This is a genomic window from Streptomyces sp. PsTaAH-124, from assembly GCF_000373685.1.
Lineage (GTDB): Bacteria > Actinomycetota > Actinomycetes > Streptomycetales > Streptomycetaceae > Streptomyces > Streptomyces andamanensis.
This window is the reverse complement of the sequence record NZ_KB892163.1, coordinates 115,099-171,350: the sequence shown is the minus strand read 5'-3', so window position 1 is coordinate 171,350 and position 56,252 is coordinate 115,099. Positions and strand designations below refer to the sequence as shown.

Genomic DNA, 56,252 nt, shown 5'->3' with positions numbered 1-56,252 from the left:
CGTCACCGTGCGCAAGAGCGGTACAGGGAGGTGACAAGACCGGTACGGCGACGTGGCCCTCTTGAGAACCGGCCGGGTCCTTGTCCCACCTGTTCTGTCGGTACCCCTCGTTGTCCTGGTCTTTGTCCAGTGCGCCGACGGTCGCCACCGTTCACCGGCGTACGCGCACCTTGTCTGGCCTGCCCAGCGAACGCCTACGATCGCTCCCGGACGGCCGCGCGGACAGTTGGAAAGCGTGTTGGGGGCAACCCCTCACGAGTTCGAATCTCGTATCCTCCGCCAGTGCCTCACCGGGCACGTTGTCGAAGGGCCCCCTGGAAACAGGGGGCCCTTCGACGTTGGTGGTCTCGGTCGCGGCCATCCCTCCGCCGCTTTATCCGCTCTCCGCTCTCCGACGAGGATCACGAATGACGCAGAGCACACCCGGCCCGGTCGGTCGCTTTCACTCGGGGCGTGTGGCCGAGGGGCGGCCGCAGGCTCTGGACGCCTGGCGGGTCACGACCGACGACGCGGAGGCGGCCGCCCGCGTCGCCGGTCTGCTGGGCGGCCGGCCTCAGCCGAACGAAGGGGGAGAAGCACTCGCCCACGAAGTGCTGACGAAGGCGGAGACCGTGCGCGTACTCCTGGAGGGGCCCGACGCGGTGGCGTCCCACATGGTGCTCCGGGGCAGCAAGGGGATCGTCCACCGATGCGACGGCCTGGAGTTCCTGTCGCCGGAGGAGAAGAAGGGGCGGCCGTGCGGCTGCCCGCCGCTGCTCGCGGACAGGAAGCTGGCGGCCAGGGAAGGGCGCGGCCCGTCGCCGTCCATCAGCCTCACCTTCCGGATCGCCGCGGAACCCTCGCTCGGCGAGTTCCGCTTCATGAGCGGCTCGTGGCAGTTGGCCGTGCAGCTCGCCGACCTGACGGATGCGCTGGAGCGGGTCGACGGTCCGGCCGTCTGCGACCTCGCCCTGGAACTCGTCGTCCTTACGACCAAGGCGGGGAGAGGGGTCTGCTATCGAAAGCCGGTGGTCACCGTGCTGGGCAGCTCCGGCACGGTAGCGCCCCAGTCCCCGCCCCCGGCTCAGTCCGCGCCCGCTCCGGTGCCCCCTCCGCGCCGCCGCAGGACCAGGCCGACCCCGGAGCCCGCTGTCCTCGATCCCGCTGTCCCCGAACCCACCGCCCCTGAGTCCACCGTCCCGCCGTCGCCGGAGGCGAGCCACTCGGTCAGCGTGGACGCCGCTCTGCTCCGCCGGGCCGCCGAGGTGCTCGGCACCGACGGCCCTGAGGAGACCGTCGCCGCCGCCCTGTCCGAGATCGTGGCAGGACGGCAGCGGACCGCGGAGCTCGTCCGGCTGCGCGAGCAGGTCGGGCGGATCGCCGCCATCGCGGGGCAGGCACTCCAGGGCCGGGATTCATAGCCTGGTCACAGGCGGGGTCAGTTCGTGCCGATGTCGACCTGCGAGGTGGGGAAGCAGCTCGGAGCGGGCCTGGTCAGCATGTAGGCCATGCTGCCCACGGACTTGTGGAGGGCACTGCCCGGGGCTTCGTCGACGATCAGCAGGGTGTCGCCGTGCGGGATCGCGCCGGGGTCCAGGAGCGCGACACGGCCGTTCTCCGGGTCCAGGGACATCGCCGCGCCGAGGTGGCCGCTGTCGACCGGGGTGACCTTGGAGTCGCAGGTGGCCGAGGGGGTCAGGACGACGGCGGGCAGGCCCGCCCGCCGCAGCGCCGACTGGAGCCCGGAGAGCTTCGTACCGACGATCTTGAGCGCGACGACCTTGTCGGGGCGGACCGTCACCGAGTAGTCGACGTTGGCGAAGGCGGGCGCGGAACCGCCGTCCGCGGTCGGCGGAGCGACCGACGCCGCCTGCGGCGCGGCCGGACCGCTGCCCGCCTGGGTACCCAGGACGACGGCGGTGACGGCGGCGGCCAGCCCGACCGAGGTGACCGCGATACGGCGGGTGTGGCGCGGCCGGACGGGGACCGGGGAGAAGGCGGGCAGGGCCGCGGCGCGGGCCGCCAGTTCGTCGCCGAGCCGCTGCTGGAAGTTGACGGGGACGTTCACGAGGCGGCCTCCAGAAGGGCGTTCAGAGACGGGTTGGACGGCGGGGTCGCGTTGCGCAGGGCCTTGCGGGCCCGTGCAGGCGCATCCGGGCGGTGGCGGTGCCGATGCCCAGGGCCTGGGCGGCCTCCCGGGTGGTCAGGCCGTCGACGGCCACCAGGTCCAGCACGGCGCGCAGCGGCTCGGACAGCGCGGCGTGGTGCCCGGCCAGTTGCCGGGCGGCGCGGTCCGCGTCGATGCGCGACTCGATCGCAGCGGCGTCCTGCTCGTCCAGCAGCCGGTGGCCGGCGATCCTGGAGACGGCCTGTCGCTCCCGGGCGCTGCCGCGGAAGTGCGAGGCCAGGACGTTGCGGGCGATGCCGTACAGCCAGGCGAGGGGCGTGCCTCGCCTGGCGTCGTAGCCGTCCGCCCGTTCCAGCGCGGCCAGGAAGATGTCGGCGGTCAGGTCGGCGGCCAGATGCACGTTGTCGGTGCGCCGGGTGACGAAGCCGAGGACCGCGTCGAAGTTCTGCCGGTAGAACTCGGCGAACCCGGAGGTGTCTCGTACCGGCGGGGATACAGGTGGGGATACAGGTGGGGGTATCGGGTGCTCCGTGGGCACGGGCGCTCCTTGCGACGAGCGGGTCACTGCCTTACACCCCTACTTGGCTCCGGCGCCGCGAAGCGTCACATGCCCCCGCCGGTGTACGGTCGGCCCGCGCGTCCGCCGGGCTCAGTGGACGCGGTAGACGCGGCCCGTCTGGGCGCCCTCGACGGAGCGTACGTAGGCCGTGGCCACGCGGGAGACGGGGACGGCTTCCATGCCCCGGAAGAAGGGGCCGTAGGCGGGGAGGGACTCCTCGACGACGGTGGGGCTCACGGCGTTGACGCGCTGGGGGGCGATCTCGATGGCGGCGGCGCGCACGAAGGCGTCGACGGCGCCGTTCACCGCCGAGGCCGCCGCCCCGGAGGCGATCGGCTCCTCGGCGAGGATGCCGCTGACCAGGGTGAAGGAGCCGGTCGGCGCGATGTGGCGCGTGCCCTGGCGGACCAGTTCGATCTGGCTGAGCGCCTTGCCGCGGAACGTCGCCGCGAAGTCCTCGGCGGTCAGATCGGCCAGCGGTCCGAAGACCGCGTCACCCGCCGCGACCGCCACCGCGTCCAGGCGGCCGGTGCTCGCGTAGAGCCGGGCCACCGCCTCGGGGTCGGTGACGTCCGCCTTCACGTCGCCGCCCGAGCGGCCCACACCGATCACCTCGTGCCCGCGCTCCGCGAGTGCCCGGCGCACCGCGCCGCCCAGCGTGCCGCCCGCGCCGACCAGCAGAATCCTCACGACAAGCCACCGTCCTTCGTGTCAGAGAGATACGTGTCAGAGAGATGGAAGAGAAGAAGAGGGATGAGAAGAGGGACAGAGACAGGGGATACGGGGATGGGGGGATGGAGACAGGGAGAGTGAGCGAGGGGAGCAGGCCGTGACGTCCGGGCCTCTTCGACGCTAGCGGCCCGGGATCGGTCGCGGAAATGCCGTCTGGGCAGGGACTATGCTCCGCAGGCATGAACGATGACGTGGAGCTGCGCCATCTGCGGGCCCTGGACGCGGTGGCCGCGGCCGGCACCGTCACGGCCGCCGCCGCCCGGCTGCACATGACGCAGCCCGCCCTGTCCCGGACGATCGCCCAGCTGGAGGCGCGGGTCGGCGTCCGGCTGGTGGACCGTTCCGCCCGGCGTCTGGCGCTGACCTCGGCCGGGACGACGCTGCTCGGGCACGGGCGGGCGATCCTCGCACACCTGGACTCCGCCCTCGCCGACACCCGTGCCGTCTCCCGGCCGCTGCGCCTCGGGTACACCTGCGCGGTGCTCGGGCAGCAGACCGTTCCGCTGCTGCGCTCCTGGCGGCGGGCCCATCCGCACGTGCCGCTCGACGTGGTCCGGCAGGACAACAGCACCGCGGGTCTGGCCACCGGCGACACCGATGTGGCGGTGCTGCGCACCGTCCCCGCCGATCCGCGCATCCGCACCGAGGCCCTCTACCAGGAGGACCGGGTCGCCGCACTGCCCGACGACCATCCTCTCGCGGACCGGGAGCGGGTGCTGCTGGCCGAACTGACCGCGGACCCTGGCCTCCCGCTGGCCCTGTGGCCCGACACCGGCACCGCCTCGCCGGAACTGTGGCCGCCGGAGCGGCGTCCGGCGGCGACGGTCGAGGTGGGCAACGTGGACGAGTGGCTGAACCTGATCGCCACCGGCGCCGCGTTCGGGCTCGGCGCGGCGGGCACGGCCGAGAGCCACGGCCACCCGGGGGTGCGCTTCGTCCCGGTCTCCGACGCGCCCGCCGCCACGGTCTATCTGGCCCGCCCCGCCCATCCGACCCATCCGCGCACGGAGGAGTTCCTCGCGGCGGTCCGGGACGTGGTGAGCGCCTGAGCACGGCAGGCCCCGGGAAAGGGTGACTGCCGGGACGCCCGGGTGCTCAGGAGGGGGAAGCCGCCGCCGGTGTGGTGCGGGTGGCGGGTGCCGGCTCGGTCTCGGCGGTGTCCGGCCGGGGGACGCGGTGCACGCGGTGGCGCGGCGCCGTGCGGCGGGGCGGGCGGGTCAGCGTGATCTGGCGTACGAGCTGCTGGAAGCAGGCCAGGGAGGCCAGGCCCGGCAGGGCCGCCGCCGACATGTCGATGACCGTCCTGGGCGCCTGGATCACGCACAGGAGCATCGCGATGGACGAGAAGAGCAGCACCACGCACCACGAGTGCACGGCCCGGCGGCGGTGCAGCGCGGCGCGCAGGACGGACAGGGACGCCACGAACCAGGGCCCGTAGACCAGCAGCGGCCACCAGGAGGCGATGCCGCCGTGCATCCGGGTCACGGCCACGATGCGCAGCGGGTCGTAGGCGACCATGCCGCCGAAGAAGCTCACCGCCGAGGCGGTGACCGCCGCGAGGGCCGCGATGACATGGCTGGCGGCGCGGATGCCGCTCGGCCGCCTGCGCTGCCGCACCTTCCGGTGGCCGCGCGCGGCGTCCCGCAGGGGCGGCAGCTCCGCCGTGATCTCCTGGAGATTCTCCAACGGGGTGTTCCGGAGGGCCCCGGAGACCTGCTCCGTGCTTCCTGGGCTTCCCGCGCTTCCTGGGCTTTCCGCGCTTCCTGGGCTTTCCGTGCTTTCCGCCCCGACCGCACTCGTCGCGCCCGCCGCACCCGCCGTGCCCGCCGCGTTCTCCGCGTGGTCCGGGGTGCCCGTACGCGCCGGAATTCCGTTGCCCGCCGGGGTCCCCGCCGTTTCCGGCACTCCCGTGCTTTCCGGGGCTCCCGGGAAACCCGGGCTTTCCGTTCGTACGGCGTCTCCGGCGTCCTCCGTCGCCGCCGGAAATCCGTTCGACCGGGTGCCTCCCCGCATCCACTCGCCCCACTCGCCCTCCACGGGAGTGTGCGGCGGCGTCTGGTGCTCCATCGCGTCCTGGAGCATGAAAGCGAGTTCCTCGGCCGGGTCCCACGCCGAGTCCGGGGGCACCAGAGGTCCGAGGGGGCCGGAGAAGAACGCGGAGGGGGCCCGGTGGCGACCGGTGCCGCCACGAGGGCGGGGTTCCGCGAAACCGTCCGGCTCCGCGTAGGGATAATCAGCGGAATAGCCTGAGCGCCCGCCCATACGTTCGTCATACATGCGGCGGCCCGGCTATTCGGATCGCGAGAAGACGGTCCGGCTCTCCGAGCCGACCCAGCGGCGGGCGAGATCGGCTTCGAGCGCGCTCATCGCGTCCAGGAACTCCCTCAGCAGCGACTCGGTCGCCTTCGGCGCGACCGGTGCGACCGGCGGACCGGTCCTGTTCCTCCTGGCCAGAGAGGTGTGAGCGGTGGCCGTCAGCTGCATGGGAGGGGCGGCCAGACGGGGGTCGGGACCCGACGTCACCGCATGTGTGGCACTCGCGTCCTGACGCTCGCGGCCCACGAGCAGACCCAAGTACCCTTCCCTGGATGCCTTCGTCATATCCCACCTAACGCCACCCGACTTCCCCGGATGCGCGGCAAACGGGTGAAGGAATTCCCTGATTAGACCTATATGTGCGATCGGATGGTTCATCCGCTCACCCGACGAGATGGGCGTCGGGCGACGGCCCCTCGACGGCCGGGTCGCCCTCGGGCGTCCGGGTATTGTTTTTCAGTACGGCGACCATGAGCCTGCGGCGGCGCAATTCGTCGCTGTCGACCCGCCACATTCTGCACTGGTAGGGCGGTACGAGAATGGACCCGGCGGTGCAGAGGGAAGCACACGCGATCAGCGTCCAGAGAGTGGCGTTCCACATGATTTTTCTCCGTGGGCCAGGTGGCGCGACACCGGCATAACGCACCTGGAATATGCGAAGTTACGGAACACGAATAAAAAGGACCGGCCACTCGAATTGATCACCGCCGGTGCGGGCGGCCGCGCGGCGGGCGATCATCGGGACATGAACGTCACCCTGCACCTCGCCCAGGACCCCGAAGCCGACGCCCTCCTCGGCCGCAGTCCGCTCGCCGCGCTGATCGGGATGCTGCTGGACCAGCAGATCCCGATGGAGTGGGCGTTCAAGGGACCGGAGACCATCGCCCGGCGGATGGGCACCGACGATCTGGACGCGCACGAGATCGTGGCGTTCGACCCGGAGACCTTCGGCCGGCTGCTGTCGGACAAGCCGGCCGTGCACCGCTACCCGGGCTCGATGGCCAAGCGGATCCAGCAGCTCTGCCAGTACCTCGTCGAGCACTACGACGGTGACCCCGAGGCCCTCTGGCGGGACGTGGACAGCGGGCCCGAGCTGCTGCGCCGCCTGGAGGCGCTGCCCGGCTTCGGCAAGCAGAAGGCGCAGATCTTCCTGGCGCTGCTCGGCAAGCAGCTCGGCGTCCGCCCCGAGGGGTGGCGGGCGGCCGCGGGTCCGTACGGCGAGGCGGAGTCCTTCCGGTCCGTCGCCGACATCACCGGGCCCGAGTCGCTGGCCAAGGTGCGGGCGCACAAGCAGGAGATCAAGGCGGCCGCCAAGGCCGCGAAGAGCACCGCGGAGACCACCGGGAAGTGACCGGCACGGCGGACCGGCACGGCGGACCGGCGCGGGCCATGGGCGGCAGTGCGGGCCGCGGGGGTGCAGGCTGCGGCAATGCGGCCCGCTGTCACCCGAACGGCCCACAGCGGTGGCGGCCCGGCCGCGGCCGGTCCAAGCATGGACCATGACCGAGCCACCGAGCGTCGGCCCCGGCGGGCCGGGAGACGACGACCGCCGCGTCCACGCGATGCGCGACCCCCGGACGACCCCGGGGGCGCCCCCTGCGTCAGAGAGCCCGGAAGGGCCCTACGAGCCCCCGTTGGAAGGGCCGCTCCACTTCCTGTCCCGGGCCGCCTGGCAGGCGGTCCTGGTGACCGGCGTGGCCGCGCTCGTCCTGGGCATCCTCGTCCTGCTCTGGCCGGGCGCCTCGCTGCTGGTCGCCGGGGTCCTCTTCGGCGTCTACCTCGTGGTCAGCGGGGTGCTCCAGCTGGTATCCGCCTTCGGCACCCACAAGTCGACGGCCCTGCGCGTGCTGGCCTTCGCCAGCGGCGCGCTGTCGATCCTGCTGGGCCTGTTCTGCTTCCGCGGCGCCATGCAGTCGATCCTGCTGCTCGCCCTGTGGATCGGCATCGGCTGGCTGATCCGCGGGATCACGCAGACGATCGCCGCGATCCACGACCGCACGGCACCGGCCCGCGGCTGGCAGATCTTCCTCGGCGTCCTCACCTTCATCGCCGGGATCGTCCTGATCGACTCCCCGCTGGAGTCGGTCGCGGTGCTCACCCTGATCGGCGGCTGGTGGCTGATCGTGGTCGGCGTGATGGAGATCGTCACCGCCTTCCGCATCCGCGGGCACGCGCAGCAGGTGCCCCGCACCGTCTGACCACCCTCCGAGCGCTGTCCGGCGGACCGGGCGCCGAGGACATCGGCGCCCGGTCCGCCGTCGGCACCGGCACCGGCGTAGGCGTACGGCGGCGTAGGCGTACGGCTCCCGTTCAGCGCCTTCTGCGGGCCGTGCCGAAGAGGGAGCGGGTGATCTCCCGGCCGAGCTGGGTGCCCACCGACCGGGCCAGGGACCGGAAGACGCCGCTGCCCACGACCTGCTCGATGACCGAGGGCTCCGCCCCGGCGTCCCGGCCCCGGCCGCCGCCGCGCGGGCGCTCCGGTTCCCGCCCCGGGGACGGAGACGGCTGCGCGGCCCCGGTCTCCGCCGCCCGAGCGGCCTGAGCCGCCGTCAGCTTCTCGTACGCCGACTCCCGGTCCACAGCCTGTGCATAACGTGCGTGGAGCGGGGATTCCCGTACCGCGCGGTCCAGGTCCGGGCCGGTGACCGGGCCCATCAGCGACTCGGGCGCCCGCAGCCGGGTGGCCGCCACCGGGGTCGGCGCGCCGTTCTCGCTGAGCACCGTCACCACCGCCTCCCCGATGCCGAGCCCGGTCAGGACCTCCTCCAGGTCGTACGCCGAGTCCGGGAAGGTCCTCACCGTCGCCCGCAGGGCCTTCTGGTCGTCGGGGGTGAAGGCGCGCAGCGCGTGCTGGACGCGGTTGCCGAGCTGGCCGAGGACGTCGGCGGGCACGTCCTTGGGGGTCTGGGTCACGAAGAAGACGCCGACGCCCTTGGAGCGGATGAGCCGCACGGTCTGCGTGACCGACTCCAGGAACGCCTTGGAGGCGCCGTTGAACAGCAGATGCGCCTCGTCGAAGAAGAACACCAGCTCGGGCTTGTCCACGTCGCCGACCTCCGGCAGATCGTGGAAGAGGTCGGCGAGCAGCCACATCAGGAACGCCGAGAAGAGCCGCGGCCGGTCCTGTACGGCGGGGAGTTCGAGGACGGAGACGATGCCCCGCCCGTCGTCGGCCCTGCGCAGGAACTCGCTGGTGTCGAACTCCGGTTCGCCGAAGAAGTCCGCCATGCCCTGCGCCTCGAAGGCGGTGAGGGAGCGCAGGATCACTCCCGCCGTGGCGGTCGACAGGCCCCCGATGCCGCGCAGCTCCTGCTTGCCCTCCTCCGAGGTCAGGAAGGCGACGACCGCCCTGAGGTCCTTGAGGTCGATCAGCTCCAGGCCCTTGGTGTCGGCATAGTGGAAGATCAGGCCGAGCGACTGCTCCTGGGTCGGGTTGAGTTCGAGCACCTTGGACAGCAGGACCGGGCCGAAACTGGTGACGGTGGCGCGCACCGGTACGCCGTGGCCCATGCCGCCGAGCGCGTAGAACTCGGCGGGGAAACCGGCCGGTGCCCAGTCCTGGCCCACCTCGGCGGCGCGCGCGCCGATCCGGTCGCCGGGCGTGCCGGGCGCCGAGATGCCGGACAGGTCGCCCTTGACGTCGGCCAGGAAGACGGGCACGCCCTGTGCCGAGAGCTGTTCGGCGACGAGTTGGAGCGTCTTGGTCTTGCCGGTGCCGGTGGCGCCCGCGACCAGGCCGTGGCGGTTGAGCATCGGCAGCGGGACCCGGATCCGGGCGCCGGGCAGGCAGCGGCCGTCCCAGAGGAGGGCGCCCAGGTCGAGGGCGGGACCGGCGAAGGCGTATCCGGAGGCGATCCGCCCGGCCTCGGGCGGCATCCGGGTGTCGTCCCCCGGCGGCTTCGGCGCGCCGGGCGCCGTCTCGCTGTCGCTCATCTCAAGCCCCTGTTCAGCCCCGGTTACCGATTCGCCCGGGTTTGCCATGGCATTTCCAGCGTCGCACTGCGCTGCCGAGGCTGCGCCCGGAAGCTCCGGGCCGGTAGGCTTTCCGTGTGATCTTCAAGCGCATCGGAAACGGCCGGCCGTACCCCGACCACGGCCGGGAAAGCACCCGGCAGTGGGCGGACGTCGCGCCGCGCCCGGTCCGCCTCGATCAGCTCGTGACGACCAAGCAGCAGCTCGACCTGGAGACCCTCCTGGCGGAGGACTCGACCTTCTACGGCGACCTCTTCGCGCACGTCGTGAAGTGGCAGGGCGACCTGTATCTGGAGGACGGGCTGCACCGCGCGGTACGGGCGGCGCTCCAGCAGCGCCAGGTCCTGCACGCGCGCGTGCTCGAACTGGGCTGACCCCGGGTCGGCTCCGCACCGGCACCCGGGCCCGGACGGGCCTCCGGCATCGGTTTGGACCTTTCGGGTTCTCCTGGGCGATATCGAATGATCATCTGGTAGGAATCGTCGCCCCGGCGCACTACGCTGCGCCCATGAGCATGCTGACTCCCCCCGGCATGGGCGGGAAGTACCGGATCACCGGGAACAAGTACCCGCGGATGCGCCGGCCCCGGCGGCACGGCAAGCTCGTGTCCGCGGTCGCCGCCTCCGTCGTCGTGCTCGGAGTGGCCGGCTGGGGCACGTTGCAGCTCATCGACGTCTTCACGGGCGGCGGCGACAAGGCGGCCGCGGCCGGCGGCGGGACGCACTGCGCGACCGGCGCGGCGGCCCGGACGGGCCCCTCCCCGGCGGCCACGGCCCACGCGCTGCCCAAGCCGGGCGGGATCACCGTCAACGTCCTCAACGCCACCCCGCGCGGCGGACTGGCCAAGCAGACGGCGGACGAGCTGAAGAAGCGCGGCTTCCGCATCGGCAAGGTGGGCAACGCGCCCAAGGAGTACGACAAGAAGGTCAAGGGCGCCGGGATGCTGCTCGGCGCCGCACCGGCCCTCGACGGCTCGCTGCCGGTGCTCGGCACCCAGCTCCCGGGGGCCGAGAGCCGTACCGACACGCGCAAGGGCGCCGACGTCGACCTGATCATCGGCGACGCGTTCAAGCAACTGGCGCCGCAGCAGGCGGCCGAGAAGGCGCTGACCGCCCTGGCCGCGCCCCGGCCGACGCCCGGCGCCTCGCAGAAGAGCTGCTGAGACCGGGAGCCGCCACCGCGGGCTCGCCGAGCCCGGCCGCCCGGCGGAACCCGCCCTGCCGCCCGGCGTCCCCGCCGACCAGGACGGCACGACGGCGTCGTCCGGTCGGCGGCCGGAGGGATCGTCTTCGACCGGGGGGCCTTCGACCCGAGGTGCCTTCGACCCGAGTTTCCTTCTGCCGGAGGTTCCTTCGGCAGAAGGTTTCTTCGGCCGGAGGGCGGGACCGGCAGCGGGGTCCTACTCGGCCGCCCCGTACATCCGGTCGCCCGCGTCGCCCAGGCCCGGGATGATGTAGCCCTGCTCGTTCAGGTGTTCGTCGACCGACGCCGTCACGACGGTCACCGGGGTGCCCGCGAGGTCGCGTTCCATGACCGCGACGCCCTCGGGGGCGGCCAGCAGTACCACCGCGGTCACATCGTCGGCGCCCCGCTTGATCAGCTCCTGGATCGCGGCGACCAGCGTGCCGCCGGTGGCGAGCATCGGGTCGAGGACGTACACCTGACGGCCGGAGAGGTCCTCCGGCATCCGGGTGGCGTACGTCGACGCCTGGAGCGTCTCCTCGTTGCGGATCATGCCGAGGAAGCCCACCTCGGCGGTGGGCAGCAGCCGCACCATGCCGTCCAGCATGCCGAGTCCGGCGCGCAGGATCGGCACCACCAGCGGGCGCGGGTGGGAGAGCTTGACGCCGGTGGTCCGCGCGACCGGCGTGGCGATGTCGACCTGCTCGGTCCGCACGTCCCGGGTCGCCTCGTAGGCGAGCAGGGTGACGAGCTCGTCGGCCAGCCGGCGGAAGGTCGCGGAGTCGGTGCGCCTATCGCGCAGCGTGGTGAGTTTGTGGGCGACCAGGGGGTGGTCGACGACGTGGAGACGCATGTGCCAACAGTAACCGGGCGCTCCGCGCGCCCGCCCGCCCGCCACCGTCCTGGCACCGGGGGCGGGCGCGCCCGCCCCCTCCGGCACCGTCGTGGCATCAAACCCGCCGTCCGGGGGAAAGTGGGAGGGACGGAACTGGGGTGGTGACCGATGGCTGACCGGCAGACCCGCAAGCGACCGTCGCCGGGCGAGCGGCCCGAAGCGGCGGCGGAGCGGCCGAGGAGCGCGGCCACGGCGGCGGTACGCCGCAGGAGCACGCGCCGGGAGCCGGACCCCGCGGACCCGGACGGCACCACACCCACCGGCGGACCGACGAGCGGACCGACTGGCGGACCGACTGGCCGACCGGGCACGGGCCCGATCACCAGCCCTCTCACCGGCAGCCGCGCCACCATGACCACCGGCACCAGCACCGGCACCAGCGCCGACAGCGGCACCGACACCGACCCGGGCGCCGACACGGAGGCCGAGCGGCGGCGCCGCCGGGCCCAGTTCCTGCGCGATCTCGCCGAGGCCCGCGAGCTGCGCGACCGCGTCCAGCCCCGGCGGGCCAAGGCCGCCCGGTTGCGGCATGCGATGCGGATGCGCACGTTCCGCTGGTAGCGCGCGACCGGCGGGCGCCCGCCCACCGGTCCGCGGAAGCTCCGCGGAAGCCCCGGGGAAGTACGGGCGAAGCCCTGGGGAAGCCGGGGCGAGACGGAAACCCGGGCCGACGTTCCGGGGCGGACCTTCGTGACTGCCGGGCAATGCCGCGTACGATCCGCAGGTGGCGGCAACGAGTGCGCTGGTGAGTCCTTTACCGACGAGCCGCAAAAGAGCCGGACACAGGGAGCCGAAGACGTCCCCTGATCGCCTTGTTTCTGCCACGATTCCGAGTGGGTGGGGCTCGGAGCCCAGCTTCTTCCCGCCCACGACCTCCGCCGGGGGGACCCCCAACCGGCACGCCTATGACCAGTGGGAGAGTCACGGTGTACTTCGCCGCACTGCTCGCGCGCACCGAAGACGGGTGGGAAGCGAGCGACACGGAGCTCGACGATGTGGAGACGCTCGCCGACCTGGCCGACCTGGCCAGGGAGGCCTCGGCCGAGGACGACACCGTGCTCGTCCTCATCGAACAGGAGGACGCCTGGTTCGGCGTCGTCCGGGTGGACGGCGAGGAGGACCCTCGCATCTACGTGTCGGACGCCGCGGCCGCGGCCCGCAGTTCGTACGGCGAGATCCTGCTCACCGACGAACTGCTCGGCCGGGATCCCGGTGACGACGGCCCCGATCTCGACGCCCTCGACCTCGACGGCACGGAGGACGGCGAGCCCTCCTCCGCCGACGACGAGGAGGAGGAGCCCGGTGCCGCCGAGGCCATCACGCACAGCCCGCTGGGCGATGCCGAGATCCTCGACGACCTTGGCATCGGCGAGAAGGAGCTGCGCGCCCTGGACGCGGAGGACGCGCTGGGTGCGATCGCCGAGGTCCTGGGCGCCTCGGAGGTGCTGGAGACCGTCCGCTGACCCCGCACCCGCCCCGGCCCGACGGCACACCGCGCCCGTCCGGACCGCACGGACCGGCCGGCGCGCCACGTCCCGGCCGGTCCGGATCCCCCGGTCGGCCCGGCCACCCCGGATCCACTGACCGGTCCGACCACCCGGACCACCCCGACCATCCCGACCACCCGGAGCGCTGCGGGACCGCCCCCGACCCTGTCCGCGACCCCTGGCGGGGGGCGATGCGGCTCGCTCTGGAGCAGGCCCGGCTCGCCGTCCGGGGCGGCGACGTCCCGATCGGTGCCGTCGTGCTGTCCGGCGACGGCACGACGGTGCTCGGAGCCGGGCACAACGAGCGTGAGGCGACCGGCGACCCGACCGCCCACGCGGAGGTCCTCGCCCTGCGGCGGGCCGCCGCGCGGACGGGCGAGTGGCGGCTGTCCGGCTGCACGCTGGTCGTCACGCTGGAGCCGTGCACGATGTGCGCGGGAGCCGCCGTCCTGGCCCGGGTGGACCGGGTCGTCTACGGCGCCCGGGACGAGAAGGCGGGCGCCGCCGGATCGCTCTGGGACGTCGTGCGCGACCGGCGGCTCAATCACCGGCCCGAGGTCGTCGAGGGCGTGCTCGCCAGGGAGTGCGCCGGGCTCCTCACGGATTTCTTCCGGACCCGCTGAGCCCGTCCCGCCCCGTCCCGCCGGGCCCCGGGAAACGGATTTCGGTCCACGACCCCGGGTGTTGTAAGGTCTCTCTCGGTAGCGTGTCCGAGCGGCCGAAGGAGCTCGCCTCGAAAGCGAGTGTGGCGCAAGTCACCGAGGGTTCAAATCCCTCCGCTACCGCTTGAGAAGGGCCCCGTCCGTCGGACGGGGCCCTTCGTGCAACTATCGTGCGATCATCGACAGCGCTCGGCGCGCGGCGGTCGACGACGGGGCGGCCGGCGGCAGGGGCAACCAGCGACAGGGGGAGACGGTGGCGGTGAACGCCAAGAAGATCGTCGTCTATGTGCTCGTGGTCTTCGTGCTGTACGTGGTCATCACCGACCCGGCCAAGGCCGCCGACTACGTCCAGATAGGCTTCGAGGGCATATCGAACGCCGCCAAGGCCATCGGCGACTTCATGACCTGGGCCGCGAACGGAGGAAAGTGATGATCCGCCACCTGGTCCTCTTCAAGCTCAACGAGGGCGTCCGGCGCGACGATCCGCGCGTCGTGGAGGGTGTCGCGGCGTTCCGCGCCCTGGGCGAGCAGATCGAGGACCTGCGCTTCTGGGAGTGCGGCTGGAACATCAGCGACCGGCCCATCGCCCACGACTTCGCCATCAACTCGGCGGTCGAGGACGCGGACGCCCTGAAGCGCTATCTGGAGCACCCGGCCCATCAGGCGGGTGTGGCCCTGTGGCGGGAGTTCGCCACCTGGGTGATCGCGGACTACGAGTTCTAGCCGTACGGCCCCGTACGGCCCCCCTGGGCCCTTCCCCGGCCCCGTGGCCCCCGCCGTGCCCCGCACCCGAGCGGTGCGGGGCTTCGTCGTGTCCGCGCACACCTGGCGCACGCGCCGCCACACACACCTGATGCACTAATTCATCCCTCAACACGTGCATATGCGGTGCTTGAACACTTAGCGCCTGTCTTGTGATGCTATGACCGCTTTTGACGGATGAGTTGATCGACGAAGAGGTGGCGTTGACCGTGTCGGCCAGTACTGCGCCGCCCCAGGAGGAAGCTTCCGCCCAGTCGGCGGACGCGCCCTCCGCACCGGCCGCCACACCTCCCGAGAAGCGGCGCGGTGCCGACACCCGGGCCCTCACCCAGGTGCTCTTCGCCCAGTTGAAGCAGCTGGAGCCGGGCGGCCCGGAGTACGCCCGCGTGCGCGGGGCGCTCATCGAGGCCAATCTCCCGCTCGTGCGCTACGCGGCCGCCCGTTTCCGCTCCCGCAACGAGCCGATGGAGGACGTCGTCCAGGTCGGCACGATCGGGCTCATCAACGCCATCGACCGCTTCGATCCGGACCGGGGCGTGCAGTTCCCCACCTTCGCGATGCCGACCGTCGTGGGCGAGATCAAGCGGTACTTCCGCGACAACGTCCGCACCGTCCACGTCCCGCGCCGGCTGCACGAGCTGTGGGTGCAGGTCAACAGCGCGACGGAGGACCTGACCACCGCCTTCGGCCGCTCCCCCTCCACCGCCGAGATCGCCGAGCGGCTGCGCATCGGCGAGGACGAGGTGCTCTCCTGCATCGAGGCGGGCCGGTCGTACCACGCGACCTCGCTGGAGGCGGCCCAGGAGGGCGACGGGCTGCCCGGACTGCTGGACCGGCTCGGCTACGAGGACCCGGCCCTGGACGGCGTCGAGCACCGCGACCTGGTCCGCCATCTGCTCGTCCAGCTCCCCGAGCGCGAGCAGCGCATCCTGCTGCTGCGTTACTACAGCAATCTCACCCAGTCGCAGATCAGTGCGGAGCTCGGCGTCTCCCAGATGCATGTCTCGCGGCTGCTCGCGCGCAGCTTCCAGCGGCTGCGGTCCGCAAACAGGATCGAGGCGTAACCGTCACGAGCGAATCGCTCACCAGGGCGGATCCCGTCATCTTCCCCCGAAAGACCGTCAGACCCCTTTCTGCCAGGGCTGATTCATGTCGTCGATGTCGACATGTCACTACAGCGCGTTGCCGACATGTGACATTCTGCGGGAAGCGCGTTTGCCGTGGCTCCGGCTCCGGTATTCAGGTGAAGGCTGATGTTCTCCTCGTCAGAGAACGCCGCCACGACCGTCCCGCGACCCAGAGGGGGTGGCATGTCCGCAGAACAGGGCAGCTCCGAGGTGCTCACGCTCACCAAGGGCGAGGCGCCTTCCCCGGCGCTCGAACCGATCGACGCCCTCGACGACGTGGCGGCCCTTCCGGCCGTCCCGGCACCGGCACCGGCGTTCGAGGCCCCGGAGGCCATCGACACCCGCACCCTGTCCCGCTCCCTGTTCCTGCGGCTCGCCGTGCTCGACGAGAACAGCCCCGAGCGTGCCTACGTCCGGGACACCCTGATCGAGCTGAATCTCCCGCTCGTCCGCTACGCCGCCGCCCGCTTCCGCTCGCGCAACGAGCCGATGGAGGACATCGTCCAGGTCGGCACCATCGGCCTGATCAAGGCGATCGACCGCTTCGACTGCGAACGCGGCGTGGAGTTCCCGACCTTCGCGATGCCGACGGTGGTCGGTGAGATCAAGCGCTTCTTCCGCGACACCTCGTGGTCGGTGCGCGTACCCCGGCGCCTCCAGGAGCTGCGCCTGGCGCTGACGAAGGCCAGCGACGAGCTGTCGCAGAAGCTCGACCGCTCCCCGACCGTCGGCGAACTCGCCACCGTGCTGGGCGTGTCGGAGGAGGACGTCGTCGACGGCCTCGCCGTGGGCAACGCGTACACGGCCTCCTCGCTCGACTCCCCGGCCCCCGAGGACGACGGCGGCGAGGGCTCGCTCGCGGACCGCCTCGGCTACGAGGACACGGCGCTGGAGGGCGTGGAGTACCGCGAGTCCCTCAAGCCGCTGCTCGCCAAGCTGCCGCCCCGTGAGCGGCGGATCATCATGCTGCGCTTCTTCGCCAACATGACGCAGTCGCAGATCGGCGAGGAGGTCGGCATCTCGCAGATGCACGTCTCCCGGCTGCTGACCCGGACGCTGTCCCAGCTCCGCGAGGGGCTCATCTCGGACTGAGTCCGGCCCGGACCCCGGTCCCGCGGCCCGTACCGGCCGCCGAGGCGCCCACGCGGCGCGTCGGCGGCCGTCGTGCTGTCCGCCGGGCGGCGCGACCTGTGCCGTACCGCCGGGTCGTGCTGTCCGCCGGGCCGGGCCGTGGCGTACCGCCCGCCGGACGGCCGCGCACCGGGCCCGGCCCGCCGTCCCGTACGGGCGCTGCCTGAGCGATGAGCGCTACTTGAGCGCCAGCCAGGCGACGGCCGCGACGACGAGCACGGCGACGACGACGCCGATGATCAGGCCGACCCGCGGACCGGCGGCCGCCTGCGGCTGCTGGCTCGCCTGAGGGGCGGCCTCGTCGACGAACGCGCGGAACATCTGGGTGCTGCCGGCGGGGTCGTGGTTGCCCTGGGGGCCCTGGGTGTTAGCCATGGGCCGAGACCCTAGCGAAGACGCGGGCCCCTGCCCAAGTGGGGGGCCTGTTTGTGCTGTTGGTCCGGTGGTGCCGTGCGCCCCGGACGGCGCCCCGGCGACCGCTGCCGCCGCCCCCGGGCCGGGGAACCCGCGTTCCCGCCCTTCACCTGCGTGTTTACGGTCGCAATACTTGCCTTTGCCAAGTTTTTGCGCCGTCGACCCCGGATTTATTTGCCTTCAGCAACCAACCGAACTTATGGTTGCCCCAAGCAACGATTACGGGAGGTGTGATGGCCGAGCGCGCGCAGTACGAAGAGCTGGCGCGTCAGCTCAGCGCCATCGGCGCCGTGAAGAGGGACATGGGGCGGATCCTGCCGCCCGACTGCCCGGCCGGATCCGCCGCCGTGCTGACGCTGCTCGGCCGGCACGGCGACATGCGCATGAGCAAGCTCGCCGAGCTGCTCGCCGTGGACCTGTCGGTGACCAGCCGGCATGTCGCACACGTCGCCGCGCGCGGCTGGATCGACCGGTTGCCGGACCCCGCGGACAAGCGCTCGCGCATCCTGCGCCTGACGCCCGCCGGGAACGACCGGCTCGACGACCTGTCCCGGCGCACCACGCACCTGCTGGCGGAGCGGCTGAGCGACTGGACCGACGACGAGGTCGGCCAGCTCATCCGGCTGATGACCAGGCTCCGCGACAGCTTCGGCGACTGCCGGTCCACGCCGGTCCGGATCCCCGGGCCCGTGATCGAAGAGACCACCCGTACACCCGCAAGCACGTAAGTAAAGGAAGCCCATGGCAACGACCACACCAGCCGGTGTGCGGGCTCACGCCAAGCACGGGGGCGGCTCCCCGGACGGCGCTCCGATGACGCACCGGCAGATCATGGAGGCGCTCTCCGGGCTGCTGCTCGGCATGTTCGTGGCGATCCTGTCGTCCACGATCGTCTCCAACGCCCTGCCGAAGATCATCGGTGACCTCGGTGGCGGCCAGTCCGCCTACACCTGGGTGGTCACCGCCGCCCTGCTGTCGATGACCGCCTCGACCCCCCTGTGGGGCAAGCTGGCGGACCTGTACAGCAAGAAGGCGCTCGTCCAGATAGCCCTGATCATCTACGTCGTGGCGTCGATGGCCGCCGGCCTGTCGCAGAACCCCGGCATGCTGATCGTCTGCCGCGTGGTCCAGGGTGTCGGCGTCGGCGGTCTGTCCGCCCTGGCGCAGATCGTCATGGCCGCGATGATCTCCCCGCGCGAGCGTGGCCGCTACTCCGGTTACCTCGGTGCCACCTTCGCCGTCGCCACCGTCGGCGGCCCGCTGCTCGGCGGTGTCATCACCGACACCTCGTGGCTGGGCTGGCGCTGGTGCTTCTACGTCGGCGTGCCCTTCGCGATCCTCGCCCTGATCGTCCTCCAGAAGACCCTGCACCTGCCCGTCGTCAAGCGGGACGTGAAGGTCGACTGGGCCGGCGCGACCATGATCGCCGCGGCCGTCTCGCTGCTGCTGATCTGGGTCACCTTCGCCGGTGACAAGTACGACTGGCTGTCCTGGCAGACCGCCGTCATGGTCGGCGGATCGATCCTCCTCGGCCTGCTGTTCGCGCTGATCGAGTCCAGGGCCGCCGAGCCGATCATCCCGCTGCGGCTGTTCCGCAACCGCACGATCACGCTGGCGTCGCTCGCCTCGCTCTTCGTCGGTGTCGCGATGTTCACCGGCACGGTCTTCTTCAGCCAGTACTTCCAGCTGGCCCGGGGCAAGACCCCGACCATGTCCGGTGTGCTGACCATCCCGATGATCGGCGGTCTGTTCGTCTCCTCCACCGTCTCCGGGCAGTTCATCACCCGCACCGGGCGCTGGAAGGCGTGGCTGGTCAGCGGTGGCGTGCTGGTGACGGCGGGCCTCGGCCTGCTGGGCACCATCCGGTACGACACGGCGTACTGGAAGATGGCGATCTTCATGGCCCTGCTGGGTCTCGGCATCGGCATGATGATGCAGAACCTGGTGCTGTGCACGCAGAACCAGGTCGACCCGAGCGACCTCGGCTCGGCCAGCTCCACGGTCACCTTCTTCCGCTCGCTGGGCGGCGCGGTGGGCGTCTCCGCGCTCGGCGCGGTCCTGGCCCACCGGATCACCGACTACGTCAAGGACGGCCTGGCCGGACTCGACCCGAAGTACCAGGCCGCCATGGGCGGCTCGTCCACCGGCACCATCCCGGACGTCGCCAAGCTCCCGGCGCCGCTGCGCACGGTCATCGAGAGCGCCTACGGGCACGGCATCGCCGACATCTTCCTGATCGCCGGCTGCATGGCCGCCATCGCCTTCCTGATCACGCTGTTCATCAAGGAGGTCCCGCTGCGCACCCGGGGCGGTCTCTCGCAGGCCGCCGAGGGCGCGCCGGCGCCGGTCGACCCGGTGGCGGCCCCGGCCGTCGCCGAGGCCCAGGAGCAGGCCCCCCTCGCGGCCGCCGACCAGTTCGCGGCCCCGGCCGAGGACAAGGTGCCCAGCTGGGCCACGGCCGCCGCCACCACGGAGACCGGTCCCGAGGGCACCCAGCGGCCGGCCGCCGTCGCCACGGCGGCCCCGCGGGAGCCGGCCGCCGCCCCCGCGGGCGGCGGGGTCCCGGTGCACGGCTTCGTCCGCGGCGCCGAGAGCGCCCCGGTGCCCCGGGCCGCCGTCACGCTGATCTCGCTGACCGGCCGCCAGCTCGGCCGCGCGGTCGCCCAGGCCGACGGCGGCTACACGGTGGACACGCCCGGCGCGGGCTCGTACGTCCTGATCGCCTCCGCCGACGGCTTCCAGCCGCAGGCGTCCACGATCGTCGTCCACGACGAGCCGGTGGCGTTCGACATCCTGCTCAGCGGCACCAGCGGACTGAGCGGTGTGGTGCGGTCCGCGGAGACGACCCTCCCGGTCAAGGACGCCATGGTGATCGTCACCGATGTGCGCGGCGATCTGCTGGCCACCGGGTCCACCGGTGAGCAGGGCGAGTTCTCCTTCGCCGAGCTGGTGCCGGGCGTGGTGACCGTCGCGGTGAACGCCGCCGGGTTCCGGCCGCGCGCGCTGCCCGTCGAGGTGGGCGGCACCGGGGTCACCCGGATCGAGGTCGACCTGGACTCCGGCGCGCAGCTCCAGGGCGTCGTACGGGCCCCGCACGGTCCGCTCGCGGACGCCCGCGTGACGCTGGTCGACGCGGCGGGCAACGTGGTCGGCACGGCCACCACCGGCGCGGACGGGGCGTACGCCTTCACCGACCTGAACAGCGGCGAGTACACCGTCATCGCGACGGGCTACCCGCCGGTGGCGACGGCGCTCGCGGTCTCGGGCCGCGGTGTCGACGACCACGACATCGCACTCGCCCACCCCGGCGAGTAGTTCACCCCCGGCCCGGGGCGGGGCGCGCTCCCAGTGGAGGCGCCCTGCCGCGGGCCGGTCATTTTCCGGACTTTTTACGCAAGGCTTCTCAGGGAGACAACGGGATGGGACTGACCGCGAGGATCCGCACCCGGGACGGATGGGCCGTGTCGCACGCGGTCGTCACGGTGACCGACATGACCGGGACGCAGGTGCTGCGCGCCGAGGCCGACCACGAGGGCGCGGTGCGGGACACCACCGAGCTGGCACCGGGGGCGTACACCGTCATCGTCACCGCCGTCGGGTACGCGCCGGCCGCCTCCAGCGCGATCGTCACCGCCAGCGGGCGGGCCGAGGCGGGCACCGTGACGCTGGCCCGCCAGGGCGGCACCGAGCTGCCGCCGCCGGGGCCGTGGACCATCGACCCGGCGCACTCCTCGGTGGCCGCGGTCGCCCAGCACCTGGGCATCTCCAGCGTGCACGGCCGGTTCACCGAGTTCGGCGGCACCATCGAGATCGCCCCCGACGACGTCACCAAGTCCCGGGTGGAGGCGGTCATCCGGGCCTCTTCCATCGACACCGGCAACGGCATGCGCGACGGCCATCTGAAGTCCGCGGACTTCCTGGACGTCGAGCGGTACCCGGAGATCACCTTCCGGAGCACCACGCTGACCGCCGCCGGTTCGGACCGCTGGACGGTCGGCGGCGAGCTGACCATGCACGGTGTGGTGCGCCCGGTCGACCTCGACCTCGCCTACCTCGGCACCGGCGCCGACCCCTGGGGCGGCACCCGCGCCGCCTTCCGGGCCGTCACCGAACTGCGGCGCGAGGACTTCGCCATGAACTACAACCAGGTCCTCCAGGCGGGCATCGCCGCCATCGGCACCACCCTGAAGGTGGAGCTGGACATCCAGGCCGTGCAGGGCGACTCCCTGCCCGCGGCCTGACGTCCGCCCCGCGCCTCACCCCGGCCCCGCCGCCGCCCTCACGTGGCGTTCTTCGTGTCGACGAGGCGGCGGGCCAGGTCGCGCAGCTTGACGTTCTCCCGCTGCGAGGCGCGCACCAGGCTGTCGAACGCCTCGGCCGCGTCGATGTCCAGACGCTCCATCAGGATGCCGGTGGCCTGGCCGATCAGATCGCGGGTGCGCATCGCCTCGGTGAGCTGCTCGCGCACGGTCGCCGAGTCCAGGGCGAGGCTCACGTGCGCGGTGAACAGCCGCCCCACCCGGACCGCCGTGGCGTCGAAGGCGCGCGGCTTGCCGGAGTAGGCGGTGAGCACCGTCAGCCGCCGCTTCTCGGCACGCAGCCGCAGCGCGAGCGCCGAGCGCAGCCCCGCGGCGGCCAGGGCCGCGCAGCCGTCCTCGGTCTCGCTGTCGGTCACCCGCACCACGGGCGCCTGCCACAGCCCGTCCCAGTAGGGCGGCTGGGCGCCGTCGCCGTCCGGGGCCCCGGCGGCGCGTACGACGTCGTCGCTCCAGGCCACCGTGCGGGGCGGGGCCGCGCGGTCGAGCACCGCGATGCCCGCGTACTCGGCGCCCGGCAGCAGGTGCACGGCGAGCCGGACGGCGGCGCGCATGGTGTTGTGCGGGCTGTCGGTGTCGTGGAGCTGCTGAGCGGCCACGGTCAGGGCTTCGGACAGCTCGATGCCCCCCGAAAAACGGGGCAATTCAGAAAAGTCGGACGCAGGCACCACGAACCTCTTCGGCATGCACGGCACCAAGGCCATGCGCAGGAGAGCTCCGCAGCACATTCCCGACTGCGAGCACAGGACGAGCAGAACCTTATCTCGTCCTTCCAGGAGTCTTACGCCTGGTTGACGGTCGGCCCCGGGCCCTGGGAACCGGCGCGTGGGAGTGGTGGAATGGGGTACGACGGGTCAGGAAGCGGCCTGGGTTCCGTCGGCCTGCCGACGAGGGGCCCCGGCCCGGCGGCCGCCCGCCGGACGGGCCTTGACCGGACGGATGTCCACCTATCCCCCAGGTGAGTGCCATGACCCACATCCCGAGCCCGTGCCGGGTGCGTGACGTGCCCGGCCGCGGCACGCTGTTCGTCCTGCCGCCCGAGATCGACCTGTCCAACGCCCCCGCCCTGTGCGCCGGTGTCCTCGCGCACGCGGCCGCCCGCGCCGCCCGGCTGCGCCTGCTGGTGCTGGACCTCACCCAGACCGATTTCATGGACTCCCAGGGCGCCCGGCTGGTCCTCGACGTCCTGCACCGGCTGCCCCCGCACATCCGGCTGCGGGTCGCGGCGGCCCCCCACGGCATCCCCCGCCGCGTCCTGGAGGTCACCGGCGTACGCCGGGACGTCCCGGTGTACGACGACCCGGAGCAGGCGCTGCGGACCTGAGGGGGCGGGAGGCCGGGCAGACGCCTAGGCTGCGGGCATGGCACCCGGCATCGCGACCAACACCCGCGTCTCGCGCGAGGAACTCCTCGACTTCGTACGCCCCCGCCACCGCGCCCTGCTGCTGACCCGGCGCGCCGACGGCGGCCCGCAGGCCTCTCCGCTGACCTGCGGGGTGGACGGCGCCGGACGGATCGTCGTCTCCACCTATCCGGAGCGCGCCAAGACCCGCAACGCCAAACGGGACGCCCGGGTGGCCCTCGTCGTGCTCAGCGACGAGTGGAACGGGCCCTGGGTGCAGATCGACGGCACCGCCGAGGTCGTGGACGCGCCGGACTCGGTCGAACCGCTCGTGGAGTACTACCGCGCCATCGCCGGTGAGCACCCCGACTGGGACGAGTACCGGCGGGCGATGACCGACCAGGGCAAGTCGCTCATCCGGATCACCCCCGAGCGCTGGGGCCCGGTCGCCACCGGCGGCTTCCCGGCACGCCTGGCGCCCCAGCAGCCGTAGCGGGCCCGGCGGGGGCGCTCAGCCGCCGCGGGCGACCATCGCCTCGATGCCCGCGACCAGCAGGTCGAGGGCGAAGGCGAAGTCGCGGTCGAGCATCTCCGCGACGGTGTCGCCGCCGCGGGCGTCGCTGATCTCCTTGGACCGCCGCATGACGTCCGCCGCCGTCCGGTGCTCCAGCGCCTCGCGCATCGCCTGCCGGTGGAAGTCGTCCACGCTCATGCCGCTGTCCGCGAACCGGCTCAGGAACTGGCCCTCGATCGTGCCGTAGCCGTAGACGAACTGGAAGACGGCCGCGATGGCGCCGGCCACCCGGTGCTCGGGCAGTCCGGTGCGGCCGATGACGCCCATCACCGCGCGCGAGAAGGCCAGGTGGTTCGGGCCGATGTTCAGGTAGCGGCCGTACAGCGGGGACACCCAGGGGTGGCGCACCAGCTGCGCGCGGTACTCGGCGGCGAGCGAGCGCACCTCCTCGCGCCAGTCCGCACCGGCCTCCGCCTCGGGCAGGCGCAGCTCGGCGAAGGCCGCGTCGAGGGCGAGTTCGAGGAGGTCGTCCTTGGTGTCGACGTACCAGTAGACGGACATCGCGGTGACGTTCAGCTCGGCGGCGAGCCTGCGCATGGAGAACCCGGACAGCCCGTCGGCGTCCAGCAGCCGCACCGTGGCCGCGGTGATCCGCTCCCGGTCGAGCCCGGACGGCTGCCCGCCGCCGCGCCCGCCCCGGCGTTCCCTGCCCGCCAGCCAGACACTGGTCCGGGCCGCGCCCCTGGCTCCCGCTGCCTTCACCATGGCGCACCTTCCTCAGCCGTCCCGACGCCCGTCATGCTAGATCTCCTCGCGCGGGCGCCTCCCGGCGGAGCCCCGGGACGGCCTTCAGGCCCCTGCCTCCGCCGCCACCTCCGAGTCTGCCCGCTCCGCCCGGCGCAGCAACGCGGCGGCCAGCACGCCGCCGAGCAGCACGGCCGCCGCCCCGGCGAGCTGGCTGGTGGACAGCCCGGCGGCGTACGCGTCCAGGATCCGGTCCTTCTCCGCGCCGTCGTGCGCCGCGGCCAGCGCGGCGGGCAGGGAGGTCGCGGCCACCGGGACCAGCGCGGCGAACCGCGAGGTGAGGACGGCGCCCAGCACGGCCACCCCGAGCCCGTTGCCGAACTCGGCCAGCGTGCCGTTCACCCCGGCGCCGACCCCCGCCTTGGCCGGTGGGATCGCGCTCATGATGGCGTGCGCCATGGCCGGACCGGCGAGCGCGGTACCGGCGCCGATCAGCAGCAGGCCGAGGAGCGTACCGGCGTACCCGTGCTCCGTCAGGAGCGCGATCGACACCAGGCCGCCCGAGAGCAGCACCATGCCGAGCAGGATCGACACCGGGGTGCCGAGCTTCACCGTCGCCCTGGCCCCGAGCCCGGAGAAGTTCAGCACCACCACGGTCAGGGCGAGCGGCGCGGTGCGCAGACCGGCCTCCAGCGGGCCGTAGCCCAGCACGAACTGGAGGTGCTGGGTGAGCAGGAACAGCGAGCCGCCCATCCCGAACGCGATCAGCACCGCCCCGGAGACCGCGCCCGTGAACCGCCGGTCGCGGAAGAAGTGCATGTCGAGCATGGGGTACGGGGTCCGGCTCTCGTGGCGCGCGAAGACCGCCAGCACCACCACGGCGGCGGCCGCCGTGCCCAGCACCCGCGCCGACGTCCAGCCGTGCGTGGGGCCCGAGATGATGGCGTAGACGAGCGCGGCCATGCCGACCGTGGACAGCAGCGCGCCGAGCAGGTCGGGGCGGTCGGGGCGCCCGGGACTGCCGCCCGGGTCCGGGGAGCCGGGGGCCGCCGCCGGGTCGGGGTCCGGCCGGGGGGCGCGGGCCGCCTTCGACTCGGGGACCAGGACGACGGCCGCGACCAGGCCGAGGGCCGCCACCGGCAGGTTGATCAGGAAGATCGCGCCCCACCAGAAGTGGTTGAGCACGAAGCCGCCGATCAGCGGTCCGGCCGCGAAGCCCAGCGCGCTGACCGCGCTCCAGATGCCGATGGCCTTCGGGTGCTCGTCCGGGGTGAAGATCTGCATCACGACGGCGAGCGTGGTGGTCAGCAGCAGCGCGCCGCCGACGCCCATGCCCGCGCGGGCGGCGATCAGCTGCCCGGTGGACTGGGCGAGTCCGGCGACCAGCGAGCCCGCGCCGAACAGGGCCAGGCCCGCGATCAGCATCTTCTTGCGGCCGTAGCGGTCGGCCGCGCTGCCCGCGGTCAGCAGCAGCCCGGACTGCACGAGCGAGTACGCGTTGATCATCCACTGGATGTCGGAGGTGGCCGCGTGCAGCTCGCGGGTGAGCGAGGGGATCGCGACGTTCAGGACGGTGTTGTCGAGCAGCACGGTGAGCTGCGCGAGACAGATGACGCCCAGGATCAGCCAGCGCTGGGGGTGGCCCTGGGGCTGCGGCAGGCTCGGGGCCCCGGTCCGGTCCGGGGAGGCGGTTGACATGCCATACAGCGTAGAACTGTCCCTGTACGGTGTACAACGCATTTACTCCGGGCGCGGCGGGCGCGGCGGGCACAGCGAGGGGAGGCGGTGGCCGGTGTGCGGCCGCCGCCTCCCCGGGTGCGGTGAGGGGTGCTCAGGCGTCCGTCAGCCGGTGCTGTCCGTGCTGCCGGTGCTGCCGGTGCTGCCGGTGGTGCCCGTCTTCTGCGTCAGGTCGTAGAACGTGGCCGATCCCGCCGTGACCTTCTTGAAGGTCTTCTCCACCCAGGAGGTGATCTGGGCGGAGGTGCCGTTGCCGCCCATGCCGCCGCCCATGCCGCCGCCGGAGATGAAGTAGTGGATCCGGCCCTGCGCCACGTACTGCTGGAACTGGGCCAGGGTCGGGGACGGGTCGGTGCCGTTGAAGCCGCCGATCGCCATGACCGGCTTGCCGGTGGCGAGCTGGTAACTGGCCGCGTTCTGCGAGCCGATGGACGCGGCGGCCCAGGTGTAGGCGGACGCGTCCTGCTCCAGCAGCTTCTTGGCGGCGGCGGAGACGTTCGCGCCGTCGAGCAGGCCGCCCATGCCGCCGGGGCCGCCCGCACGGCCGCCCTCGCCGGTCCGGCCGCCGCCGGGGAAGCCGTTGCCGTTCTGGCCACCGGTGCCGTTCTGGCCGTTGGGGGCGGTCCCGCCGTTCTGGCCGCCGCCCGGGAAGCCGCCGGTGCCGCCGGTGCCGCCGCCCGGGAAGCCGTTGCCGTTCTGCTGGTTCCGGCCCGGCTGGCCGCCCCCGCCGGGGAGGCCGCCGCGCATGCCCTCGCCGCCGCCGGGGAAGCCGCCCCGGCCGCCGAAGCCCCGCATGCCCGCGCCCGCCGGACCCGCCGTGGGGATGGAGCCGGTGTGCGCGGAGTTCACCGTGCTCAGCGTGTACGCCGTCGGACCGGCCAGGCAGGTCACGAAGCCCGCGGCGACCACGGCGACGGCCAGCCGCCGGCCGATCCGGGTCACGAAGACCAGTCCGAGGGCGGTGGCGAGACCGCCGACCAGGACCAGCCAGCGGAGCCACGGCAGGTGGTCGGGGGTGCGGTGCAGCAGGACGTACCCCCACGCGGCGGTCGCCGTGACGGCGGCGGCCAGCGTGAGCGACGCCCAGGTCCTGGACCGCTCCTCCCACAGCACGGTCACGCCCATGCCCACCACGGCCGCGAGGTAGGGCGCGAGGGCGACCGTGTAGTACTGGTGGAAGATGCCCGCCATGTAGCTGAAGACGGCCAGGGTCATCAGCAGCGCGCCGCCCCAGGCGAGGAAGGACCCGCGGGCAAGGTCGGTGCGCCGGGCCCTGCGGGTCACGAGCACCCCGGCCACCAGCAGGATCAGCGCGGCGGGCAGCAGCCAGGAGACCTGGCCGCCGACCTCGGAGTTGAACATCCGGTCCCAGCCGGTCTCACCCCACATGCCGCCCCCGCCGCCGCGCCCGCCCGGACCGCCTCCGCCGCCGACGCTGCCGGTCTCGTCGCCGTTGATCCGGCCGAGGCCGTTGTAGCCGAAGGTCAGCTCCAGGAAGCTGTTGTGCTGCGAACCGCCGATGTACGGCCGGGAGGAGGCCGGCCACAGCTCGACGATCGCCACCCACCAGCCGCCGGAGACGACCAGCGCCAGGGTGGCCAGCGCGAGCTGCCCGAGCCGCTTGCGCAGGGCGACCGGCCCGCAGATCCCGTAGAGCAGGGCCAGCGGCGGCAGGATCAGGAACGCCTGGAGGGTCTTGGCCAGGAAGGCGAAGCCGACCGCCACGCCCGCCCACACCAGCCACTTGGTGCGGCCGTCCTCCAGGGCGCGGACCACGAGGTGCACGGTGAGCGCCATGAGCAGGGCGAGCAGCGCGTCCGGGTTGTTGAAGCGGAACATCAGCGCGGCCACCGGGGTGAGCGCGAGCACCGCGCCCGCGATCAGTCCGGCCGCGGGGCTGAACCGGCGGCGCACCGAGGCGTACACCACGGCGACCGTGAGGACGCCCATGATCACCTCGGGCACGAGGATCGCCCAGGAGCTGAGGCCGAACAGCCGCACCGAGAGCGCCATCGGCCACAGCGCGGCCGGCGGCTTGTCCACGGTGATGGCGTTGCCCGCGTCCAGCGAACCGAAGAAGAACGCCTTCCACGAGGTGCTGCCCGCCTGCACGGCCGCCGAGTAGAAGGAGTTGGCGTAGCCGGAGGCGCTCAGGTTCCACAGATAGAGCAGGGCGGTCGCGAGCAGCAGGGCGAGGAGGGCGGGCCGGGCCCAGCGCGGATCCTCGGGCCGGCCGCGCCACAGGCGGCGCGCGAAGGGCAGCCGCGGATCGGCGCCGTGCGGGGCGGGGGACGCGGAGGGCGGGGCGGCGGCGGGGGCCGGGGGCTCGGCCGTCGCCACGGCGGACGGGCGCGAGGGCGGGGGTACGGAAGGAGACAGGGACGGGGATGCGGACGGTGGCGCGGCCGGGGGTGCGGCCGGGGGCGGGTCCCAGGAGGACGGTCCCGTGCCGGGCTGGCGACCGTTCCGGTCGTGTTCGGTGGTCATCGGGGGTCCTTCTGGTCGATTCCGAGGTCGATTTCGAGGTCGATTCCGAGGTCGGGGCCGTTGCCTTCGGCGGCGCTGCGGCCGATGCCGTCGGTGTCGCTGTGGTCGTGGCGGGTGCCGTACGGGTGCTGGGGCCGGATCGCGACGGGCCGGGACCCCTGCGGGTGCGCGGGCGCCGTCCGTGGTGGCTCCTCGCGCGGTTCCGGGAAGACCCAGGCGCGGAAGAGCAGGAAGCGCAGCACGGTCGCGGCCAGGTTGGCGGCGACCAGGACGGCCAGTTCGGTGGAGTGCGCCGGGGTACTGGTCGCCAGGGCCAGCGCCGCCAGGGAGCCGCTGGTCAGCGCGAGGCCGATGGCGAAGACCACCAGGCCCTGCGCCTGATGGCGCACCGCGCCGCCGCGCCCGCGCACACCGAAGGTCAGCCGCCGGTTGGCCGCGGTGTTGGCGACCGCCGAGACCAGCAGGGCGAGCGCGTTGGCGGTCTGGGAGCCGGCGAACTGCCGGAAGAGGCTGTAGAGCAGCAGATAGAAGAGGGTGGACAGGACACCGACGACGCAGAACCCGACCAGTTGCCGGGCCAGTCCCCTGGGCACGTCCTGGATGTCCCGGTCGCGCGGGTCGTCACCGAAGGGCCGGGCGAGCCGGTCCAGCGGCAGCGAACCGGTGGCCAGAGCCTTGCCGACCCGCCACACGCCCTTCAGATCGTCGGTCGCGGTCCGCACGATGTGCACCGTGGAGTCCGGGTCGTCGACCCAGTCGACCGGCACCTCGTGGATGCGCAGCCCGGCCCGTTCGGCGAGCACCAGCATCTCGGTGTCGAAGAACCACCCGGTGTCCTCCACCAGCGGCAGCAGCACCTGGGCGACATCGCGCCGTATCGCCTTGAACCCGCACTGCGCGTCGGAGAAGCGGGCCTGGAGCGAGCCGCGCAGGATCAGGTTGTAGGAGCGGGAGATCAGCTCCCGCTTGGTGCCGCGCACCACCCGTGAACTGCGGGCGAGCCGGGAGCCGATGGCCAGGTCGGAGTGGCCGGAGATCAGCGGCGCCACCAGGGGCAGCAGCGCGTTCAGGTCGGTGGACAGGTCCACGTCCATATAGGCGAGGACCGGTGCCTCCGAGGCCGACCAGACGGCTCGCAGGGCGCGGCCCCGCCCCTTCTGTTCGAGGCGGGCGCTGCGCACCCCGGCCAGCTCCGCCGCCAGCGCCGCCGCCACCCGCGGGGTGCTGTCGGTGGAGGCGTTGTCGGCGACGGTGATGCGGAACGCGTACGGGAAGGTCCGGGTCAGGTGCTCGTGCAGGCGGAGCACACAGGGCCGGAGGTCCTTCTCCTCGTTGTAGACGGGGATCACCACGTCCAGGACCGGCGTACCGGCGTCCGCGGCCGGGAGGTGCTCCCGTGCCGGGAGAGGACCGGGATAGGGGTCGGTTCGCATGGGACCGACTCTTCTCAACCCCCCTGTCGCACCGATGTGGTGACACTGTGCTGCGCCTGTGAGTGCGGGCCCGGGGCCGCCTTCTCGCAGGGCGCGGGCCGGGCCGGGGCCGCCGGAGGGAGGGCAGAGGGGCCGGTGACCGGGAAGGCAGGGGCGCCGGAGACCGGGAGGGCGGGGGAGCCGGAGACCGGGAGGGCAAGGAGGCCGGTGGCCGGGAGGGCGGGGGAGCCGGAGACCGGGAGGGCAAGGAGGCCGGTGGCCGGTGCGGCGGTCGTGCCGAGGGCGGGCAGCCGTACCGTGAAGACGGTCCGCCCCGGCTCGCTGTCCACGCCGACGGTGCCGCCGTGCGCGGCGGCCACGGCGCGCACGATGGCCAGCCCGAGCCCGGTCGAACCGGTGGCGCGGGAGCGGCCCGAGTCGCCGCGCGCGAACCGTTCGAAAACGTGCGGCAGCAGCCCGGCCGGGATGCCCTGTCCGTCGTCCTCGACGTCCAGGCGCAGCCACGGCCCGTCCCGCCGCACGCGCGCGGTCACGGTCGTGCCGGGCGCGGTGTGCGTACGGGCGTTGGCCAGCAGGTTGACCAGCACCTGCTGGAGGCGTGCCGGGTCCGCCGACACCGCGGCCGGTTCGCCGGGCAGGTCGAGCCGCCAGGTGTGGCCGGGACCGGCCGCTCGCGCGTCGCTGACGGTGTCCACGACCAGCGGCAGGAGGTCGGTCGGCTCGAAGCGCAGCGGCCGGCCCGCGTCCAGCCGGGCGAGCAGCAGCAGATCCTCCACCAGCAGCGTCATCCGGTCGGCCTCGGACTCGATACGGCCCAGCGCGTGCCGGGTGTCCGGGCCGATCCGCTCGCCGCCGCGCCGGGTGAGTTCGGCGTAGCCGCGGATCGAGGCGAGCGGGGTGCGCAGCTCGTGGCTGGCGTCCGCGACGAACTGGCGGACCCGCGTCTCGCTGCGCTGCCGTGCGTGCAGGGCGCCGTGGATGTGGTCGAGCATGCGGTTGAGCGCCAGGCCCACCTGTCCGACCTCGGTGCGCGGGTCGGTCTCCGGTGCCGGGACGCGTTCGCTGAGGTTCACCTCGCCCGCGTGCAGCGGGAGTTCGGAGACCCGGGTGGCGGTGGCGGCGACCCGGCGCAGCGGGCGCAGCGCGACGCCGACGATGGCGGCACCGGCGAGCGAGGCGGCGACGAGCCCGGCGACGGTGACGCTGATCTCCACCAGGACGAGGGTCCGTACGGTGTTGTCGACCTCCGTGGTCGGTATGGCCACGTAGAAGCTGCCGTTGGGGCCGGTGGCGTGGACGACGCGGTAGCCGCCCAGGCCGGGCAGGTCGACGGTGTGCTTGCCCTGGTCCTGGGCGACGGAGCCGAGCGCGGCGCGCTGGTCCGCGGTGAGGGACTTGGCGTCCACCTGCGGGACCCCGGCGTCGTCCCGGGTCTTGTCGCCGACCTCGGCCTCGGTGATGGTGCCGTTCTCGGTCCTGGCCACGACGGTGCCGCCGGGCTGCGGCCCCTTGACGAAGTCGCTGAGCCGGATGTCCTTGGGCTCGGGGGCGCCGAGCCGCTGGTCGGGGGCCCACTGCTTGCCGGGCCGGCCCGGCGGCCGGAACACACCGGAGGCGCGCGCGGCGACCTCGCCGAGCTGCCCGTCGAGCTGTTCGTACAGATGGGAGCGGAGCGCCAGGGCCGTCACCGAGCCGATGACCCCGCAGACCACGGCGATCAGCACGACGGACGCGACGACGAGCCGGGTCCGCAGGGTGCGCGGCTGCCGTCCGCGCCGGGGCCGCCGGAACCGCTGGGTCCGCTGGGCCTGCTGGGCCTGCCGTGGTCCGCCGTCGGTCACGACACCGCGGGCTTGATCAGGTATCCGGCGCCGCGCCGGGTGTGGATCATCGGATCGCGGCCCGCGTCGATCTTGCGGCGGAGATAGGAGATGTACAGCTCGACGACGTTGGCCTGGCCGCCGAAGTCGTACGACCAGACACGGTCCAGGATCTGCGCCTTGCTCAGCACGCGCCGCGGGTTGCGCATGAGGAAGCGCAGCAGCTCGAACTCGGTGGCGGTCAGATGGATGTTGTCGCCGCCGCGCGAGACCTCGTGGCTGTCCTCGTCGAGGGTGAGGTCGCCGACGACCAGCACGGACTCGGAGCGCCGGTCGGCGGCGCCCGCACGCCGGATCAGTCCGCGCAGCCGCGCGACGACCTCCTCCAGGCTGAACGGCTTGGTCACGTAGTCGTCCCCGCCCGCGGTGAGACCGGCGATCCGGTCCTCGACGGCGTCCTTGGCGGTCAGGAAGAGGACGGGCACGTCCGGCAGGTCGCGGCGCAGCCGGCCCAGCACGGTGAGGCCGTCCATGTCGGGCAGCATCATGTCGAGGACGACGGCGTCGGGCCGGAACTCGCGCGCGCTCTTCAGCGCGCCCACCCCGTCGTCCGCGCTGCGGATCTGCCAGCCCTCGTAGCGCAGGGCCATGGACAGCAGTTCGGTGATCGACTGCTCGTCGTCCACCACGAGCACGCGGACGGGGCTCCCGTCCGCCCTCAGCAGTTCGGTGCGCCCCTGGGGCGAAGTCGTGGTCATGTCGGCCACCTTGGCGGCGCCCTCTGAGAACACGCTTGCACGAATCTGTGTTTTCCCTGAGAAACGCACAGGGACCGCTCAGGGAACACCTGGGAGCCTCACCGCTCCGGCCCGCCCGTGCGCCCGCCCGGACCGGCCCCCCTCCCACGGTGTCACTCCAGGCCGAAGAGCCGTGCCCCGTTGTCGTGGCAGACCGCGCGCAGCCAGTCGGCGCCCAGGCCGAGGCGCTCCAGGGCGTACAGCTGCTCGACGTACGGATAGGGGAGGTTGGGGAAGTCCGTCCCGAGCAGGATCCGGTCACCGAGGGCGGCCAGCCGGGGCAGGGCGCGGCACGGGAACGGCGCGAAACTCTCGCCGAAGTCGGTGAACGCCATGGTCGTGTCCAGTCTGACCTGCGGGTACCGCTCGGCGAGGCCGAGGAAGTCCTCGTACTCCGGCATGCCCATGTGAGCGACGATCAGCGGCAGCCGGGGGTGCCGGGCGAGCACGCGGCCGATCGGCTCGGGCCCGGTGTGCTTGCCGGGCGCGGGTCCCGAGCCGCAGTGGATCACGACGGGGACGCCCGCCTCGGCGAGCAGCCCCCAGGCCGGGTCGAGGAGTTCGTCGGCGGGGTCGTACGCACCGACCTGGACGTGTGCCTTGAAGACCCGCGCGCCCGCCTCGACGGCCTCCTGCACGTAGGTGTGCACGCCCTCCTCCGGGAAGAGCGTGGCGGTGTGCAGGCAGTCGGGGGTGCGGCGGGCGAAGCCGACCGCCCAGCCGTTCAGCCACGCGGCCATGCCGGGCTTGTGCGGGTAGAGCATGGCGGTGAAGGCCCGCACCCCGAACTCCCGCAGCCGGTCGACGCGCCGGTCCTCCTCCTCGCGGTACGTGATGGGCCACTCCAGGCCACCGGTGAGCGCGCCGAGCCCGTCGAAGTACTCCCAGACCTTGCGCAGCACCCGCTCGGGCATGAAGTGCGTGTGCACGTCGACGAGTCCGGGCAGGCCGAACCGGCCCTGGAACCGCCGCACCTCGGCCGCCTCCTGTGCCACCTCGGGCGCGGTACGGGGGGTGGGCCGGGGCCGGCGTTCGGGCTGGGGCTGGCGTTCGGGCTGGGGGTGCGGCTGGTGCTGGAGCTGGTGCTCGGGCCGGAGGTGAGGCTGAGGCTGATCGCTCATGCCGCCCACGATCACCCTCGCGCGCGCCGCGCGTCCACCCCCGAGACCCTTCTCGCTCCCCCGCACCCCAGGACACCCGCACCCTCAGAACAGACCACCCTGAACGCCCCTCGCCCGCCCCTGCCCGAAATCCCGCACCGGCAGCGTGAGCCGGTCGCCCCCGCCCGCACCGTCCGCGGCCGGACCCAGCGGCCAGCCGGTCATCAGCCGTGTGTCGAGGACGACGGCCCCGCTGCCGTGGGCCAGATGCAGATCCGGTCCGGCGGCGGCGACCAGCGCACCGCTGACCACGCCGCCCGCGACCAGTTCGCCCACCTCGGCGACGGCTTCGGGAATTCTTCCGTCGCCCCTCCTGTCGAGCCCGTACACGCCGACGTGGTCCACCGGCCGGAACGGCTCCCGCTCCAGCGACTCGGGCCAGTCGGCCAGCGCACCCGCCCGTTCGTGCAGCGCGCTCAGCTCGGCGGCCCGCGCCGCCGGGTCCGGGTCCAGCGCGGAGCGCACGGCGCGCTTCGCGGCGTAGGGGATCCGGTCGGGGACCCCCAGCGCGGCGCGCAGCAGCTCCTCGGTCCGGCGCGCCGCCATCAGCGGTCCGGCGCCGAGCCAGCTGAAGCAGATCGCGCCCTGTTCGAGCAGCCGCACCGGTCCCCGCTCGACCGCGGTGATCCCGACCTTGGTCAGGCCGGGCCCGAACCACGCCAGATACACGTGGTACGGCCGGGGGTCGTCCGCGACCGTGTCGGCGGCCACGGAGTGGGCCCGGTCCAGGCGCGCGCACTCCTCGCACCGCGCCCCCGTGCTCCGCCCCGGCACGGCGGCCCGTACCGGACACGCGTGTCCCCGCGCCCCCACGCAGGTCCGCGCTCCCCCCTCGGCGACCTCGAAGGCCACCCGCTTCCCCCACGGCAGCGCGCTCGTGCGCCCGCCCTGCCACGCCAGCACGGGTCCGTCGGCCGCCCACCGCAGCCCCGCGCACCTCCACACCCGGTCCATCACCCACGAGCGTACGAGCCACCACCGACAACGGCGGTGCCGCGCGACCGCCCCGGCCACCGTCCCTCGCGTCGCCTCACCGTCGGCCGCCGAACTCCCACAGGTGCACCTCGACACCGTCGTACGGCTCGTCGCCCAGTACGGCGCGCGCCGCGGCCGCGTCCCGCGCCCGGACCAGCGCCGCCGTGCCCAGCCACGCGGTGCCGTCGTCCGACAGCAGCGGCCCGTACGCGATCAGGTCGTCGCGCACGTCCGGCACGGCGGGGCCGGACGCCGCCCTGCCCTCAGCCGCGCCGGAGCCGGAACCGACGCCGGGGCGAGGGCGGGGGCCGGAACCGACGCCGGGGCGAGGGCGGGGGCCGGAACCGACACCGGGGCGAGGGCCGGGTCCGAGGCCGATCACCAGGTACCGCCGGCCGTCGGCGGCCCCGCCCGGGAAGTCCCACATGGTGCGCCCCAGCAGATTGCGCCACCGCCGCAGCAGGACGTCCCGGTAGGCCCCGGCCTGGTAGTTGGGCTCGTCGAAGGCGAACGCGCGGGCGGCGGCGGGGCCGGGCAGGTCGAGGATGTGCACACTGCCGAGGAGGGTCTCCTCCTCGTCGAAGACCGGCCCGCGGGCGATCATCCGGTCCGCGTACCCGTCCATGTAGGACCAGTGCGCCTCGACCAGTTCCTCGCGCAGCGCGAGGGATCCCGGCCGGTCCCGGTGGTAGCAGAAGTACTCCATGGCGCGCTCACTCCTGGTGCTGTGCCGTCTGGGACACAAGAGATACCAGGAGACATCACGAGGTAGGGGGGCGCCGGAGGAGTGCGGCCGCTTCCTCGGTCGGGCTCAGTCGGGCTCCAGGAACTCGGCCAGCCGGGCGGTGTCTTCGAGGTAGCGCTCGTAGGGGAAGCCGGCCGCGACGAGTGCGGTGCGGAGTTCGTCGTGGAGCGGCTTCCCGGCGCCGTGGAAGGCCCTCCGGCCGGTCTCGGTGAGGCGCACCAGGCGGCGGCGCGCGTGTTCGGGGTCGACGGTGATGCGCACCAGGCCGTCCGCTTCGAGCGGCCGCAGCGCGCGGCTGATCGCCGGGTCGGACACCGACAGCGCCTGCGCCAGCCCGTGCTGCGTCGTCGGCTCGATGTCCTCCAGCGTGCCCAGGAGCCTGATCTGGCTGTAGGTGAGCCCGCCGGGACCGCCGTCCGTACGCCGCCGGGCCGCCTCGCCCAGCAGCAGGACCACGCGGTGCAGCAGATCTCCGAGTCCGTCATCCACGGCATCACCCTACCTGAGTGTTGACGCGTTAATGTTAACTAGGTAAGACTGAAGCCATGGACGACGACTTCTCCTACCTGGCCCGCTCCGCCTTCCCGCTGGTCTGGATCCTGGTACCGGCCGCCGGCGCCTTCCTGCGCGCCCGCCGTGCCCGCTCCCGCGAGGAGGCGCTGGAGATCTGGCAGCGCTGGTGGGCCATCGGCGCCTTCGGCATCGGGAGCCTGTGGATGACGGTCGCGTTCCTCGCCGTCCCGGACACCATGGCCGAGGCGATCGGCTTCGGCCGGACGCCCTTCATGGTCGAGATCGCCTTCGCCAACCTCGGCCTGGCCGTCATGGGCTTCCGGGCCGCCTCGGCCTCCGCCCGCGAGCGCATCACCATCGGGCTCGGCGGCGGGATGTTCCTCTGGGGCGCCCTGGCCGGGCACCTCTACCAGTGGTTCGCCAACGGCGACCACGCCCCCGGCAACACCGGCGGAGTCCTCGTCAACGACCTCCTGATCCCGGCCGTCATGATCGCCCTGGCGGTACGCTCCCGACGCCTGGCCTCTTCCCCCCGGCCGACCGCGCACGTGCCCGCCTGACGTCCGGGTCCGGGGCTAGATCCGTTCCGCCCAGCCGAACGTGAACCTGTACGCGCCGCGCGCCGCGTCCCGCCCCCGGCCACCCACCAGAAGCGCCACGCCCAGAGCGTCGGCGAACAGCCCGGCAAAGACTCCCGCGACGATCGCGCCCGCCCCGGGCGACCAGACCGCCCCCACGAACACGGTCGCGATGACCACGATCACCAAGCCCATGTGCGCGACGGGCATCTCCACACGGAACAGGGTGCGCACCGCAGCACGCGACGCCCGCATGTCCGCGTCATAGCGCTCCCGCGCCGCGCCCGGATCCGCGTACTCCCCCTCCGGCCACTCCTGCCGCACAGCACCCTCACCCTCTCCGGTCGCCCGCACCACGTCCCCCGGACGTCAGTCTCCCTCTCCGCCGCCGCACTCGCCGGAATCGGCCGAAGGCCCCGGACCCCTTGGGGGCCTCTCGTCCGCCAGGGCTGACCACCACTCGGGGCGGGCCCCTCCTCAGCGGGACAGAGCCGGGTTCCCGAGCACCAGCCGGGGTTGGTTCTCGTAGTCGCAGGTGTCACCGAGCACCTCATAGCCGATCCTCAGCCGTGTGACTCCCGTGACGTCGACGTCGATCCCCTGAGGATCGCCCAGGCCCGCGCGGACATTCTTGAGGTGACGTCCGTCGGCATCGATCTGCACCCTCATCGGCCAGTCGGAGGATCCTCGTCGAGCCCGACTGTCGCGCGGAACTTCTTCCAGTCCGTGCCGAGGTTGTACTCGGTGAACCTGCCGGTGGTGCAGAAGGCCACCGTGACGGCGTCCGCATACGCCTTCCCCTTCAGCGTCCCCGAACCCGCGCTGAGCGCCGCGCTCCCGTCGACGGGGTCGAACAACGTCAGCGACTGCCGTTCCGCGCCGGGGGAGCCGGACGGCGATGCCGAGGGGCCGGAGCCGGGATCAGGGTGATCGGCACTCGGGGCGGTCACCGTCACGGTAGGTCCGGGAACCGTGGCCGTCTCCGTCACCGTGACCCGCACCGCGGTGGGCGAGCTCACCACCGCCGGCAGCCCGAAGAAGCCGAGCAGCAGCCCCAGCAGCCCGGTGCCCGCCGAAATCAGCGCCGCGACCTCTCCGAGCGGCCTGCGCGCGGGCGCGGGTGCCGGAGCGGGCACCGGTAACGGGCCGGGGGGGCGGCGTCGGATCGGGAGGCGGCGTCGGATCGGGGGGCGACGTCGGCGCCGGACCCGGTCCGCCGTCCGGTCCGTGTCCCGGCGCACCAGCTCCTGAAGGCACTCCCGGCATCCCAACCCCCGTTGTTCACCGTCGATTTGGCCTCCGCCGATGATGGCAGCCCCCGATCGGCCCGGTCCAGACATCGCCGCACAACGACCACGGGGCCGGACACCACCACCTCACCCGGCCGCCCGTCCGTGACCGGCAGACACCGGCGGGGGAGCGCACAGGCTTGACGGGCCAACCCGAGAACCCGCCAGAGCCGCCGCCCGATAGGACATTTCCGCAGTTCAGTCCGTTGTTGCGGGGCTTACTGTCCGCTGCCATACCTTCATGGCACTTCACCCGGCACCCGTACGCCACGGGGTACGGGCAGCCCATCACACGCAGGGACATGACATGGACATGATTAAACGATTCCGCCTCTCGGCACAGAAGCGGTCAGGCAAGGACGACCAAGGACTCCGGCCGGGAGACCCGCGCCCTCATGAGCGGATCCTGCGCGCCATCGCCGGAGTCGTCGCCAAGGCTGTCGTCGAGTACCTGTTGAGGTGGCTCTCGTCGTTGCTCTGACCGATGCAGAACGGACCACAGACGTGAGCAGAGCCCGCCCCGCGAGTCCGTGACGCACCCCATCGGCAACTGACGCACCGGCCGGCCCGCGAGCCCCCGTCCCCGCCCGGCGCCTGCTCCGCTCCACAGAGAGCCCTTGATCACCGGAGTTCCGCGTCTCGGGGCGGGACTCCCTTGGTCCAGTCACCCACCCTCACCCTGGGCGGTGTCTTACAGAAGGGCTTCTGTACTTCACTTGCAGCCACCGGGAGTTGCCCCACCCGATGACGGTGACGGCACCCGCTTCCGCACCAAGGGCACGGCCGAAACCCGTGCCGTCCAAACCTGAAACGCAAGAGGCCCCGGATCTCTCCGGGGCCTCTCATCTGTGTGCACTCGGCAGGATTCGAACCTGCAACCTTCTGATCCGTAGCTCTATGTGGATCGGTCAGCGACGGTCATACCGGACGGGCGACGGCTCTACGAGGACGCTACCCGACGATGCCGGTTGCTGTGGTTGCTGTACTTCACTGCTGTACTGCAACCAACCGTCAGAAGCCCTGCCACTGCAACAGCATCGGCAATTGCGCTGACCGCTTCCCCGAACGGGCGCCAGAAGATCACCACTACGACGATCACCGTGATCAACCACGGCTGAGGGGCCGGGTTTGACAGAGACCGCCTGATTGGGGCCACACTCATGATGAGCCTCCTATGGGTTCGTGGCCCATCTCCGCCGCCTCGCCGGCAAGCCTGAGCAGCGGAGGTGGGCTTCCTTGCGCTCATCAACATCTTGTGAACGACAGCCTCAACAGGGCAAGTTGTCTGCCAACTGTCGTAGATGTTCCCTGCAACTTATCCCCGCGACAAAGCTAGTGCTCAGAAGTTCGCCAGTCAGGCCGCCACCGAGGCGACGAGCCTCAGCTGGGCCAGAATTCGACACATAGCGCCACATAATGAAGTGATGCAGGTCACACAAACATGGTTCCTCTTGGGACTGCCCAGCAGCCAACTCGATTTGTGTTGGTGCCAAGTTGGCGACACCGGGAAACTGAGAATTTCTGCCGGGACGCGAGCGACTCCCTGGCTACCTCAACCCACCACTCTCCCCCGCTCCCATCCCGCGCCCACCACTACAAACCCGCGGGCGGCAACGGCGCCCCCTCGCCCCCGGTGCCGGCCGATCCCCCGCCGGAGGCATCGTCTTGACCGTGGCCCGCGTTCTGCGGTACTCGCCTTATGGCTTTCGGCCCTTCCCGTGTGCGGGCGCGCGTCGGCGCAGCCCGCACGGAGCGGGCCGAAGGCAGGAGCGCGGGCGCAGCCAGAGCCGGGAAGCGCGCCCGGCGGAGCGGAGCGCAGCCGGGGCTTGATGAGGTAGGGGGATCTGTAACAACGGCCTCAGGTCTGCTCGTCGTCCTCCGGCTCATCGCTGTCAGGAACGGCAGCCGGAGCCAGGCTGACTGGGATGGGAGCATGAGTTGTGTTGATCCGCAGGCACCCGTCCGTGCCGAACATGGCGATCAGTTGGGACAGGTGAGCTCGGGCCAGGCTGCGGCTGGGGCTTGGTCCGTCGATCACCCGCGTGCCTCCAACTCTGCCCACACGACCTTCCCCCAGCGCCGCTCATCCGCGCCCCAGTTCGCCACCAGCGCCACGACAAGGGCCAAGCCACGTCCGCCCTCCTCGTCATCCTTCGGCGCGCACGGCACGGGCAGCGCACGGGAGAAGTCCGCGACGGCCACCCGTACCGTGCGCGGCGCGATGCGTTCCACCATCACGCGGATGGACCGCCGCCTGGCGTGCCGAACGGCGTTGGCCACCAGCTCGGAGACGATCAGCACGGCGTCGTCGGTCAGGTCGTCGAGCCCCCAGGTGGAGATGGCGGCTCGTACGAGGCCGCGTGCGGTCGCGGCGCTTTCAGGATCACGCGGCAGCGTCTCGCTGTAGCCGGGGTGCCCGGTCGGACGGATCCGCGTTGTAGGTTGCGGCATGTCGGTCTGCTTTCTCAGATCGGCCGGGCCCTGGGGCCGTTCCCGCGGTCGCCAGGGCGTTGTGCGTTCCGGAAGCCGGCGCCCTCTACCGAGGACCCAGCTCCTCCTGCCGGGCTTCGGAGACCCGTGTCACCGCAGCAGACCGTTGACCACCGGTCTGCTGACCAGGCGGCGTTCAGTGAGAGGGCCGTCCGGGGGCCCTCCCATGGGTCGCCACGTGGTGACGGAAACGAGCATGAACGTCAGCGAACTTCCGGCCAATCACCCATCGTTCTACTTTCGTTCCACTTTCGTCCCGCGGCTTACGCGCGTCTGCTTCGATGACGGTGGAAGGGAGTGACGCGTGGCCACCGTGCACCAGTGGACCGGCTTAGAGACCAGGGCCCTGCGTCTCGCCTTGCGGTTGAGCGTGCGTGCCTTCGCCGGGCACCTCGGACTTGCCGTCGCCACGGTCTCGAAGTGGGAGAGCAAGCGCGCGGCAACCGAGCCACGACCCGACACGCAGGCCATCCTCGACACCGCCCTCGCCCGCGCGGATGCCTCCGCCCATCTGCGCTTCGAGACGATCTTGTCCGGGATGGCCGGCACCGTACAGAATGCTGCCCGCCGCGTCATCGGCACCGGCCCGCGCGCTTGGGAGTACGAATCGTGGGCCGAGGACCTGGACCGCGTGGTGATCGCGCTCTCCCAGCAGAACTTCGCCTTCGCCGACAGCCTCCTCAGCCGCTGGCTGACCCAGTACGACGCCCGGGAACCGGACGAGAAGGGCCTGTATCTTTTCGCCCGCTCGACCGCACTGCTCGGTGATCTCAAACGCGACCAAGGCTGCGTACTCGGTCCCCTTTCCGCCCAGCACTCGTATGCGGCGGCACGCGCGGTCTTCACTCAGCTGGGCATCCCGCGTCGGGTTGCCCAGCTCGACCTCTCCCTCGCGGTGGTCGCGGAAATGTCCGGCAAGTTGGAGATCGCAGCCCGCCCATACGAAACCCTCGCCGCCGACGACCGGCTCTCCCTCCGGGACCGCGCCAGGGCCCGCCTGTGGGTCGGTACCGCGCTGAGCAAGAACGGCCGGCATGACTACGCGACCCACGTCATGCAGGCCGCGACCCGCGACTTCGAGGACCTGACCGAACCCGATGACTGGTCGGTGGCCCACCAGAAACTCGCCCTTGCCCGTCGTGGTGCCGGCGACCTCCCCCAAGCCCTGCACTTCATCGGCATCGCCCGCAGCAGTGGGACCACCGACTGACCGATGCAACGCGTACGGCTGGACACCGCCTACGGCCACATCCTGCTGTCCGATCCGGCGACCCGGGATGATGGACTCCTCGTCCTCGGTCAAGCCATTCGCACGGCCGCCCGGTACGGACTCGTGCACCAACTGCGCAGCATCGAGGGCATCAAGGCCACGAGAGAGAGCCGGATTGGCCCCCGGAGACGGTGACAGGGAGAGACGCGTGGGCGACAACCAGCAGGCCATTACCGAGGACCAGTGGCACCGGGCCGCGCTGATCTGGGAGTACCACCAGATGCGCCACGCTCCGCAGCCCGTCGACGTGGCGATCGGCCTGGGCAGTCACGACCTCGGCGTCGCCACCCGCTCCGCCGAGTTGTACCGCGCCGGGCTGTTCCCGACCCTCGTCTTCACCGGCGGCAACAGCCCCACCACCGCCAAGGTCTTCCCACGCGGCGAAGCCGTCCACTTCCGCGAGCACGCCATCGACCTCGGCGTCCCCTCCGAGGCGATCCTGCTCGAACCGTCCGCCGGCAACACCGGGCAGAACATCACCCTCTCCCGTGCGGTCCTCGCCGCCGTCGGCATCGTCCCGGCCACCGTGCTCCTGGTCTCCAAGCCGTACATGGAACGGCGCTCGTACGCGACCGCCCGCAAGCTGTGGCCCGACGTCGAGATCCTCTGCGCGTCGGAGCCGTTGGAACTCGACGACTACGTGAAGTCCATCGGTGACGGGAAGCTCGTCCTGGACATGCTCGTCGGTGATCTCCAGCGGGTGATCGAGTACCCGAGGCACGGATTCGCCATCGAACAGGACGTTCCGGCCGATGTGCGTGGGGCGTACGAAGCCCTCATCCGCGACGGCTTCACCAGCCGCCTCATCGCTTCCTGAGCTGCCGTCCCCGGGGGGGGGACCGCCGCATGAACGCGAGCATCCGCCACCAACGTCAGAGGCCCCGGATATCTCCGGGGCCTCTGGTCCGATGTGCACTCGGCAGGATTCGAACCTGCAACCTTCTGATCCGTAGTCAGATGCTCTATCCGTTAAGCTACGAGTGCTTGTTCTGTTTTTTGTCTTGGCTTCCGGTCCTTGCGGCCCGTTCGCGGCGACAGGAAGAACATTACATGACTGCCGCCGCCATGTGAAATCCATTCCCCGCACCCCTTGTGACCTGCGGAAACGTGGTGCGGTGGGGGGAGGGCCGGGGGGCGGGAACGACGAAGCCCCGGTCCGATGGACCGGGGCTTCGTGATCTTGCGCGGAGGCGGAGGGATTTGAACCCTCGATGGGCTTTAAGGCCCAAACCGCATTAGCAGTGCGGCGCCATAGACCGGACTAGGCGACGCCTCCAGCACAACCGCCCACGCGAGCGCGTGATCGGTGCGTGCAGATGATGACACAGACGAGCGGGGTGTCACCAATCGCCTCCCACGGTACTAGGCAGGCGGGCCCCAGGGCAAAGCCCTTCCGGTGGGGTCGAGCGGGTCGGGCGCAACGTCTCGGGGCGCGGCGCGTTAGTCCGGGCATGGTCCAGGTCGGTTCTTCCTCAGCGTCGTCGTCCGCCTCCCGCGCGGCTTCGGCTCGCGCCGCTTCCGCGCGCCGGTTCCGGTTCCTCCTCGGGGCCGCCGCGTCCCTGGCGGTGCTGTCCGCCGTGTCCACCATGGCCGCCGGGCCCGCCTCGGCGGCCCCGGGTGTCCCGGGCGTCCCCGGTGTCTCCCCCGTCTCGGTCGGCCCCGGCTCGGTCAGCCCCGGCTCGGTCGGCGCGCCTCCGCCGGTCCGGCCCGAGGACCGGGGCGGTGACCACCTCACCGTGACGGTGCGGCACGCCGGTGCGGGCAAGGACGGGACGTACGAGCTGTACTGCCACCCGGGCGGCGGCAGTCACCCGGACGTGCGGCGCGCCTGCCGGGTGCTGGACGGGCGGACGCGCTGGGGCCGGGACACCTTCGCGCCGGTCCAGGAGGGCAGCGTCTGCACGCTCCAGTACGGCGGTCCGGCCACCGCGCACATCACGGGGACCTGGGCGGGACGCCCGGTGGACGCGCGCTACGACCGCCGCGACGGGTGCGCGATCAGCCGCTGGGACGGGCTCGTGCCGGTGCTGCCCGGCCTCGGGAGGTAAGGCGCGGAAGACCGGGGCGGGCGGGCGGAGTCCGGCGCGCGGCGGACCCTGCGGTGACCGGTTCACGGAACCGTGCGGTCACAGGTTCGACGTCACTTCCCCGTGCGACCTCCCTCTCATCCGGCGTCGCGCGCGCAACCTCAGCGCTTAGACTCGCTCGCGTGACACTCCGCGGGCCGGTTGGGCAAGATGGCCCCCGCGGTGGGCAAGGAGCGGTGACAGGAAGGAAGCGTTCGTGAGCAGCAGGCCATCCCGAGGCGCTGCTCGCCTCGCTGCCATACTCGACGCGCTGCCCGACGCGCTGTTGCTGGTCAACGCCAACGGCACCGTCGTCAACGCCAACACCATCGCCCTGGAGACCTTCGAGACGCCGGGCACCGCCCTGGTGGGGCGCGGGCTGCTCGATCTGCTGCCGCAGTTCGACTCCAAGCTCATCCCCGGTTCGATGCGCCGCCCCGACCACATCGACCCGCGCGCGCGGACCAAGCCGACCCGGATGACCGCGCGGCGCACCGACGGGACCGAGTTCCCGGTCGAGGTCACGAGCGCGAATCTGCCGAACGGCCAGCACGCCTACGACGGCTCCGGCTACACCGGCGACGAACTGCTGATGCTGGTCGTCCGCGACCTCGCCGGCACCGTCGACACCGAGGCCGAACTGGCCCGTTCGCAGCGGCAGACCGAGATGATCCTGCGGGCCGCGGCCGAGGGCGTCGTCGGCACCGACACCGACGGGCGCATCGTGCTCGTCAACCCGGCCGCCGCCCAGATCCTCGGCTACCGCGCCGGTGAACTCGGCGGCCGCGAACTGCACACCCTCGTCCTGCACTCCCGCGCCGACGGCTCGCCGTTCCCGTACGAGGAGTCCCCGCTCGCCGACACCCTGCGCTCCGGGCGCAAGCACCGGGTCCGCGGCCAGGTGCTGTGGTCCAAGGCGGGCGACAAGGTGCCCGTCGACCTGACCACCTCGCCCGTGCGCGACGGCGACCAGCTCGTCGGCGCCGTGATGACGTTCACCGACCGGCGCCCCTACGACGCGCTCGTCGAGGCGCAGACCGCCGCCGAGGAGCAATACGCGCAGGAGCGGGAGCAGCTCGCCGAGGAGCACGCCGCCGCACTGGACACGCTGCGCCGCCGCCATGCCGCCGAGGTCGAGGAGCTGATCGAGCGGCAGGCGGAGGAACTGGCCGCGGGCGAGGACCGGTACGCCGCCCTGGGCGAGCGCGAGAAGGACCGCTACGAGGCCCTCGCCGCCCGCCACGAGCAGTTGCTGACCCTGCTGGGCGACTCCCTGCGCGGTCCCCTGGACGAGCTGCGCCGCGAACTGGCGGCCCTCGCCGCCGACGACGCCGGCCAGCTGTGGCCCGAGGCCAACCAGGTGCTGCACCACCTCTCCGCCGGTTACTCGCGGATCACCACCCTCATCGACAACGTCCTCGGCTACCAGCGCCTCGACATCGGCAGCGAGGAGATCACCCGTACCAAGGTGATGCTCGACGCCGTCGTCGCGGCGGGAGTCGACGGGGCGGTGGACCTGGTCGGGCCCGGCCGGGTGCAGTTCGCCGTGCACGCGCCGCCCATCGAGGCCGAGGTCGACCCGGGCCGCCTGGCCACCGCGCTCGCGCACCTCGTCGCGGACGTCGCGGGCGTGGACGCGACCGGCAACGCGCCCGTGTCGGCGGCCGGTTACATGGACAACACCGTGGTGGTCGCGGCGGCGCAGCGCGGCTCGGTGGTACGCATCGAGGTGCGCGGGCCGTACGCCGGCGGCGACCCGGTGCACGAGCCGATCGTGCGCGGGATCGTCCGGGCGCACGGCGGTGTGCTCCAGACCCACCAGGTGCCGGGGATGAGCGGCAGCGCGTACGTCCTCGAAGTGCCGATCGGCGGCGGGGCGGGCGCCGTCGCGGCGGGTCTGCCCGGTGTCCTCGGCCCGGCGGCTCCGCACACGGCCGCCCTGGGCCCGGCCGGACCCGGCCCCGGACCGGGTCAACCCGCCGTGGACGCGGGCGTGGGCGCGGGCGCTGAGGCGGTCCCGGGGGGTGCGGCGGGTGCCGCCGTGGTCGCCCTGCCCGCGCAGGCTTCGGGCTCCGCCACGGCGCCCGGCGGCGGACGGCGCCGTGCCCGGCGGTCCTCGACGGACGCGTTCCTGGACGGTGACGGCGAGCCGGGCGGCAGCTCGGCGCCCGACGCCGGGACCGCCGCAGGACCGGGTTCCGGCGACGTGCCCGGTGCCGCGTCGGCTCCGACCGGACGGCGCAGGCGGCGGGCGGCCGAGGCCCCCGCATCCGGGTCCGCGTCCGGGTCCGGGTCCGCGGCCGCGTCGGCATCCGCTCCGGGCGCCTCTTCCGGCTTTCCCGGCTTTCCCGGGTCATCCGGCACGGACGGTTCCGGCGGCACAGACGGTTCCGGCGGCACGGGGCGGCGGCGCGGCCGGCCCGCCGAGGATCCCGATGTGAGCGAGGGCGCCGTGCTGACGGCGGCCGAGCACGCCGCGGGTACGGCGGCGACGGGCACCGGCCTCGGCGGTACGGTGCCGCCGCAGGGCGTGCCCGCACCCGCCGCGCCCACCGGCCGCCGGGCCCGGCCGCAGACCGGCGAACCGCACGCACTGCCCCCGGCTCTGCCCGCCGCCCCGGACGGCCCCGCCGACGAGGCACCCGGCGCGGCGGCCGACGCGGGCGCCGTCCCCGCCGCCCTCCAGCCCGGTGCCGGTGACGCCGCCGCGCAGCCGACCGGGCGCCGTCGGCGTGCCCTGGCGGCGGCGAACGAGCGTGCCGCCGCGCAGGAAGCGGCTCCCCGTACGGTCTTCGCGCTGCCGCCCGCCGACGCGGACCGGCCCGCCGACCAAGCCGACGACGATGCCGAGGGCGAGGGCGAGAACGGCGTCCGTCTCGGGGCGCCCGGGGTGCCCGGTGCCGAGGCCGGTGGTCCGCCGGTTCCGCCACCGCCGCCGCACCGGCCCGCCGTGCCGCACGTGCCGCAGCAGGCCCAGGCTCAGCCCCAGGCCCAGGCCCAGCAGCCGTCCGCAGCGCGGGGCGCGGTGACGGCTTCCGGCGCCGATGACGGCCGACACGACGCCGTGGGCCACGACCAGGCTGAAGATCACACTCCGCCGCAGCCCCACCCCACGAGCGCGCCCACCGGTCGCCGTCGGCGGGCGATGACCCAGCCCCCCGAGGGCACGATCGCCCCTGCCCCGCCTAGCCCACCTGTCACACCCGCCTCACCCGCCTCACCCGCGTCTGCTCCCCCGGCGGTGCCCGGACCACCGAACACCGGCCCACAGAGCTCCGGACCGCAGGCGCCAGGTGCTCAGGCCCCGGGCCCGCAGGTCCCCGGGCAGCCGCTGCCCGCGCGTCACCCGCTGCCCGCCCGGGGCACGGGTCCCGTCCCGGCCGGACAGCCCACCCCTCCCGCGAGCACCCCCGCGGGCGCCCCGGTTCCGCCGCAGCCGTGGCCCGGCGGCGCCGACGACACCTCGGGCACCGGCGTCCCCGTACCGCCGCCGCCGAACGGCGCCACCGGCTCCGTACCGGCACCGCCCGGCCGTCCCCCGGTCCCGGGCGCGCCGCCCTCCGTGCCGTCCGCCCCCGTCCCGGACGCCGGTACGCCACCCCACGGCACGCCCGGCCACGCCACCCCGGCCACCGGCACCCCTCTGCCGCCCGAGCAGCCCGCCGGCCGTCCTCAGGGCCAGGGCCGACCGGGCGTCAGGCCGCCGAGGGCCGCCCAGCCGCTGCCCGCCGAGGCCGCCGCCCCGGCGGACCCCGACTCGACGCAGGGGCGTTCGATCAGCGTGCGCACGCTCGGGCAGGGCGTGCCCTTCAGCCGTCAGGCCGCTCAGGTGCAGCAGCCGTCCGCCACCCCGCCCCCGCACGCGCCGGGCGGTTCCGGGCGCCGCCGCAAGCTGGGCACCCCGCCCGACCCGGCCGCCACGCGCACCGAGCAGCAGCGCCCGGAGCAGGGGAGCCGCCCGCACCCGTCGGCGCCCGAACGGCCCGCCGCGCAGCCCGCTCCCGGCCGCGCGCCCGCCATGCCCCCCGCCCCGGCAGCCCCTCCGGCCCCCGTAGCCCCGGGAGCCTCCGGCGCGCCGGGCGCCCCGGCCCCGTCGCCGCTGCCCGGCCCCGGTCAGCCGCGGCGCGCGCCGGGCACCGAGGGCGCCGGACGCTCGTACGCCATAGGCGCCCCGGACGAGAACGCCGCCGAGGGACCCGAGCCGCTGGACGGACCCGGCGGCGCCGTGGAGGTCGCGGATCCGCCGCGCCCGCAGCCGATGGACGACGAGCTGCCGCCGGAGCCGCTGGACAACCCGCGCAGGCTGCTGGTCTGGCCCGCACCGGACGTCACCACGCAGCAGGCGCTCAGCGACCGCGGCTACCGGCCCGTCATCGTGCACTCGCGCGAGGAGGTCGACGCGCAGATCGCGGCGTTCCCCGCCGCGCTGTTCGTCGACCCGCTGACCGGGCCGATCACCCGGACCGCGTTGCAGTCGCTGCGCCAGGCGGCGGTCGCCGCGCAGGTTCCGGTGCTGGTCACGGCCGGACTCGGACAGGCGACCCGGGAGGCGGCGTACGGTGCCGATCCGGCCGTCCTGCTGAAGGCGCTCGCGCCGCGCGACAGCGAGCAGCACCCGCCGCGCGTCCTGCTGATCGAGGAGCACACGGAGATCGCGCTGGCGCTGACCGCGACGCTGGAACGGCGCGGGATGCGGGTGGCGCGGGCCGAGAGCGACGCCGACGCGGTGGCGCTCGCGGGGCAGTTCCGGCCGAATCTGGTGGTGATGGACCTGATGCAGGTGCACCGCCGCCGGGCCGGGATCCTCGACTGGCTGCGCGCCAACGGGCAGCTCAACCGCACCCCGCTGGTGGTCTACACGGCCGCCGTCGACCAGGCGGAGCTGCCGCGGCTGGCGTCCGGCGAGACGGTGCTGTTCCTCGCGGAGCGGTCGACCAGTACCGAGGTGCAGACCCGGATCGTGGACCTGCTGGCCCGCATCGGGACCAACTGACGTACGCCCGGCCCCCGTCCCCCGTACCGGACCGCGTGCCGGGGCACGCCCTCGCGGCGGCCTCGCGGCGGCCCCCCGCGTGGGTCAGGGCCGTACCACCCGCAGGGCCGCCTCGCGGATCGATGACCTCAGGCGGTCGCGGGCCGCGTCGTCGTCACCCACCAGGATCCGTCGTATCTGCGGCACCACCGAGGCCCAGCCCGCCAGGGAGACCAGCAGGAACATGAGGTCCTCGGGCGGGAGGGCGTCGGTGATCACGCCCCGCTCCTGGCCGTCCCGGAGCGCGGTGACCTTGGCGGCGTAGTGCGCGTGGCGGGCCGGTTCGTCGGGGAGTTCGCCGGTGCCGTACTCGACGCCCTCCCAGAAGAGCAGGCGCAGCAGCTCGGGGTGGGTGGCGTGGTAGTCCAGGAGGCGATCCATCCAGCCGTCGATGTCGTCCGGATCGATGGGGACGGCGGCGGCGAGGTCGACCATGGATCTGCCGAGGACATGGGTGAACAGCTCCGCCTTGTTGCCGAAGTAGGCGTAGATGAGCTGCTTGTTGGCCTTGGCCTGAGCGGCGATCCGGTCGATACGGGCGCCCGCGATGCCGTGCTGGGCGAACTCGGCCACCGCCGCGTCGAAGATCCGTGCCTTGGTGGCCTCGGGGTCTCTTGGTGCCATGAGAGCAGCGTACCCCGTTAGCAACCAACTATTTGGTTGACAGAAGATCCGGAGCGGGCGCAGACTGTTCCACGCGCCAACCAACCAGTTGGTTATGGACAACCGGTTGGCCATGGCGCCATGGAACGGCTCCACGCTTCAGCTCCACGCTCCAGCTCCACCCCTCGCCCACCCGCCCGTACCGGAGGCCCACGCACCATGCCGTCGTCCCCGTCGTCCCCAGCCCCTGCCGCGTCCAGGACCGCGGTCCTCACGGCCACGCCCCCAGTCACCACCGCCACCACCCATGCCGCCGACGCCGCCGACGCCGCCCCGGCTCCGGCTGCCCGGCGGGGGCTCGGCCCCAACGCCTTCCTGGCGCTGATCGCCGTGTGCACCGCGGTGACCGCGGGCAACATCTACCTCGCGGCGCCGCTGCTCCCCCTCATCGCCCACGACTTCGGCTCGGCTCCCTCGGCGGTGGCCTGGATCGCCTCGGTGGCCCAGTTCGGGTACGCGGCGGGCCTGCTCTTCTTCGCCCCGCTCGGCGACCGGGTCAACCGGCGCCCGCTGGTGGCCGCGCTGTCCGTGGCGACGACGGCCGCCCTGCTCATAGCCGCCGTCGCGCCCGGCACCGGCGCGCTCGCCGCGGCCGTCTTCGTCGCCTCCGCCGCGACCGTCGTCCCGCAGCTGCTCGTCCCGCTGGTCGTCGAACGCGCCCCCGCCGACCGCCGCGCCCGGCACGTGGCCGTCGTGATCGCGGGCCTGTTCACCGGCATCGTCGCCGCACGGGTCGTCGGCGCGCTGGCCGGACAGGCGTTCGGCTGGCGGTGGGTGTTCGTCGGCGCGTCCCTGCTGACCGTGGTCCTCGGCCTGGCGACCGCCCTCGCCCTGCCGTCGGAGGGCCGCCGCGGCACCGGCCCGCTGCTGTCCGGCATCACCTCGCTGCCCGGTCTGGCCCGCCGCTCGCCCGACCTGTGGCGGGCGTGCCTGCGGCAGGCGGGCATGTTCGGCGCCTGGAGCGCGCTGTGGACCTCGCTCGCGCTGCTGCTCACCGGCCCGGCGTACGGCCTGTCGATCGCGACCGCCGGACTCTTCGGGCTCTTCGGACTGGCGGCGAGCGCGGTGGCGCCGCTGGCCGGCGGGCTGGTGGACCGCTTCGGCGCCGCCAAGGTCGTACGGTCGGCCTACGTCCTGGCCGCCGTCTCCGTGCCGCTGTTCTGGCTGGGCGGGCACACGGTGGTGGCGCTGTTCGTGGCCGCGATCGCGATCCACGCGGCCCTGGTCGCCTCCCACGTCGCCAACCAGACCCTGGCGCTGACCACCACCTCCGCCCCGGCGACCGCCAACACCGCCTACGTCGTCTCGGGCTTCGCCGGCGCCGCGCTGGCCTCCTCCGTGGCGGCACCTGCCTTCGCCCACTGGGGCTGGACCGGGGTCTGCGCGGTGGCCGCGCTGTGGCTGGTGGTGGGCTGGGTGAGCACGTCGGTACGGCGGTGAGGCCGGGAGGCGCAGGGGGCGCAGGGGGACGTGGGGAGGAACGCGGCGTGTTCGGGCTCGCGTCGGCCCGCGTCCGGACCCGCGGCCCGGTGCCGGGCGGGAAGCCGGAGGGCTCCCCGCCCGGCACCGCTGCCCGCCCGCCCAGGGGCCGAGGCCGGTCTCACCCGGAGCCGCGGCCTGCCGCATGACGGTTCAGAGGCTGCCGCATGACGGTTCAGAGGCTGGTGACGTCCAGCTCGCCCGCCGCGTACCGCCTGCGCAGCACCTTCTTGTCGAACTTCCCCACGCTGGTCTTCGGCACCGCGGTGACGATCGTCCAGCGCTCCGGGAGCTGCCACTTGGCGATCTTCCCCTCCTCGGCGAGGAAGGCGCGCAGCGACTCGAAGTCGGCCGTGGAACCCTCCTTGAGGACGACCGTGGCCAGCGGGCGCTCGCCCCACTTGTCGTCGGGGACGGCGACGACGGCGGCCTCGGTGACATCCGGGTGGGACATCAGCGCGTTCTCCAGGTCGACGGAGGAGATCCACTCGCCGCCGGACTTGATGACGTCCTTGGCGCGGTCGGTGAGGGTGAGGAAGCCGTCCGGGGAGATGGTGCCGACGTCGCCGGTCTTCAGCCAGCCGTCCTCGCTGAACTTGTCGGCGGGGCGCAGCGGTTCGGCGTCCGGGCCGTTGTAGTAGGCGCCCGCGATCCAGGGGCCGCGCACCTCCAGCTCGCCCGCCGACTCGCCGTCCCAGGGGAGGCGTTCGCCGCCGGGACCGGTCAGGCGGGCCTCGACACCGGCCGGGAAGCGGCCCTGGGTGAGACGGTAGGCGAACTCCTCGTCCGGGCCGGACGCGTACGCCGGCGGGCGGGCCACCGTGCCCAGCGGGGAGGTCTCCGTCATGCCCCAGGCGTGGCAGACCCGCATGCCGAGCCGGTCGAACGCCTGCATGAGGGCGGGCGGGCAGGCCGAACCGCCGATGGTGACCTGGGTGAGGGAGGAGACGTCGCGGGGGCGGGCGGTCAGCTCGCCGAGCAGGCCCTGCCAGATGGTGGGGACGGCGGCGGCGTGCGTGGGGCGCTCGCGCTCGATCATCTCGGCGAGCGGGGCGGGCTGGAGGAAACGGTCCGGCATCAGCATGTTGACGCCGGTCATGAAGGTGGCGTGCGGCAGCCCCCAGGCGTTCACATGGAACTGCGGGACCACGACCAGCGAGGTGTCGCGGTCGGTCAGGCCCATCGACTGCGCCATGTTGACCTGCATGGAGTGCAGATAGATCGAGCGGTGGCTGTAGACGACGCCCTTGGGGTCACCGGTGGTGCCGGAGGTGTAGCACAGGGCGGCGGCGCGGCGTTCGTCCAGCTCCGGCCAGTCGTAGGTGGCCGGCTTGTCCGCGATCAGTTCCTCGTACTCGTGCACCCGGGCGGGGCAGCCGTCGAGCGGGGCGCGGTCGCCGGGGCCCGAGACGACGACGTGCTCGACCGTCCTCAGGTGCGGCAGCAGCGGGGCGAGCAGCGGGATCAGGGAGCCGTTGACGATGATCACCCGGTCGGCCGCGTGGTCGACGATCCAGGTCAGCTGCTCGGCGGGCAGGCGCAGATTGAGCGTGTGCAGCACGGCGCCCATGGAGGGGACGGCGAGATACGCCTCGACGTGCTCCGCGTTGTTCCACATGAGCGTCGCCACGCGATCGTCCTCGCGGACGCCGAGGTCGTCGCGCAGGGCGTTCGCCAGGCGCACCGCGCGGGTGCCCGCCTCGGCGAAGCTGCGCCGCTGCGGTTCGGCCTCCCCGGTCCAGGTGGTGATCTGGGACCGGCCGTGCACGCGCGTCCCGTGGACCAGGATGCGGGTGACGGTCAGCGGTACGTCCTGCATGGTGCTCAGCACGGCGTCCTCCCGGGGCGGCATTGCCTACGCGGCAGTAGGGTGTGCGCTGATTCTGCGCACATACCACGCGGTATGTCACTAGCTCCGGGTGATCGATCAGCCGCGGGGCCGGGCGGTACGCCGGGCAACCCGCCGAACGCGCCGCCGGACGAGCGGCCGCCGGACGCCGAAACGGTCGGTCAGCGCACGCGCCCCAGCTCGGGGTCCTCGCGGAGCTTGCCGAGCGCGCGCGAGACCGCCGACTTCACGGTGCCCACGGAGACGCCGAGCACCTCTGCCGTCTGGACCTCGGAGAGGTCCTCGTAATACCTGAGGACGACCATCGCCCGCTGCCGGGTGGGCAGCTTGGTGATCGCCCGCCACATGGCGTCGCGCAGCGCCTGCTGCTCGGCGGGGTCGGCCGCGCCGGGCAGGGGATCCGGCTCGGGCAGCTCGTCGCAGGCGAACTCGTCGACCCGGCGCTTGCGCCACTGCGACGTACGCGTGTTCAGCAGCGCGCGGCGGACATAGCCGTCGAGCGCCCGGTGGTCCTCGATCCGCTCCCAGGCGACATACGTCTTGGTCAGCGCGGTCTGGAGCAGGTCCTCCGCGTCGCACGGGTTGGCGGTCAGCGACCGGGCGGTGCGCAGCAGCACCGACTGGCGGGCCCGCACGTACGAGGCGAACGACGGATACGCCAGGCTCGGCACGGCCGGTACGGCGGCGGTCGACGCGCTGGTGCATACGGGTGTGGTCATGTCCTCCACGCTAGGAGCGGTCCCCCGGTCGGCGGATCGCCCGCAGGTCCCGAAGCGGGGTCCGCCTCAGGTTGTAGGGGTGGGGCTGACCGCACCTCCTGAAGGTGGACGGGGAGGGGGACCGGGGTGCGGGTTCACCCTGGGGTGACGCGGCCGGACGGTGCGGCCGGGCGGTGCGGCCGGGCGGTGCACCTGGCGCCGGAGGGACGGGTTCCCGGCATGCGCCCGCACACGCCTGCACACCCCCGCATACACCTGCGCACGCCCGCACACGCCTGCGCGGCGGTGCCGAAGCACCGCCGCGCAGTTGTGTGTCACATCCCCACAAGCACACCCACAGGGTCTCGGGGCCGGCAGGTCCCCAACGCGCACGCCGGCCCGCCCCGGCTCACCAGAGGCGGGTGAAGTGGACGGCCACGTTGTGGTTGCCCTGCTGGATGGCCGTGAACGCGGAGCCGTTGACCTGAGCGGTGTTGCTCTGGTTCGTGGCGCCGGAACCCACCGCCTGCTGGCCGGTGGTGGACGAGTTGCCGCTGTTGTTGTGGCCGACTCCGCTGCCGACGATCCCGGCGACACCCGCGCTCGATCCGACGCCCGCCACGGCGCCGGTGTCCGCCGCCGCGATGCCGGTGAAGAGGGCTGCCGCGAGCGGGACGGCGGTGACGGCGGCGAGAACGCGGGCGGTACGGATGCTTGCCATATTGCTCCTCCAGTAAGAGGTACGCACCGGCTGCCTGCCGGAAGTACGTGAAGCTGCGTGAAGCTACCTGGACTACGGCTTTCACCAGGGCAGTTGGCCGACCGCCCCAGCGGGTTCCCACGACGTCGCAAGATCAGAGTTGCCCACGGACCACCGGGGAACCACCCCGGAAGCCCCGATTAGCACGCAAGCGTGAGGACATGTCGATAAACCCCCTTCACCACCTTTCCTGTCGCCAAAGCCCCGACCGGACACAGAGCGCCCCCCTTCACCCCAAGCGCGACAAGAGGTGAAGCGTTCCGGCAAGCGCCCGGCGCAATCCGGCCGTACCGAGCGCCCCCGCCGCACCCGCCCCATGCCCCCTTCCCATCCTCGAACCCTCGTACGAATATGAAGCCATGGCCACCACCGCCCGAAAGCCCTCGGCCCCGGACCCGGCCTCGGCACCGGCACCGGCACCGGCACCGGCACCGGCCCCCGCCCTCACCCACGCCCTGACGGCCGCCGCCCGCGGCCTGGCCGTCATCCCGCTGTCCCTGACCAAGCACCCGGCCCTGCGCTCCCCGCACCACCCCGCCTCGCACGACGGTACGAACCACCCCGTCGCGCGCCGCGCGAACGACACCGCACCTCCCGACGCCGCCCCGGACACGGCCCGGCGGCAGCCCTGCCGCGGCGAGTGCGGCGCCTTCGGACACGGTGTGTACGACGCCTCGTCCGACCCGGCCCGCATCCGGGACCTGTTCGCCGCGGCGCCCCGGGCCACCGGCTACGGGATCGCCTGCGGAGTGCCGCCGCACCATCTGATCGGCGTCGACCTGGACACCAAGACCGGCACGGACACCCTGGCCGCCCTGCGTGAACTGGCCCGGCGCCACCGCTTCCCGCTCCCCGCGACCGTCGTCGTCCTCACCCCGAGCGGCGGCCGCCACCTGTGGTTCAGCGGCCCCCCGGACGCCGCCGTCCCCAACTCGGCCGGCCGGCTGGCCCCCGGCATCGACATCCGCGGCACCGGCGGCTACCTGATCGGCCCCGGCTCCCGCACCCACCACGGCACGTACGCCCTCGCCCCCGGCACCGCCCGCCTCGCCCCCGCGCCCTGCCCGCTGCCCTTCCTGCGCCTCCTCCTGCCTCCGCCCCGCCGCACCCCACCGCCCTCCCGCGGCCGCCACACCGCCCACGGCCTCGTCCGCTTCGTCCTGGACGCCCCCGAGGGCCAGCGCAACACCCGCCTCTTCTGGGCCGCCTGCCGCGCCTACGAATCCGGCCTCGGCCCCACCCTCCACGCCCTCCTCCTCGACGCCGCCCTCACCACCGGCCTCCCCCTCCCCGAAGCCCGCTCCACCCTCATGTCGGCGGCCCGCGCGACGGGGCACCATCCATGAGGACCGACGCGTCACCTCACCCGTGAGAACCGGCCCCGCGCGGGACGTCTCCCCGGAGAATCCCGCTGTTTCCCGGCTTGTTGGTCCCGGGGCGCTGCTGCCATCGTTGCCACTCAGCCGCGCAGCCGGGGGAGGACGGGTGGCTCAGAGCGAAGGACTGGCGTCAGTCGGTGCGGGACGCTACAAGCTGATCCGGGCTGTCGGCCGTGGCGGCATGGCCACGGTCCACCAAGCCACGGACACGGCACTGGGCCGCAGGGTCGCGGTCAAGATCATGGACCGCGTGGCCGCCGGTGAGGAATTCAGAACCAGGTTCCGGCAGGAAGCCCGAGCCATGGCGGCGCTCAACCACCGCAATGTGATCGCGATCCACGACATCGGGGAGGAAGCAGACCCGAGCGGTGCGCCCACTCCCTACCTGGTGATGGAGTTCATCGATGGACGCCCCCTCAGCGAGTTCGTCTCCGGCCACGGGATGCCCGCCCACCGAGCCCTGAGGATCACCGCCGACATCTTGTCCGCTCTGGCGGCGAGTCACGATGCCGGGCTGATCCATCGCGACATCAAGCCGGCCAACATCATGGTCTCCGAGAACGACACCGTGAAGGTCCTGGACTTCGGCATCGCGAAAGCTGTCGACGCCGTTCCGGTCACTCGCACCGGAACCGTTGTGGGCACAGCCCCCTACATGTCGCCCGAGCAGGCCCAGGGAAAGAAGCTGGACCGGCGCAGCGATCTCTACTCGACCGGAGTGCTTCTCTTCGAACTTCTCTGCGGGAGGCGCCCGTTCGACGCCGATTCCG

The 56,252-nt window shown here is 72.9% G+C and carries 52 protein-coding genes, 3 tRNA genes and 2 pseudogenes (1 of these 57 running past the window's edge); 27 read left to right on the top strand and 30 right to left on the bottom strand.

Annotated elements, in window-relative coordinates; all coding sequences use genetic code 11:
• Nucleotides 1-407 precede the first annotated feature (407 nt).
• Entirely contained in the window at nt 408-1,400 is a 993-nt protein-coding gene (locus tag B086_RS0110405; RefSeq protein WP_018566351.1) for a hypothetical protein, read from the top strand.
• Nucleotides 1,401-1,417: 17 nt separating this feature from the next.
• On the opposite strand, the gene B086_RS0110400 is transcribed toward B086_RS0110405, so the two are convergent.
• The 3 genes from B086_RS0110400 to B086_RS0110390 form a co-directional block, all read right to left on the bottom strand.
• Nucleotides 1,418-2,047, bottom strand: coding sequence for a hypothetical protein (locus B086_RS0110400; RefSeq protein WP_018566350.1), 630 nt, complete (start codon nt 2,045-2,047; stop codon nt 1,418-1,420).
• A gap of 22 nt (nt 2,048-2,069) precedes the next feature.
• The gene (locus tag B086_RS39700) at nt 2,070-2,645 is read right to left on the bottom strand and encodes an RNA polymerase sigma factor (protein ID WP_234029289.1); all 576 of its coding nucleotides are present in this window, start codon (nt 2,643-2,645) and stop codon (nt 2,070-2,072) included.
• Between the two features lie 111 nt (nt 2,646-2,756).
• Entirely contained in the window at nt 2,757-3,356 is a 600-nt protein-coding gene (locus B086_RS0110390) for a short chain dehydrogenase (protein WP_018566349.1), read from the bottom strand.
• A 221-nt stretch (nt 3,357-3,577) separates the two neighbouring features.
• On the opposite strand from B086_RS0110390, the gene B086_RS0110385 reads away from it, so the two are divergent.
• On the top strand, nt 3,578-4,447 hold the full coding sequence (locus B086_RS0110385; RefSeq protein WP_018566348.1) for a LysR family transcriptional regulator: 870 nt from the start codon (nt 3,578-3,580) through the stop codon (nt 4,445-4,447).
• A gap of 46 nt (nt 4,448-4,493) precedes the next feature.
• Here B086_RS0110385 and B086_RS39695 read toward each other — a convergent pair.
• The 3 genes and pseudogenes from B086_RS39695 to B086_RS0110370 form a co-directional block, all read right to left on the bottom strand.
• A pseudogene (locus B086_RS39695) lies at nt 4,494-5,087 on the bottom strand (DUF2637 domain-containing protein); the annotation flags it as partial.
• 600 nt (nt 5,088-5,687) lie between these two features.
• A complete protein-coding gene (locus tag B086_RS39690; RefSeq protein ID WP_158690380.1) occupies nt 5,688-5,972 on the bottom strand; it encodes a hypothetical protein in 285 nt (94 codons plus the stop codon).
• A gap of 124 nt (nt 5,973-6,096) precedes the next feature.
• On the bottom strand, nt 6,097-6,315 hold the full coding sequence (locus B086_RS0110370; protein ID WP_018566345.1) for a hypothetical protein: 219 nt from the start codon (nt 6,313-6,315) through the stop codon (nt 6,097-6,099).
• Between the two features lie 144 nt (nt 6,316-6,459).
• Here B086_RS0110370 and B086_RS0110365 point away from each other — a divergent pair, with 144 nt between their 5' ends.
• A complete protein-coding gene (locus B086_RS0110365; RefSeq protein ID WP_026252285.1) occupies nt 6,460-7,065 on the top strand; it encodes an HhH-GPD-type base excision DNA repair protein in 606 nt (201 codons plus the stop codon).
• A 148-nt stretch (nt 7,066-7,213) separates the two neighbouring features.
• Nucleotides 7,214-7,912, top strand: coding sequence for an HdeD family acid-resistance protein (locus tag B086_RS0110360; RefSeq protein WP_026252284.1), 699 nt, complete (start codon nt 7,214-7,216; stop codon nt 7,910-7,912).
• Nucleotides 7,913-8,024: 112 nt separating this feature from the next.
• Here the strand turns inward: B086_RS0110360 and B086_RS0110355 are convergent, their stop codons facing one another.
• Nucleotides 8,025-9,647 (bottom strand): helicase HerA-like domain-containing protein, encoded by a 1,623-nt coding sequence (locus B086_RS0110355; protein WP_018566342.1) that lies wholly within the window; start codon nt 9,645-9,647, stop codon nt 8,025-8,027.
• Between the two features lie 116 nt (nt 9,648-9,763).
• Between B086_RS0110355 and B086_RS0110350 the strand changes: the two genes are divergently transcribed.
• A complete protein-coding gene (locus B086_RS0110350; protein WP_003986294.1) occupies nt 9,764-10,060 on the top strand; it encodes a type II toxin-antitoxin system VapB family antitoxin in 297 nt (98 codons plus the stop codon).
• Nucleotides 10,061-10,218: 158 nt separating this feature from the next.
• Complete coding sequence (locus tag B086_RS0110345) at nt 10,219-10,848, top strand: LytR C-terminal domain-containing protein (RefSeq protein WP_018566341.1); 630 nt, start codon at nt 10,219-10,221, stop codon at nt 10,846-10,848.
• Nucleotides 10,849-11,085: 237 nt separating this feature from the next.
• Here B086_RS0110345 and upp read toward each other — a convergent pair whose 3' ends face one another.
• Nucleotides 11,086-11,721 carry a uracil phosphoribosyltransferase gene (gene upp / locus B086_RS0110340; protein ID WP_018566340.1) on the bottom strand — a complete coding sequence of 212 codons (636 nt, stop codon included), beginning with the start codon at nt 11,719-11,721 and terminating at the stop codon, nt 11,086-11,088.
• Between the two features lie 393 nt (nt 11,722-12,114).
• On the opposite strand from upp, the gene B086_RS0110335 reads away from it, so the two are divergent.
• The 8 genes from B086_RS0110335 to B086_RS0110300 all read left to right on the top strand — a co-directional run bounded on the left by B086_RS0110335 (nt 12,115) and on the right by B086_RS0110300 (nt 16,893).
• Entirely contained in the window at nt 12,115-12,324 is a 210-nt protein-coding gene (locus B086_RS0110335; RefSeq protein WP_018566339.1) for a hypothetical protein, read from the top strand.
• A 365-nt stretch (nt 12,325-12,689) separates the two neighbouring features.
• Entirely contained in the window at nt 12,690-13,226 is a 537-nt protein-coding gene (locus B086_RS0110330; protein ID WP_018566338.1) for a hypothetical protein, read from the top strand.
• A gap of 215 nt (nt 13,227-13,441) precedes the next feature.
• Nucleotides 13,442-13,873 (top strand): tRNA adenosine(34) deaminase TadA, encoded by a 432-nt coding sequence (gene tadA, locus B086_RS0110325; RefSeq protein WP_018566337.1) that lies wholly within the window; start codon nt 13,442-13,444, stop codon nt 13,871-13,873.
• Nucleotides 13,874-13,950: 77 nt separating this feature from the next.
• Nucleotides 13,951-14,035: transfer RNA gene (locus B086_RS0110320), tRNA-Ser, on the top strand.
• A gap of 136 nt (nt 14,036-14,171) precedes the next feature.
• Nucleotides 14,172-14,342, top strand: a complete 171-nt coding sequence (locus B086_RS43590; protein ID WP_173860784.1) for a hypothetical protein — start codon at nt 14,172-14,174, stop codon at nt 14,340-14,342.
• A complete protein-coding gene (locus B086_RS0110310) occupies nt 14,342-14,635 on the top strand; it encodes a Dabb family protein (RefSeq protein WP_018566335.1) in 294 nt (97 codons plus the stop codon). Before B086_RS43590 ends, B086_RS0110310 begins: the two co-directional genes overlap by 1 nt.
• Before the next feature lie 242 nt (nt 14,636-14,877).
• Complete coding sequence (locus B086_RS0110305; RefSeq protein ID WP_026252283.1) at nt 14,878-15,738, top strand: RNA polymerase sigma factor SigF; 861 nt, start codon at nt 14,878-14,880, stop codon at nt 15,736-15,738.
• Between the two features lie 246 nt (nt 15,739-15,984).
• Entirely contained in the window at nt 15,985-16,893 is a 909-nt protein-coding gene (locus B086_RS0110300) for an RNA polymerase sigma factor SigF (RefSeq protein ID WP_018566333.1), read from the top strand.
• Between the two features lie 216 nt (nt 16,894-17,109).
• Here the strand turns inward: B086_RS0110300 and B086_RS0110295 are convergent, their stop codons facing one another.
• Nucleotides 17,110-17,307 carry a hypothetical protein gene (locus B086_RS0110295; protein ID WP_018566332.1) on the bottom strand — a complete coding sequence of 66 codons (198 nt, stop codon included), beginning with the start codon at nt 17,305-17,307 and terminating at the stop codon, nt 17,110-17,112.
• Between the two features lie 272 nt (nt 17,308-17,579).
• Here B086_RS0110295 and B086_RS0110290 point away from each other — a divergent pair, with 272 nt between their 5' ends.
• From B086_RS0110290 to B086_RS0110280, 3 genes are all read left to right on the top strand, one after another.
• A complete protein-coding gene (locus tag B086_RS0110290) occupies nt 17,580-18,074 on the top strand; it encodes a MarR family winged helix-turn-helix transcriptional regulator (protein WP_018566331.1) in 495 nt (164 codons plus the stop codon).
• 13 nt (nt 18,075-18,087) lie between these two features.
• Nucleotides 18,088-20,661: an MFS transporter gene (locus tag B086_RS0110285; RefSeq protein WP_026252282.1), complete on the top strand. Its 2,574-nt coding sequence runs from the start codon at nt 18,088-18,090 to the stop codon at nt 20,659-20,661.
• Nucleotides 20,662-20,765: 104 nt separating this feature from the next.
• Entirely contained in the window at nt 20,766-21,587 is an 822-nt protein-coding gene (locus B086_RS0110280; RefSeq protein WP_018566329.1) for a YceI family protein, read from the top strand.
• Between the two features lie 38 nt (nt 21,588-21,625).
• Here the strand turns inward: B086_RS0110280 and B086_RS0110275 are convergent, their stop codons facing one another.
• Complete coding sequence (locus B086_RS0110275) at nt 21,626-22,348, bottom strand: GAF and ANTAR domain-containing protein (protein WP_051115809.1); 723 nt, start codon at nt 22,346-22,348, stop codon at nt 21,626-21,628.
• A 281-nt stretch (nt 22,349-22,629) separates the two neighbouring features.
• Between B086_RS0110275 and B086_RS0110270 the strand changes: the two genes are divergently transcribed.
• Nucleotides 22,630-22,986 (top strand): STAS domain-containing protein, encoded by a 357-nt coding sequence (locus tag B086_RS0110270; protein ID WP_018566327.1) that lies wholly within the window; start codon nt 22,630-22,632, stop codon nt 22,984-22,986.
• 37 nt (nt 22,987-23,023) lie between these two features.
• On the top strand, nt 23,024-23,497 hold the full coding sequence (locus B086_RS0110265) for a PPOX class F420-dependent oxidoreductase (protein ID WP_018566326.1): 474 nt from the start codon (nt 23,024-23,026) through the stop codon (nt 23,495-23,497).
• 18 nt (nt 23,498-23,515) lie between these two features.
• On the opposite strand, the gene B086_RS0110260 is transcribed toward B086_RS0110265, so the two are convergent.
• From B086_RS0110260 to B086_RS0110215, 10 genes are all read right to left on the bottom strand, one after another.
• Nucleotides 23,516-24,283 (bottom strand): TetR/AcrR family transcriptional regulator, encoded by a 768-nt coding sequence (locus B086_RS0110260; RefSeq protein ID WP_018566325.1) that lies wholly within the window; start codon nt 24,281-24,283, stop codon nt 23,516-23,518.
• An 84-nt stretch (nt 24,284-24,367) separates the two neighbouring features.
• A complete protein-coding gene (locus B086_RS0110255) occupies nt 24,368-25,960 on the bottom strand; it encodes an MFS transporter (RefSeq protein WP_018566324.1) in 1,593 nt (530 codons plus the stop codon).
• Between the two features lie 144 nt (nt 25,961-26,104).
• Entirely contained in the window at nt 26,105-28,486 is a 2,382-nt protein-coding gene (locus B086_RS0110250; RefSeq protein ID WP_018566323.1) for a glycosyltransferase family 39 protein, read from the bottom strand.
• The gene (locus B086_RS39685) at nt 28,483-29,919 is read right to left on the bottom strand and encodes a bifunctional glycosyltransferase family 2/GtrA family protein (RefSeq protein WP_234029288.1); all 1,437 of its coding nucleotides are present in this window, start codon (nt 29,917-29,919) and stop codon (nt 28,483-28,485) included. Before B086_RS39685 ends, B086_RS0110250 begins: the two co-directional genes overlap by 4 nt.
• Nucleotides 29,920-29,933: 14 nt before the next feature.
• Nucleotides 29,934-31,760: an ATP-binding protein gene (locus B086_RS0110240; RefSeq protein ID WP_018566322.1), complete on the bottom strand. Its 1,827-nt coding sequence runs from the start codon at nt 31,758-31,760 to the stop codon at nt 29,934-29,936.
• Complete coding sequence (locus B086_RS0110235; protein WP_199790734.1) at nt 31,757-32,497, bottom strand: response regulator transcription factor; 741 nt, start codon at nt 32,495-32,497, stop codon at nt 31,757-31,759. Before B086_RS0110235 ends, B086_RS0110240 begins: the two co-directional genes overlap by 4 nt.
• Nucleotides 32,498-32,649: 152 nt before the next feature.
• Nucleotides 32,650-33,657, bottom strand: a complete 1,008-nt coding sequence (locus B086_RS0110230; protein WP_078531049.1) for an amidohydrolase family protein — start codon at nt 33,655-33,657, stop codon at nt 32,650-32,652.
• 84 nt (nt 33,658-33,741) lie between these two features.
• Nucleotides 33,742-34,650 (bottom strand): DUF2797 domain-containing protein, encoded by a 909-nt coding sequence (locus tag B086_RS0110225; RefSeq protein ID WP_018566319.1) that lies wholly within the window; start codon nt 34,648-34,650, stop codon nt 33,742-33,744.
• A gap of 76 nt (nt 34,651-34,726) precedes the next feature.
• Complete coding sequence (locus tag B086_RS0110220) at nt 34,727-35,377, bottom strand: YciI family protein (RefSeq protein WP_018566318.1); 651 nt, start codon at nt 35,375-35,377, stop codon at nt 34,727-34,729.
• 105 nt (nt 35,378-35,482) lie between these two features.
• Complete coding sequence (locus B086_RS0110215; protein WP_018566317.1) at nt 35,483-35,905, bottom strand: MarR family winged helix-turn-helix transcriptional regulator; 423 nt, start codon at nt 35,903-35,905, stop codon at nt 35,483-35,485.
• Nucleotides 35,906-35,961: 56 nt separating this feature from the next.
• Between B086_RS0110215 and B086_RS0110210 the strand changes: the two genes are divergently transcribed.
• Entirely contained in the window at nt 35,962-36,489 is a 528-nt protein-coding gene (locus B086_RS0110210) for a DUF6790 family protein (protein ID WP_018566316.1), read from the top strand.
• 15 nt (nt 36,490-36,504) lie between these two features.
• Here the strand turns inward: B086_RS0110210 and B086_RS0110205 are convergent, their stop codons facing one another.
• The 4 genes from B086_RS0110205 to B086_RS0110185 all read right to left on the bottom strand — a co-directional run bounded on the left by B086_RS0110205 (nt 36,505) and on the right by B086_RS0110185 (nt 40,247).
• Nucleotides 36,505-36,831 carry a hypothetical protein gene (locus tag B086_RS0110205; RefSeq protein ID WP_234029287.1) on the bottom strand — a complete coding sequence of 109 codons (327 nt, stop codon included), beginning with the start codon at nt 36,829-36,831 and terminating at the stop codon, nt 36,505-36,507.
• A 153-nt stretch (nt 36,832-36,984) separates the two neighbouring features.
• Entirely contained in the window at nt 36,985-37,176 is a 192-nt protein-coding gene (locus B086_RS0110200; protein WP_018566314.1) for a hypothetical protein, read from the bottom strand.
• Nucleotides 37,173-37,643 carry a hypothetical protein gene (locus B086_RS0110195; RefSeq protein ID WP_018566313.1) on the bottom strand — a complete coding sequence of 157 codons (471 nt, stop codon included), beginning with the start codon at nt 37,641-37,643 and terminating at the stop codon, nt 37,173-37,175. The genes B086_RS0110200 and B086_RS0110195 overlap by 4 nt, the downstream gene beginning before the upstream one ends.
• 2,187 nt (nt 37,644-39,830) lie before the next feature.
• Nucleotides 39,831-40,247: an ATP-binding protein gene (locus B086_RS0110185; protein ID WP_018566311.1), complete on the bottom strand. Its 417-nt coding sequence runs from the start codon at nt 40,245-40,247 to the stop codon at nt 39,831-39,833.
• Nucleotides 40,248-40,590: 343 nt separating this feature from the next.
• On the opposite strand from B086_RS0110185, the pseudogene B086_RS0110180 reads away from it, so the two are divergent.
• Nucleotides 40,591-41,691 (top strand): annotated as a pseudogene (locus tag B086_RS0110180) (helix-turn-helix domain-containing protein).
• A gap of 13 nt (nt 41,692-41,704) precedes the next feature.
• Nucleotides 41,705-42,373, top strand: a complete 669-nt coding sequence (locus tag B086_RS0110170; protein ID WP_018566308.1) for a YdcF family protein — start codon at nt 41,705-41,707, stop codon at nt 42,371-42,373.
• Nucleotides 42,374-42,467: 94 nt separating this feature from the next.
• Here B086_RS0110170 and B086_RS0110165 read toward each other — a convergent pair.
• Nucleotides 42,468-42,540 (bottom strand) — tRNA-Arg (locus B086_RS0110165).
• 201 nt (nt 42,541-42,741) lie between these two features.
• Nucleotides 42,742-42,832: transfer RNA gene (locus B086_RS0110160), tRNA-Ser, on the bottom strand.
• Nucleotides 42,833-43,142: 310 nt separating this feature from the next.
• Here B086_RS0110160 and B086_RS0110155 point away from each other — a divergent pair.
• On the top strand, nt 43,143-43,604 hold the full coding sequence (locus B086_RS0110155) for an SSI family serine proteinase inhibitor (RefSeq protein WP_234029293.1): 462 nt from the start codon (nt 43,143-43,145) through the stop codon (nt 43,602-43,604).
• 235 nt (nt 43,605-43,839) lie between these two features.
• Nucleotides 43,840-48,615, top strand: a complete 4,776-nt coding sequence (locus tag B086_RS0110150) for a hybrid sensor histidine kinase/response regulator (RefSeq protein ID WP_078531042.1) — start codon at nt 43,840-43,842, stop codon at nt 48,613-48,615.
• Nucleotides 48,616-48,699: 84 nt separating this feature from the next.
• Here B086_RS0110150 and B086_RS0110145 read toward each other — a convergent pair whose 3' ends face one another.
• The gene (locus B086_RS0110145) at nt 48,700-49,278 is read right to left on the bottom strand and encodes a TetR family transcriptional regulator (protein WP_018566305.1); all 579 of its coding nucleotides are present in this window, start codon (nt 49,276-49,278) and stop codon (nt 48,700-48,702) included.
• Between the two features lie 198 nt (nt 49,279-49,476).
• Here B086_RS0110145 and B086_RS0110140 point away from each other — a divergent pair, with 198 nt between their 5' ends.
• Nucleotides 49,477-50,757 carry an MFS transporter gene (locus tag B086_RS0110140; RefSeq protein ID WP_018566304.1) on the top strand — a complete coding sequence of 427 codons (1,281 nt, stop codon included), beginning with the start codon at nt 49,477-49,479 and terminating at the stop codon, nt 50,755-50,757.
• Nucleotides 50,758-50,971: 214 nt separating this feature from the next.
• On the opposite strand, the gene B086_RS0110135 is transcribed toward B086_RS0110140, so the two are convergent.
• The 3 genes from B086_RS0110135 to B086_RS0110125 all read right to left on the bottom strand — a co-directional run bounded on the left by B086_RS0110135 (nt 50,972) and on the right by B086_RS0110125 (nt 54,064).
• Nucleotides 50,972-52,648 carry a long-chain fatty acid--CoA ligase gene (locus tag B086_RS0110135; RefSeq protein WP_018566303.1) on the bottom strand — a complete coding sequence of 559 codons (1,677 nt, stop codon included), beginning with the start codon at nt 52,646-52,648 and terminating at the stop codon, nt 50,972-50,974.
• 158 nt (nt 52,649-52,806) lie between these two features.
• Entirely contained in the window at nt 52,807-53,364 is a 558-nt protein-coding gene (locus tag B086_RS0110130) for a SigE family RNA polymerase sigma factor (protein WP_018566302.1), read from the bottom strand.
• A 388-nt stretch (nt 53,365-53,752) separates the two neighbouring features.
• Nucleotides 53,753-54,064 carry a hypothetical protein gene (locus tag B086_RS0110125; RefSeq protein ID WP_018566301.1) on the bottom strand — a complete coding sequence of 104 codons (312 nt, stop codon included), beginning with the start codon at nt 54,062-54,064 and terminating at the stop codon, nt 53,753-53,755.
• Between the two features lie 398 nt (nt 54,065-54,462).
• Here B086_RS0110125 and B086_RS0110120 point away from each other — a divergent pair, with 398 nt between their 5' ends.
• Nucleotides 54,463-55,449, top strand: a complete 987-nt coding sequence (locus tag B086_RS0110120; RefSeq protein ID WP_018566300.1) for a bifunctional DNA primase/polymerase — start codon at nt 54,463-54,465, stop codon at nt 55,447-55,449.
• 139 nt (nt 55,450-55,588) lie between these two features.
• Nucleotides 55,589-56,252, top strand: partial view of a protein kinase domain-containing protein gene (locus tag B086_RS41920; RefSeq protein WP_051115805.1) — the 5' portion only. Its footprint extends 611 nt past the window's final position; only the first 664 of its 1,275 coding nucleotides appear in the window; the start codon lies at nt 55,589-55,591; its stop codon lies beyond the right edge, outside the window.

Coding starts and splice junctions, on each gene's coding strand:
- B086_RS0110405 (WP_018566351.1), top strand. CDS start 408: ATGACGCAGAGCACACCCGGCCCGGTCGGTCGCTTTCACTCGGGGCGT.
- B086_RS0110385 (WP_018566348.1), top strand. CDS start 3,578: ATGAACGATGACGTGGAGCTGCGCCATCTGCGGGCCCTGGACGCGGTG.
- B086_RS0110370 (WP_018566345.1), bottom strand. CDS start 6,315: ATGTGGAACGCCACTCTCTGGACGCTGATCGCGTGTGCTTCCCTCTGC.
- B086_RS0110365 (WP_026252285.1), top strand. CDS start 6,460: ATGAACGTCACCCTGCACCTCGCCCAGGACCCCGAAGCCGACGCCCTC.
- B086_RS0110360 (WP_026252284.1), top strand. CDS start 7,214: ATGACCGAGCCACCGAGCGTCGGCCCCGGCGGGCCGGGAGACGACGAC.
- B086_RS0110355 (WP_018566342.1), bottom strand. CDS start 9,647: ATGAGCGACAGCGAGACGGCGCCCGGCGCGCCGAAGCCGCCGGGGGAC.
- B086_RS0110345 (WP_018566341.1), top strand. CDS start 10,219: ATGGGCGGGAAGTACCGGATCACCGGGAACAAGTACCCGCGGATGCGC.
- upp (WP_018566340.1), bottom strand. CDS start 11,721: ATGCGTCTCCACGTCGTCGACCACCCCCTGGTCGCCCACAAACTCACC.
- B086_RS0110335 (WP_018566339.1), top strand. CDS start 12,115: ATGACCACCGGCACCAGCACCGGCACCAGCGCCGACAGCGGCACCGAC.
- tadA (WP_018566337.1), top strand. CDS start 13,442: ATGCGGCTCGCTCTGGAGCAGGCCCGGCTCGCCGTCCGGGGCGGCGAC.
- B086_RS0110310 (WP_018566335.1), top strand. CDS start 14,342: ATGATCCGCCACCTGGTCCTCTTCAAGCTCAACGAGGGCGTCCGGCGC.
- B086_RS0110300 (WP_018566333.1), top strand. CDS start 15,985: ATGTCCGCAGAACAGGGCAGCTCCGAGGTGCTCACGCTCACCAAGGGC.
- B086_RS0110295 (WP_018566332.1), bottom strand. CDS start 17,307: ATGGCTAACACCCAGGGCCCCCAGGGCAACCACGACCCCGCCGGCAGC.
- B086_RS0110290 (WP_018566331.1), top strand. CDS start 17,580: ATGGCCGAGCGCGCGCAGTACGAAGAGCTGGCGCGTCAGCTCAGCGCC.
- B086_RS0110285 (WP_026252282.1), top strand. CDS start 18,088: ATGGCAACGACCACACCAGCCGGTGTGCGGGCTCACGCCAAGCACGGG.
- B086_RS0110280 (WP_018566329.1), top strand. CDS start 20,766: ATGGGACTGACCGCGAGGATCCGCACCCGGGACGGATGGGCCGTGTCG.
- B086_RS0110275 (WP_051115809.1), bottom strand. CDS start 22,348: ATGCCGAAGAGGTTCGTGGTGCCTGCGTCCGACTTTTCTGAATTGCCC.
- B086_RS0110270 (WP_018566327.1), top strand. CDS start 22,630: ATGACCCACATCCCGAGCCCGTGCCGGGTGCGTGACGTGCCCGGCCGC.
- B086_RS0110265 (WP_018566326.1), top strand. CDS start 23,024: ATGGCACCCGGCATCGCGACCAACACCCGCGTCTCGCGCGAGGAACTC.
- B086_RS0110260 (WP_018566325.1), bottom strand. CDS start 24,283: ATGGTGAAGGCAGCGGGAGCCAGGGGCGCGGCCCGGACCAGTGTCTGG.
- B086_RS0110255 (WP_018566324.1), bottom strand. CDS start 25,960: ATGTCAACCGCCTCCCCGGACCGGACCGGGGCCCCGAGCCTGCCGCAG.
- B086_RS0110250 (WP_018566323.1), bottom strand. CDS start 28,486: ATGACCACCGAACACGACCGGAACGGTCGCCAGCCCGGCACGGGACCG.
- B086_RS39685 (WP_234029288.1), bottom strand. CDS start 29,919: ATGCGAACCGACCCCTATCCCGGTCCTCTCCCGGCACGGGAGCACCTC.
- B086_RS0110235 (WP_199790734.1), bottom strand. CDS start 32,497: ATGACCACGACTTCGCCCCAGGGGCGCACCGAACTGCTGAGGGCGGAC.
- B086_RS0110230 (WP_078531049.1), bottom strand. CDS start 33,657: ATGAGCGATCAGCCTCAGCCTCACCTCCGGCCCGAGCACCAGCTCCAG.
- B086_RS0110225 (WP_018566319.1), bottom strand. CDS start 34,650: ATGGACCGGGTGTGGAGGTGCGCGGGGCTGCGGTGGGCGGCCGACGGA.
- B086_RS0110220 (WP_018566318.1), bottom strand. CDS start 35,377: ATGGAGTACTTCTGCTACCACCGGGACCGGCCGGGATCCCTCGCGCTG.
- B086_RS0110210 (WP_018566316.1), top strand. CDS start 35,962: ATGGACGACGACTTCTCCTACCTGGCCCGCTCCGCCTTCCCGCTGGTC.
- B086_RS0110200 (WP_018566314.1), bottom strand. CDS start 37,176: ATGAGGGTGCAGATCGATGCCGACGGACGTCACCTCAAGAATGTCCGC.
- B086_RS0110185 (WP_018566311.1), bottom strand. CDS start 40,247: ATGCCGCAACCTACAACGCGGATCCGTCCGACCGGGCACCCCGGCTAC.
- B086_RS0110155 (WP_234029293.1), top strand. CDS start 43,143: ATGGCCGCCGGGCCCGCCTCGGCGGCCCCGGGTGTCCCGGGCGTCCCC.
- B086_RS0110145 (WP_018566305.1), bottom strand. CDS start 49,278: ATGGCACCAAGAGACCCCGAGGCCACCAAGGCACGGATCTTCGACGCG.
- B086_RS0110140 (WP_018566304.1), top strand. CDS start 49,477: ATGCCGTCGTCCCCGTCGTCCCCAGCCCCTGCCGCGTCCAGGACCGCG.
- B086_RS0110135 (WP_018566303.1), bottom strand. CDS start 52,648: ATGCCGCCCCGGGAGGACGCCGTGCTGAGCACCATGCAGGACGTACCG.
- B086_RS0110130 (WP_018566302.1), bottom strand. CDS start 53,364: ATGACCACACCCGTATGCACCAGCGCGTCGACCGCCGCCGTACCGGCC.
- B086_RS0110125 (WP_018566301.1), bottom strand. CDS start 54,064: ATGGCAAGCATCCGTACCGCCCGCGTTCTCGCCGCCGTCACCGCCGTC.
- B086_RS0110120 (WP_018566300.1), top strand. CDS start 54,463: ATGGCCACCACCGCCCGAAAGCCCTCGGCCCCGGACCCGGCCTCGGCA.